Origin of the sequence: Massilia norwichensis (assembly GCF_024753245.1) — a bacterium.
GTDB lineage: Bacteria > Pseudomonadota > Gammaproteobacteria > Burkholderiales > Burkholderiaceae_D > Telluria > Telluria norwichensis.
Genome location: NZ_JANUGX010000002.1, coordinates 56779 through 114118 on the forward strand (window position 1 = coordinate 56779; position 57340 = coordinate 114118).

At 65.5% G+C, this 57340-nt stretch carries 51 protein-coding genes, 1 tRNA gene and 2 pseudogenes (2 of these 54 running past the window's edge); 34 read left to right on the top strand and 20 right to left on the bottom strand.

All coding sequences use genetic code 11. The features are described from left to right. The 5 genes from NX782_RS02000 to NX782_RS02020 all read left to right on the top strand — a co-directional run. Window positions 1–646: the 3' portion of an alpha/beta fold hydrolase gene (locus NX782_RS02000; RefSeq protein ID WP_258843822.1), read on the top strand. 152 nt of this gene lie to the left of the window's left edge; 646 of the gene's 798 nt are visible here — the last part of the coding sequence; its start codon lies off the left edge, out of view; the stop codon is at window positions 644–646. A 29-nt stretch (window positions 647–675) separates the two neighbouring features. Continuing rightward, window positions 676–2010: a metal-dependent hydrolase family protein gene (locus NX782_RS02005; RefSeq protein ID WP_258843823.1), complete on the top strand. Its 1335-nt coding sequence runs from the start codon at window positions 676–678 to the stop codon at window positions 2008–2010. 131 nt (window positions 2011–2141) lie between these two features. Continuing rightward, a complete protein-coding gene (locus NX782_RS02010) occupies window positions 2142–2912 on the top strand; it encodes a hypothetical protein (protein WP_258843824.1) in 771 nt (256 codons plus the stop codon). 247 nt (window positions 2913–3159) lie between these two features. Then, entirely contained in the window at window positions 3160–4059 is a 900-nt protein-coding gene (locus tag NX782_RS02015) for an aspartyl/asparaginyl beta-hydroxylase domain-containing protein (RefSeq protein WP_258843825.1), read from the top strand. A 165-nt stretch (window positions 4060–4224) separates the two neighbouring features. Beyond that, window positions 4225–4300 (top strand) — tRNA-Phe (locus tag NX782_RS02020). A gap of 105 nt (window positions 4301–4405) precedes the next feature. Here the strand turns inward: NX782_RS02020 and NX782_RS02025 are convergent. From NX782_RS02025 to paeA, 3 genes are read right to left on the bottom strand one after another with little or no spacing between them, the layout of a single operon-like run. Further along, entirely contained in the window at window positions 4406–4843 is a 438-nt protein-coding gene (locus NX782_RS02025) for a hypothetical protein (protein WP_258843826.1), read from the bottom strand. 37 nt (window positions 4844–4880) lie between these two features. Beyond that, window positions 4881–5255: a cupin domain-containing protein gene (locus NX782_RS02030; RefSeq protein ID WP_258843827.1), complete on the bottom strand. Its 375-nt coding sequence runs from the start codon at window positions 5253–5255 to the stop codon at window positions 4881–4883. 10 nt (window positions 5256–5265) lie between these two features. Then, window positions 5266–6573, bottom strand: coding sequence for a polyamine export protein PaeA (gene paeA / locus NX782_RS02035; RefSeq protein WP_258843828.1), 1308 nt, complete (start codon window positions 6571–6573; stop codon window positions 5266–5268). A gap of 396 nt (window positions 6574–6969) precedes the next feature. Between paeA and NX782_RS02040 the strand changes: the two genes are divergently transcribed. Then, window positions 6970–8577 (top strand): methyl-accepting chemotaxis protein, encoded by a 1608-nt coding sequence (locus tag NX782_RS02040; protein ID WP_258843829.1) that lies wholly within the window; start codon window positions 6970–6972, stop codon window positions 8575–8577. Between the two features lies 1 nt (window position 8578). On the opposite strand, the gene NX782_RS02045 is transcribed toward NX782_RS02040, so the two are convergent. After that, window positions 8579–8788, bottom strand: a complete 210-nt coding sequence (locus NX782_RS02045; RefSeq protein WP_258843830.1) for a hypervirulence associated TUDOR domain-containing protein — start codon at window positions 8786–8788, stop codon at window positions 8579–8581. Between the two features lie 194 nt (window positions 8789–8982). Between NX782_RS02045 and NX782_RS02050 the strand changes: the two genes are divergently transcribed. The 3 genes from NX782_RS02050 (at window position 8983) to NX782_RS02060 (ending at window position 11439) form a co-directional block, all read left to right on the top strand. Further along, window positions 8983–9504 carry a host attachment protein gene (locus NX782_RS02050; protein ID WP_258843831.1) on the top strand — a complete coding sequence of 174 codons (522 nt, stop codon included), beginning with the start codon at window positions 8983–8985 and terminating at the stop codon, window positions 9502–9504. Between the two features lie 327 nt (window positions 9505–9831). Then, on the top strand, window positions 9832–10425 hold the full coding sequence (locus NX782_RS02055) for a lipocalin family protein (RefSeq protein WP_308632779.1): 594 nt from the start codon (window positions 9832–9834) through the stop codon (window positions 10423–10425). A gap of 102 nt (window positions 10426–10527) precedes the next feature. After that, window positions 10528–11439, top strand: coding sequence for a helix-turn-helix domain-containing protein (locus tag NX782_RS02060; protein ID WP_258843832.1), 912 nt, complete (start codon window positions 10528–10530; stop codon window positions 11437–11439). 10 nt (window positions 11440–11449) lie between these two features. Here NX782_RS02060 and NX782_RS02065 read toward each other — a convergent pair whose 3' ends face one another. From NX782_RS02065 to NX782_RS02095, 7 genes are all read right to left on the bottom strand, one after another. Continuing rightward, a complete protein-coding gene (locus NX782_RS02065; RefSeq protein WP_258843833.1) occupies window positions 11450–11989 on the bottom strand; it encodes a DUF2058 domain-containing protein in 540 nt (179 codons plus the stop codon). Window positions 11990–12027: 38 nt separating this feature from the next. Continuing rightward, entirely contained in the window at window positions 12028–13224 is a 1197-nt protein-coding gene (locus tag NX782_RS02070; RefSeq protein WP_258843834.1) for an extracellular catalytic domain type 1 short-chain-length polyhydroxyalkanoate depolymerase, read from the bottom strand. A 10-nt stretch (window positions 13225–13234) separates the two neighbouring features. Next, window positions 13235–13651 carry a ribbon-helix-helix domain-containing protein gene (locus NX782_RS02075; protein WP_258843835.1) on the bottom strand — a complete coding sequence of 139 codons (417 nt, stop codon included), beginning with the start codon at window positions 13649–13651 and terminating at the stop codon, window positions 13235–13237. 60 nt (window positions 13652–13711) lie between these two features. Further along, window positions 13712–15013 (bottom strand): MFS transporter, encoded by a 1302-nt coding sequence (locus tag NX782_RS02080; protein ID WP_258843836.1) that lies wholly within the window; start codon window positions 15011–15013, stop codon window positions 13712–13714. A gap of 2 nt (window positions 15014–15015) precedes the next feature. Beyond that, the gene (locus tag NX782_RS02085) at window positions 15016–17523 is read right to left on the bottom strand and encodes a family 20 glycosylhydrolase (RefSeq protein WP_258843837.1); all 2508 of its coding nucleotides are present in this window, start codon (window positions 17521–17523) and stop codon (window positions 15016–15018) included. 2 nt (window positions 17524–17525) lie between these two features. Next, on the bottom strand, window positions 17526–20174 hold the full coding sequence (locus NX782_RS02090) for a TonB-dependent receptor (protein ID WP_258843838.1): 2649 nt from the start codon (window positions 20172–20174) through the stop codon (window positions 17526–17528). 245 nt (window positions 20175–20419) lie between these two features. Continuing rightward, the gene (locus NX782_RS02095; protein WP_258843839.1) at window positions 20420–20827 is read right to left on the bottom strand and encodes a hypothetical protein; all 408 of its coding nucleotides are present in this window, start codon (window positions 20825–20827) and stop codon (window positions 20420–20422) included. Between the two features lie 211 nt (window positions 20828–21038). Between NX782_RS02095 and NX782_RS02100 the strand changes: the two genes are divergently transcribed. The 3 genes from NX782_RS02100 to uvsE all read left to right on the top strand — a co-directional run bounded on the left by NX782_RS02100 (window position 21039) and on the right by uvsE (window position 25713). Next, a complete protein-coding gene (locus tag NX782_RS02100; RefSeq protein WP_258843840.1) occupies window positions 21039–22241 on the top strand; it encodes an ABC transporter substrate-binding protein in 1203 nt (400 codons plus the stop codon). A 2-nt stretch (window positions 22242–22243) separates the two neighbouring features. Next, entirely contained in the window at window positions 22244–24637 is a 2394-nt protein-coding gene (locus tag NX782_RS02105; RefSeq protein ID WP_258843841.1) for a sensor histidine kinase, read from the top strand. Between the two features lie 164 nt (window positions 24638–24801). Beyond that, window positions 24802–25713 carry a UV DNA damage repair endonuclease UvsE gene (uvsE, locus tag NX782_RS02110; protein ID WP_258843842.1) on the top strand — a complete coding sequence of 304 codons (912 nt, stop codon included), beginning with the start codon at window positions 24802–24804 and terminating at the stop codon, window positions 25711–25713. A gap of 26 nt (window positions 25714–25739) precedes the next feature. Here the strand turns inward: uvsE and NX782_RS02115 are convergent, their stop codons facing one another. Genes NX782_RS02115 through NX782_RS02130 form a run of 4 tightly spaced genes read right to left on the bottom strand, consistent with a single transcriptional unit; the run spans window position 25740 to window position 29432 of the window. Continuing rightward, window positions 25740–26771 carry a glycosyltransferase family 2 protein gene (locus NX782_RS02115; RefSeq protein WP_258843843.1) on the bottom strand — a complete coding sequence of 344 codons (1032 nt, stop codon included), beginning with the start codon at window positions 26769–26771 and terminating at the stop codon, window positions 25740–25742. 2 nt (window positions 26772–26773) lie between these two features. Continuing rightward, a complete protein-coding gene (locus NX782_RS02120) occupies window positions 26774–27184 on the bottom strand; it encodes a GtrA family protein (RefSeq protein ID WP_258843844.1) in 411 nt (136 codons plus the stop codon). Continuing rightward, window positions 27145–27906 (bottom strand): class I SAM-dependent methyltransferase, encoded by a 762-nt coding sequence (locus tag NX782_RS02125; protein WP_258843845.1) that lies wholly within the window; start codon window positions 27904–27906, stop codon window positions 27145–27147. The genes NX782_RS02120 and NX782_RS02125 overlap by 40 nt, the downstream gene beginning before the upstream one ends. Beyond that, the gene (locus NX782_RS02130; RefSeq protein WP_258843846.1) at window positions 27903–29432 is read right to left on the bottom strand and encodes a hypothetical protein; all 1530 of its coding nucleotides are present in this window, start codon (window positions 29430–29432) and stop codon (window positions 27903–27905) included. Before NX782_RS02130 ends, NX782_RS02125 begins: the two co-directional genes overlap by 4 nt. 318 nt (window positions 29433–29750) lie before the next feature. On the opposite strand from NX782_RS02130, the gene NX782_RS02135 reads away from it, so the two are divergent. From NX782_RS02135 to NX782_RS02165, 7 genes are all read left to right on the top strand, one after another. Then, complete coding sequence (locus NX782_RS02135; protein WP_258843847.1) at window positions 29751–30662, top strand: bestrophin family protein; 912 nt, start codon at window positions 29751–29753, stop codon at window positions 30660–30662. A 19-nt stretch (window positions 30663–30681) separates the two neighbouring features. Further along, window positions 30682–32187, top strand: coding sequence for a succinyl-CoA:acetate CoA-transferase ScpC (gene scpC / locus NX782_RS02140; protein WP_258843848.1), 1506 nt, complete (start codon window positions 30682–30684; stop codon window positions 32185–32187). A gap of 34 nt (window positions 32188–32221) precedes the next feature. Next, window positions 32222–33148 (top strand): alpha/beta fold hydrolase, encoded by a 927-nt coding sequence (locus NX782_RS02145; RefSeq protein ID WP_258843849.1) that lies wholly within the window; start codon window positions 32222–32224, stop codon window positions 33146–33148. Window positions 33149–33811: 663 nt separating this feature from the next. Further along, on the top strand, window positions 33812–34816 hold the full coding sequence (locus NX782_RS02150) for a catalase family protein (protein ID WP_258843850.1): 1005 nt from the start codon (window positions 33812–33814) through the stop codon (window positions 34814–34816). Between the two features lie 12 nt (window positions 34817–34828). Beyond that, on the top strand, window positions 34829–35527 hold the full coding sequence (locus NX782_RS02155; protein ID WP_109346472.1) for a hypothetical protein: 699 nt from the start codon (window positions 34829–34831) through the stop codon (window positions 35525–35527). A 1-nt stretch (window position 35528) separates the two neighbouring features. After that, window positions 35529–36905 carry a Dyp-type peroxidase gene (locus tag NX782_RS02160; RefSeq protein WP_258843851.1) on the top strand — a complete coding sequence of 459 codons (1377 nt, stop codon included), beginning with the start codon at window positions 35529–35531 and terminating at the stop codon, window positions 36903–36905. Between the two features lie 120 nt (window positions 36906–37025). Then, the gene (locus tag NX782_RS02165) at window positions 37026–37727 is read left to right on the top strand and encodes a hypothetical protein (protein ID WP_258843852.1); all 702 of its coding nucleotides are present in this window, start codon (window positions 37026–37028) and stop codon (window positions 37725–37727) included. Between the two features lie 184 nt (window positions 37728–37911). Here NX782_RS02165 and NX782_RS02170 read toward each other — a convergent pair whose 3' ends face one another. Further along, complete coding sequence (locus NX782_RS02170) at window positions 37912–39186, bottom strand: serine hydrolase domain-containing protein (RefSeq protein WP_258843853.1); 1275 nt, start codon at window positions 39184–39186, stop codon at window positions 37912–37914. 107 nt (window positions 39187–39293) lie between these two features. Here NX782_RS02170 and NX782_RS02175 point away from each other — a divergent pair, with 107 nt between their 5' ends. Both NX782_RS02175 and NX782_RS02180 read left to right on the top strand, forming a co-directional pair. Next, the gene (locus NX782_RS02175; RefSeq protein ID WP_258843854.1) at window positions 39294–40280 is read left to right on the top strand and encodes an LLM class flavin-dependent oxidoreductase; all 987 of its coding nucleotides are present in this window, start codon (window positions 39294–39296) and stop codon (window positions 40278–40280) included. A gap of 85 nt (window positions 40281–40365) precedes the next feature. Then, on the top strand, window positions 40366–40650 hold the full coding sequence (locus tag NX782_RS02180; protein WP_258843855.1) for a hypothetical protein: 285 nt from the start codon (window positions 40366–40368) through the stop codon (window positions 40648–40650). Window positions 40651–40675: 25 nt separating this feature from the next. On the opposite strand, the gene NX782_RS02185 is transcribed toward NX782_RS02180, so the two are convergent. Then, window positions 40676–41266, bottom strand: coding sequence for an isochorismatase family protein (locus tag NX782_RS02185; protein WP_258843856.1), 591 nt, complete (start codon window positions 41264–41266; stop codon window positions 40676–40678). 144 nt (window positions 41267–41410) lie between these two features. Here NX782_RS02185 and NX782_RS02190 point away from each other — a divergent pair, with 144 nt between their 5' ends. Then, a complete protein-coding gene (locus NX782_RS02190) occupies window positions 41411–43126 on the top strand; it encodes a M1 family metallopeptidase (RefSeq protein WP_258843857.1) in 1716 nt (571 codons plus the stop codon). Window positions 43127–43238: 112 nt separating this feature from the next. Here NX782_RS02190 and NX782_RS02195 read toward each other — a convergent pair whose 3' ends face one another. Both NX782_RS02195 and NX782_RS02200 read right to left on the bottom strand, forming a co-directional pair. Next, entirely contained in the window at window positions 43239–43658 is a 420-nt protein-coding gene (locus NX782_RS02195; RefSeq protein ID WP_258843858.1) for a hypothetical protein, read from the bottom strand. Window positions 43659–43830: 172 nt separating this feature from the next. Then, entirely contained in the window at window positions 43831–46581 is a 2751-nt protein-coding gene (locus NX782_RS02200; protein ID WP_258843859.1) for a M16 family metallopeptidase, read from the bottom strand. Between the two features lie 194 nt (window positions 46582–46775). Here NX782_RS02200 and NX782_RS02205 point away from each other — a divergent pair, with 194 nt between their 5' ends. From NX782_RS02205 to NX782_RS02240, 9 genes and pseudogenes are all read left to right on the top strand, one after another. After that, window positions 46776–47462 carry a hydrolase gene (locus NX782_RS02205; RefSeq protein ID WP_258843860.1) on the top strand — a complete coding sequence of 229 codons (687 nt, stop codon included), beginning with the start codon at window positions 46776–46778 and terminating at the stop codon, window positions 47460–47462. A 24-nt stretch (window positions 47463–47486) separates the two neighbouring features. Then, window positions 47487–47774, top strand: a pseudogene (locus NX782_RS02210) (amidohydrolase family protein); the annotation flags it as partial. Window positions 47775–48061: 287 nt separating this feature from the next. Continuing rightward, window positions 48062–48409: pseudogene (locus NX782_RS26480) on the top strand (HAMP domain-containing protein); the annotation flags it as partial. After that, window positions 48404–49216: a methyl-accepting chemotaxis protein gene (locus NX782_RS02215; protein WP_370661754.1), complete on the top strand. Its 813-nt coding sequence runs from the start codon at window positions 48404–48406 to the stop codon at window positions 49214–49216. The pseudogene NX782_RS26480 and the gene NX782_RS02215, both read left to right, overlap by 6 nt. 132 nt (window positions 49217–49348) lie before the next feature. Further along, a complete protein-coding gene (mepK, locus tag NX782_RS02220; protein WP_258843862.1) occupies window positions 49349–49906 on the top strand; it encodes a peptidoglycan L,D-endopeptidase MepK in 558 nt (185 codons plus the stop codon). 65 nt (window positions 49907–49971) lie between these two features. Continuing rightward, window positions 49972–50745 carry a hypothetical protein gene (locus NX782_RS02225; protein WP_258843863.1) on the top strand — a complete coding sequence of 258 codons (774 nt, stop codon included), beginning with the start codon at window positions 49972–49974 and terminating at the stop codon, window positions 50743–50745. After that, entirely contained in the window at window positions 50742–51059 is a 318-nt protein-coding gene (locus tag NX782_RS02230; protein ID WP_258843864.1) for a hypothetical protein, read from the top strand. The genes NX782_RS02225 and NX782_RS02230 overlap by 4 nt, the downstream gene beginning before the upstream one ends. A 73-nt stretch (window positions 51060–51132) precedes the next feature. Further along, window positions 51133–52479: a M20/M25/M40 family metallo-hydrolase gene (locus tag NX782_RS02235; RefSeq protein WP_258843865.1), complete on the top strand. Its 1347-nt coding sequence runs from the start codon at window positions 51133–51135 to the stop codon at window positions 52477–52479. A gap of 17 nt (window positions 52480–52496) precedes the next feature. Continuing rightward, entirely contained in the window at window positions 52497–52940 is a 444-nt protein-coding gene (locus NX782_RS02240; protein WP_258843866.1) for a thioesterase family protein, read from the top strand. 54 nt (window positions 52941–52994) lie between these two features. Here NX782_RS02240 and NX782_RS02245 read toward each other — a convergent pair whose 3' ends face one another. Beyond that, window positions 52995–53495, bottom strand: a complete 501-nt coding sequence (locus NX782_RS02245; RefSeq protein ID WP_258843867.1) for a DUF3016 domain-containing protein — start codon at window positions 53493–53495, stop codon at window positions 52995–52997. Between the two features lie 159 nt (window positions 53496–53654). On the opposite strand from NX782_RS02245, the gene NX782_RS02250 reads away from it, so the two are divergent. The 3 genes from NX782_RS02250 to NX782_RS02260 all read left to right on the top strand — a co-directional run. Next, on the top strand, window positions 53655–54392 hold the full coding sequence (locus tag NX782_RS02250) for a DNA-formamidopyrimidine glycosylase family protein (protein WP_258843868.1): 738 nt from the start codon (window positions 53655–53657) through the stop codon (window positions 54390–54392). A 165-nt stretch (window positions 54393–54557) separates the two neighbouring features. Beyond that, window positions 54558–56063, top strand: a complete 1506-nt coding sequence (locus NX782_RS02255) for an HD domain-containing phosphohydrolase (protein WP_258843869.1) — start codon at window positions 54558–54560, stop codon at window positions 56061–56063. A gap of 89 nt (window positions 56064–56152) precedes the next feature. Then, window positions 56153–57340, top strand: the 5' portion of a protein-coding gene (locus NX782_RS02260) for a hybrid sensor histidine kinase/response regulator (protein ID WP_258843870.1). It continues 1011 nt past the right edge of the window; the window shows 1188 of its 2199 coding nt (coding positions 1–1188); its start codon is at window positions 56153–56155; its stop codon lies beyond the right edge, outside the window.

The following is a 57340-nucleotide window of genomic DNA, read 5'->3' on the forward strand; positions in this document are numbered from 1 at the left end:
GGGCAGCGGCCGCTCGCCGGCCCGCTCCTCAGCCGATCCCGGCGAACTCAACATCGCCAGCATGGCCGACGCGGTCCAGGCCGTGTGCCGCGAGCTCGACATTACCAGGGCCACCTTCCTGGGCCACTCGATGGGCACGATCGTCTGCCAGCACATCGCGACGCAGCGCCCAGCGCTGGTCGCTGGCCTCGCGCTGTTCGGCCCGCTCGTGTGCCCACCGGATGCGGGACGCGCCGGCATCCTGGCGCGCGCCGACAAGGCAGCCACGGGCGGCGCCGCCGCGATGCAGGACATCGCCGATGCCATCGTGGGCGCCGCGACGTCGAAGGAAACCAAGGCACAGCAGCCGGCCGTGCTGGCCCTGGTGCGCGAGAGCGTGATGCGCCAGACGCCCGAAGGCTACGGGCAAAGCTGCAGGGCGCTGGCGACGGCGCAGGCGGCGTCAATCGAAGACATTGCGGTGCCGACCTTGCTGGTCACGGGGGACCAGGACGGCGTCGCGCCTGCGGCCAGCGTGGCGGCCATGGCGGAACGTATCAAGGGCAGCGACATGGTGGTGCTGGAAGGCTGCGGCCACTGGACCACCTTCGAGCGTCCGCAGGAATGCATGCAACAGCTGGCGAAATTCTTGAGTTCTTCGAAATAACCAGGCCCTGGGGGCCAGAGGAGACAGACATGAAAAAGATTGCAATCACCAATGTCACGATTTTCGATGGCAGTGGCGACGACGTATTCAAAGGTGAAGTCCTCGTAGAAGGCAACCGGATCGTCGACGTAGCGCATTTCCCGAACAAGGTGGCGGGCGCCGCGGACCAGGTGATCGACGGCGGCGGCAAGTTCCTGATGCCGGGAATGACCGAAGCCCACACCCACTTTTCGTGGAACGACCAGCCGACGCTGTCGGCCATCCAGTTCATGCCGCCGGAAGAACACATCCTGTGGTGCGTCGACGTCGCCAAGCGCTACCTCGACATGGGCTGGACCTCGGCCATCGGCGCGGCCGCCGCCAAGCCGCGTCTCGATATCGTCCTGCGCAATGCCATCACCGCCGGCCAGTGCGTCGGGCCGCGCTACCTGGCCGGCAGCCAGGAGATCACCACCCTGGGCGGTCTCGGCGACAACACCCTGCCCCACCTGCCGTTCCAGGAACTGAGTTTCGGCCACATCGTGAGCGGCCCCGAGGAAGTGCGCAAGGCCGCGCGCATGTTCATCAAATACGGCGTGGACCACCTGAAGATCAACCTGTCGGGCGAATACATTGCCGGCCTGCCGGCCGAGCTGTCGCCGTTCTCGGACGAAGAAGTCGCCATGCTGACGAGCGAGGCGAAGCGCAACGGCAAGCGGGTGGCGGCGCACGCGCGCTCCGACGAGTCGGTGCGGCAGTGTCTCCGCCACGGGATCGACATCATCTTCCACGCCAGTTTTGCGAACGAAGAAACACTGGACATGCTGGAGGCGAACAAGGCGCGGCACTTCGTGGCGCCCGCCATCGGCTGGCTGGTGCGTACCAGCTTCAACGCGTCGGAATATGGCATCACGCCTGAAATCGCCGAGCAAATGGGATACCCGCAAGAACTGGAAGCGGCGGCAGCGTCGCTGCGCCAGATGCACAAGCGCGGCATCCGCATCCTGCCGGGCGGCGACTACGGCTTTGCGTGGATGCCGCATGGGACCAATGCCAACGACCTCCAGTATTTCGTGGACTACATCGGCATGACCCCGACGGAAGCGCTGGTCTCGGCGACCCGCCTGGGCGGCGACATCATGATGCGGCCGGATGAACTGGGCCAGATTCGCCCCGGTTTCCTCGCCGACCTGGTGCTGGTCGACGGCGACCCGCTGCAGGACCTGCGCATCATGACGGAGCCCGCCAGGATTGCGATGGTGATGCAGGACGGTGTGATCCACAAAGGCTTGCAGGACACCAGTCCGCGCGCAGCGGCAATTCATGTTCCGGCGAGCGACAACCCGATGCTCGACAGGGGCGTGCAGGAAGCCGTACCGGCTTGACCGCAGTCCGGTGCTTGTCCAGCGCCCGCAGCGGTCCTGCTGCGGGCGTATCCCTACCCGGCGAATACCGACAGCGTCCCGGCTCCGTGTCGCTGCAGCACGGGAAGCGACTTGTCGAAAATGGAGATTCAATGCGTCTGAATAAATATGTGATACGCAGTACGGTAGCGATTGCTGCACTGGCCGCAACCGGCACCGTGCTGGCGGCCGAGTTCCAGGTGGCTAACCTGAACGCCCTGTATACAACCCGTTCCAGGACCGATCCGCTGCTCGGCACCGGGACCGACGACGAGAAGCTGAAAACGTACCAGTTCGAATATTTCGCAGGGTTCAAGTACGGCGATGTGTACGTCGATGCCGAGCTGTTCAACGGCGAGAACGTCGGCGGCGCCGGCGCCGGCTCGTTCGGCGGCAACAGCCCCAACCAGAGCCTGCTAGTCTTCAATCCACGCCTGAGCCTGGGGAAGATCAGCGGCCGCAACCTGGCCTTCGGCCCGATTGCCGACGTATCGCTGATCGCGCGCTATGAGCGCGCCAGTTACGCCGACTTCCGCTCCTACAACCACGGCATCTCCTTCAACTTCAATGTGCCGGGCTTCGCTTACTTCGAGTCGGGCATCCTGCGCCGCAATACCAATTTCTACAAGGGCGAGACGCTGTGGCGCTCGGTCCTGATGTCGAAACCGTTCGCGGGCGAACGGCTTCGTTTCAACCTGCTATCGCTGGTCAATGGAACGGGTGTGAATGGCACCGAAGTATTCCTGCGTCCGGAACTGCTGTGGGCTATCGACGCCAAGGGCAGCTTCCAGGCCGGTCTGCGCTACGAAATCCATCGCTACAAGATCGACGGACAGGACTATTCGCGCAACTCGCCCACCCTGATGGCAAAGTGGACGATGTAATTTTCAGCTGGCCATCAGATCGATTCCGAGTCAGCCTCGGCGTGCAGGCTGCCGGATCGATCGGCCCGAATTCCCTGCGCTACCCGGCTTCGATTTCGCTGGAGCAAATTCATTCCACCTCTGCAATCCGTTTGATCAAGATCAGGCCTGCTGGGCACCGCGCCTAGTGCCGCAAGCTGCCTTCTGCTGCAATGTGAGTACTGGCTCGCAGCCGTGTTTCCGTTGCGTGCGTTACTGGGAGGGATCGATGCGATGGCTGATTCTGCTCCTCTTCGTGGCCTGTACGATGTACGTGCACAGGCGCGGCCGGGCACGTCATTGGTTTTTCAGGCAGCTTTCCGACCATTCGACGTTCACCGCGCCCCTGAACTGTTTTTCCTATCTGTTTTCCGCAGTGCCGACCACGCCTTACATTTCTTCCTCGTATTTTCCCGAGCTGGCGGAATTGCGAAAGGAATGGCCCACATTTCGCGATGAGGCGCTGGCGCTGCATGAAGCGAGCCGCATCCAGGCGTCCGAAAAATACAATGATATCGGCTTCAATTCGTTTTTCCGCCGGGGCTGGAAACGCTTTTACCTGAAGTGGTACGTCAATCCGCATCCCTCCGCGGCAAGCCTGTGCCCGCGCACCGTCGAGATCCTGCAGCGGATACCGTCCGTCAAGGCGGCGATGTTCGCCATGCTGCCCGCGGGCGGCACCCTTGGCCGCCATCGCGACCCGCTTGCCGCATCGCTGCGCTATCATCTCGGGCTCGTCACGCCCAACGACGACCGCTGCGCGATTGTCGTCGATGGCATACCCTATGCGTGGCGCGATGGCGAGGACGTCATATTCGACGAAACCTATTTGCATGACGCAGCGAACCGTACCGACCGGGATCGCATCATCCTGTTCTGCGATATCGAGCGGCCGATGAAATACCGCTGGGCGCAGGCCGTGAACCGGCTGATGGGCGGCTTTCTGCTGCGCGCGTCGGCGTCCCCCAACGAGATCGGCGATCGGACCGGCGGGCTCAACCAAGCGTTCCGCTACCTGTACCTGTTACGGCGCTTCAGCAAGAAGCTCAAGGCATGGAACCGCACGCTGTATTACATCTTCAAGTGGAGCCTGTTCGGCTGCCTCGCGTACGTGATCTTCTGGCGCTGAATGGGCTCATGCGGCCGGCTTCCCAGGCACGCAGGCATACCGGTGCGCGTCACGCACTCGAATCGTCGAGACGACTGCGCAGATGAGACTGTACGCCGGCATCGACGGCGCCCACAAATGGATGAGCACCTGGCAACGCGCGCTCGGCTGGCTATGACGCCTCCTGGCCTGGTAGCTCAGTCGGTAGCGCAGAGGATTGAAAATCCTTGTGTCGGTGGTTCGATTCCGCCCCGGGCCACCAAGAATTCAGCAGTACACAAAAACGCCGACCTTCGCAGGTCGGCGTTTTTGTTTCTGGGGCCGGCAGCGCGGCCCAGGCATCCGGCCAGCGCGATGCAACCGTCCCTTACTCTTTCTTTTCCCTGAATTCGCCGTCAATGATGTTGTCGTCGATGCTTTGACGCGGGTTTTGGCCGGCTTTGAAGATCATTTTCTTGAACCAAGGGTAAGTAAGCAAAAAAGCCGTAGCGAAACCTGTGAACAGTGCCGGCACGTACTCACCCTGAGACAGCAAACTCAACAGGCAGAATGCAAACAGGCTGACGATAAACGGCCGGCGTACAGTTTTCGGCAACAGGCCGACAATGCGCAGCTTGCCATGTCTTATCCAGGGAAATCGCGCAAGGACACCGGCAAGAAGCAGTCCTGCCGTCGCCCTGCCCGTGCCGAGATGATCGGCCACCACCCCGACGACCAGGAAACCGGCATAGGTCATCATGCCGGCCAACGCTACCAGCAGGCATAGAGCAATAGCGATCACCGGCTTCGGTTTAAGTATCGCCATGCGGATCAGGAAACCTAGAATTTGTGTACTCCTCTGCTTAAGCGACCGGGCGCAGCTGCTCTTGCAGCGAGCGCGTCCTGTCCGTGTCGACGTTCCCGGTATGCAGGGTCGTCTTTTTCTCGATCAGCATGATCAGGCATTCCTCATCCGCCACCGGATTGTGGCGCACGCCTTTCGGCACCACATAGCTATCGCCTTCGCCAAGCTCGACCGTTCCCGCCTCCATTTCGATGCGCAGGCTTCCCTGCAGGATGAAGAACAACTCGTCTTCGGTATCGTGGCTGTGCCAGGCCAGCATCCCCTTGACCTTGGCAACCTTGACGTAGGAATCGTCGAGTTCCGCCACGACCCGTGGCGACCAGAGCTCATCGAGCGATGCGGCAATCTTTTTGGGAGAAATAGCAGGAAGCATGGTGGGCTTTCTAAAGTTGGGAAGGGTCTGACGGCACGCGCTTCACCAGCAGCTGGTCGATCCGGTAGTGGTCCACGTCCACGACCTCGAAACGCATGCCTTCGTACTCCACGCTGTCGGTCGGCTTGGGCACCTTGCGCAGCATGTACATCATGAAGCCGGCGGCGGTTTCGTAGTTCTCCTCTTCCGGCAACGCTTTCAGGTCCAGCATGCGCTTCATGTCGGATGCCGGCGTGCTGCCGTCGACCAGCCAGGAGCCGTCGTCGCGCTGCATGACCTGCTTGTCCTCATCCAGCGCGCCGCCCCAGTTGCCCATCACCGTCAGCATGATGTCGCTCAGCGTGATCACGCCCACCACCAGCGCGTATTCGTTGATGACCACCGCGAAGGTTTCCTTGGTCGCGCGGAAGCGGTCCAGCAGTTCCGACAGCGTCAGCGCGTCGGGCACGATCAGGGCCGTGCGGATACTCGACTCGTTGAGCTGGAACACCGACTGCTTGTTCAGCAGCCGCACCAGGATGTCGCGCGTGTCGACGTAGCCGATCACGCGGTCGATGACGCCGTCGCACACCGGGAACTTCGACAGCGGGTAGTTGGCGATCTTCTTGCGGATGCCGTCTTCGGTTTCGTCGAGGTTGAAGAACACCACGTTGTCGCGCATCGTCATGGCCGAGCTCACGCCGCGCGATTCGAGTTCGAACACGTTTTCGATGAAATGCTGCTCCTGCTTCTGCAGGACGCCGGCCTGGGCGCCGGCTTCGACGATGGCCGAGATCTCGTCGAAGGTGATGCGGTCCTCGCGCGTGGTCTCGACGCCGAACAGGCGGAACAGCAGGTTCGCCACCAGGTTCAGGGCCCAGGAAAACGGCCGGCACAGCCGGATGAAGATCTGGACCGGACCGATCATCGCCACCGCGATGCGCTCCGGGGCGATCATCGCCAGACGCTTGGGCATCAGGTCGGAAAACAGGATGAACAGGATGGTGACGAACAGGAAGGACAGCGCAAAAGCGATGGTGTCGATGCCGGGGCCGCTGTAGAAGAAGGACAGCCATGCCGTGAAATACGGGCGCAGCGCGCCTTCGCCCAGGATACCGCCGAGGATGGCGACGGTGTTCAGGCCGATCTGCGAGGCGGCGAAGAATTCGGCCGATTGCGCCTGCAATTGCATGACTTTCAGGGCGCGCTCGTCGCCGGCCTCGGCCAGCAGCTTGAGCTTGATCTTGCGCGCGCCGGCCAGCGAGATCTCCGTCAGCGACAGGAAGCCGGCGGCAAGCACGAGCAGCGCCAGCAGGGAGAGATGTTGGAACAGGTTCACGGTACACCCGGGATAAAGTTGTCGGTGCCCGCTCCCCCGGGAAGCGGACACTCTACTTTACCATCTTGCAGGAAGAACAAGGCAAGGCGGGTGCCGGCCGTGCCGGCGCCCAGCTGTGGTCTGCCTGTTCCAGCGGACCCCGCCTGCTAGGGTCCCGGATGCGGATTGTCGGGCAAGGAAGGGATGGCGCGCAGCAGGCAATCGAATGGGCATTGCATAACGCATCCTTTTGGTGCGTCCGAGGCAAAGCGTTTCTGCCACGCCACACCTTCTGAAAAATCCGTTAAGACAAGAACAAGTTTGCCCTTGTTTTGCGAAGGCATCAGCGAAAACTCACAAATTTCCACACGGCAATATTTATAATGACGAGTTCATCTGGTCCATTAGAAATAAATCATGAACATTAACAACATCAACATCCGGAAGCTGCTGCTGGCAGGTTTCGGCATCGTCCTGGTCGCCATGGTTCTGCTGGTCAGCATCGGCATCGGCCAGATGAACAAGGCGGACGCGCTGACCAAGAAGCTGGCCGGCGAAAGCTTCCACCGCGCCTCCATGCTGCAGGAGTGGCAATCGATCATCGAGGTGAACGCGGCGCGCACGCTGGCGGCCATCAAGGTGGCCGATCCGATCGACGAAAAATTCTTCCTCGACGGTATCACCGAGTCTTCCAAGCGTTCCGACGTGCTGCACAAGGAGATCCAGGCCAGCATCGCCACCGATCCCGCCGCGCAGGCCCTGTTTGAAGCGGTCAATAAAGAGCGTAATGCCTACCGCGTGGCGCGCAAGACGGCGCTCGAAAAGAAGGCCTCCGGCGATGTCCAGGCGGTGCGCCGTTTCCTCGATACCGACATGGTGCCGCGCGTGAAAGCGTACACCGAGTCGCTGCGCGCGATGGTCAAATACCAGCAGGACGCGGTGGGCTCGGATGTGGTGCGCGTCGACCGTGAATTCCAGGACAGCCAGCGCATGCAGATCGGCCTCATGCTGCTGGCCCTGCTGGGCGGCGTTGGTTTCGCCTGGTGGATCGGCCGCCGCATCGCGATGCCGCTGGTGGAAGCGGTGTCGGTGGCGCAGACGGTCGCGCGTGGCGACCTGAGCAGCCGCATCGTCGCCCATGGCAGCAACGAGACCGGCGCCCTGATGGCCGCGCTGCGCGACATGAATACCAACCTGGTCGGCATCGTCAGCCAGGTGCGCGCGGGCACCGGCACCATCGTCGATGCCGCCAACCAGATCTCGGCCGGTAACCTCGAGCTGTCTGCGCGCACCGAGCAGCAGGCCGGTTCGCTCGAAGAGACCGCATCGTCGATGGAAGAACTGACCTCGACCGTGCGCCAGAACGCCGAAAATGCGCGCGAAGCCAATGCGCTGGCCCAGGCGGCATCAACGGTCGCCAGCCGTGGCGGCGCCACCGTGGGCCGCGTGGTCGAAACGATGCAGGCCATCAGCGCATCGTCGGCCAAGATCGTCGACATCATCGGCGTCATCGACGGCATCGCTTTCCAGACCAATATCCTGGCGCTGAACGCGGCCGTCGAGGCGGCGCGCGCCGGCGAGCAGGGCCGCGGTTTCGCCGTGGTGGCGTCCGAGGTGCGCAGCCTGGCCCAGCGCTCGGCTGCGGCGGCCAAGGAGATCAAGGAACTGATCGGCAACTCGGCCGGCAAGGTCGAAGAAGGCAGCCGCCTGGTGTCGGATGCCGGCGCGACGATGCATGAAATCGTCGACAGCATCGGCCGCGTGACCGCCATCATGGCCGAGATCTCCTCGGCCAGCGCGGAGCAGTCGTCCGGCATCGAGCAGGTCAACCAGGCCGTGGCGCAGATGGACCAGGCGACCCAGCAGAACGCGGCCCTGGTCGAGGAAGCGGCCGCGGCATCGGACGCCATGCGCGAACAGGCCGAGGCGCTGGCCCAACTGGTGTCGACCTTCCGCTTCGACGAGCAGGCCGCGCAGCCGGCCGGCCGTGCCGTGCAGACGGCTCAGCTCCGACTGGCTGCCTGAGTCAGATCTTCCTGAGGGCCGAGGGCTTGTGCGCAGCCTCGGCCCCGGTCTCGTCGCTCACGACGAGGTACTCCGGATTCTCTTCCGACGCCGCCACGTGATGGCCCTTGATGTCGGTCGGCGCCGTCAGCTTCTTCTTGACGGTGCCGCGCACCGCGCCCTGCGCCGCGTGCCACTCCACCTTGTCGCCTGCCTTGAACGTCTGGGTCATGTCGGCTCCTTTGTCCTGGACAGCCATTGGAACACAAGCCCGTGCCCGCCCCTGTTCCTTACCCGCCGGATACGTGACGCCAGCCGTTTGCAAGCTTGGCTATACTGAATTCAAACCATGATCGGCAGGCAAGCCGGGCATCCCGCGCGCACGCCGGTCCATCCTTCACGCTTCATAGACTGACAGGGGGTAACATGCAGACGACCTGGATTGTGTCGGCCAACGCGGGCCGCGCGAGGATTTTTTCGGAAGCCGATCCGGCGGAACCGCTGGAAGAAATCGAGGACATGGTCAGTACCGCCGCGCGCATGCGCACCTCGGACATCAATACCGACGAGGTCGGACGGACGTCCGCAGCCGGCAGCAGCCACAACATCGGCGGCAACGAGGCGGCGGGCTTTGCCCATAACGCCAAGGCCGGCGCACCGAACAAGGCTTACCAGCCGGCGCAGACGCCGCAGGAACACGAAGCCGAGCAGTTCGTGAAAGACATCTCGAACTACCTGATGGAAGCACACCGCGAAGGCCGCTTCCAGCAGCTCGTGATCTCGGCCTCGCCGCAGTTCCTCGGCGCCCTGCGCATGTATCTGGATCCGCACATCAAGCCGCTGATCAAGCTCGAGGTCAACAAGGACTACACGCACTCGAACGCGCAGCAGCTGCGTGAGCAGATCCACGAGCAGTTGCAGGCCCAGCGGGCGAACAGGCTGCAGTAAGTTTCCGCTTGTACCGACGCCCGAACGCCAGCCGCGAGGCTGGCGTTTTACGTGGAGCGCGGATAAGTTCAGCCAATCCGCACGCCTTTAAGTTTGTCTCAACCCAGCCTTACTCCTTGATGTGTGCTCAAACGCCTGGCCACACAATGACCCTACATCGAGTCGTCCGAGGAGGCTGCCATGCCGACCGATCGCGTGCGCACCGTGCTGGTTATCCTGTTCCTGCTGGCGCTGTTCCTGGGTTCGCTTGCCGGCTGCGGCATTGGTGCCCCCTGAACCTGCTCGACGGCGCCGCTGCCGGCCCCGTCCTGCTAGGATGGCGTTTCGATGAGCAACCCGACGAACGCCATGCCTTTACCCGTTTCCCGCCTTGCCCTGATCGCCCTCGGCCTGCTCGGCGCCACCCTCACCGTGATGGCAGCCGCGCGCGAGCGCCAGGGCGATGCCGATCTCGAGCCGATCGCCTCGCTCGACGTGCCGCGCTACCTCGGCGCCTGGTACGAGATCGCCAGGTACCCGAACCGCTTCCAGAAACAGTGCGACAGCAACACGACCGCGCATTACAGCAAGCTCCCTGACGGCAGCCTGCAGGTGCTGAACCGCTGCCGCCGCGCCGACGGACGCTACGAAGAAGTCGTCGGCCAGGCGCGTCAGATCGGCCCGGCCGACTCGCCGAAGCTGGAGGTGCGCTTCGCGCCCGGCTGGCTGTCCTTCCTGCCGATGGTATGGGGCGATTACTGGGTGATCGACCTCGACCCCGACTACCAGCTGGCGGCGGTCAGCGAGCCGAAGCGCGAATACCTGTGGATCCTGTCGCGCACGCCCACCGTGCCGCGCCAGACCCTGGCCGCCCTGCTCGACCGGCTCGAGCGCCAGGGCTTCGATACCGGCAAGCTGGAGATGACGAAACAGACACGTTGACAACACCCGCGGCATGCATACGCGGCAAATGCTTGCCAAAGGTGGGTTATTTACGGAATAGTCTTATTTCATATTTGTAATTATTCCCTGAATAACGTTCGAATGAAGCCGCCCTCGCGCGTGTCGCGCCTGTACGAAGTGATGGACCTGATGCTGGATTCGGTCGGTGACCCGCTGGCGCTGAAAAGCCTGGCGGCCTCGGCCAGCTATTCGTCTTTCCACTTCGACCGCATCTTCCGCGAGCTGACCGGCTTCTCGGCCGTCGAATACCAGAGAAAGCGCCGCCTGCGCCGCGCCGCGCATCTGCTGCGCCACGAGCCCGACGTACCGGTCGTGCGCATCGCCCAGGATTGCGGCTTCCCGTCCAACGCGGCCTTCGCCAAGGCCTTCAAGCAGCAATTCTCGATGTCGGCCAAGGCCTGGCGCGAAGGCGGCTGGCGCGACTACATGGACCAGCAGGTCGGGCGCGAAAGCGACGTCAGTTTCTTCGTGGCCGAACCGGACAACCTGGCGGTGCTGCTGGCGCCCTACTGCCCGCCGGCGCCGGGCACGATCGCCGCGCGCATCGCCGTGCGCATGCTGCCGGCCGTCACGCTGCGCTACCAGCGCTTCTTCGGCCAGTCCGGCGCCGCGCTGTCGATCGCCTGCAACGACGTGATTCGCGAGCGCGAACGGCTCGATGCGGCGGCCGGCGCAACAGCGGTGCGGCCCTGGTATGGGGTGTTCGATGAGGATCCCGGCTTTACGGGAGAGCGCGAATACTGCTACGACTTCGGCCATGCCGACGACGGCGGCATGGACCTGGGCATGGGGCTGCGCGTGCTGCCGGCCGGCTGCTACGCCTGCCTGGACTTCCAGGGCGAATGGCCGCGCTTCCGCTCGATGTACGAGGACTGGCTCGATAAACAGTCGCTGTGGCGGCTGGACAGCACGCGGCCGCACATCCAGATGGTCGAGCGCAATGCCGAGGGCCGCTGGGGCGGCTGGCTCGCGCTCCCCATCAAGAAACGCTGAAGAGCGCGCTTTACCAGGTGAAGTCGTCCGGGATCTTGAAGTCCGCGTAGGGATCGTCTTCCTCGACCGCCTGCGGTGCGGCTTTCGTCACACGCACCACGATCTCGGGCGCGCGCTCGGCGATCTTGTCGGCGATCACGCGCGGCACCAGCTCGAAGCCGCCGCCATGACTGACGATGGCCAGGCGCCCCGCCACCAGGTGGTCGCGCACCTTCTCCGAAACGTGGATGCGCTCGATCCTGGTGCCGATCGTGAAGTTGTAGGGAATGTCGCCATTGCCCTTGGGCTGGCGGTTGGTCGTGACCATCTGCGCGATCTGGGCCGCGACGGCCTTCTGCGCCGCCGCCGCATCGCGCTGGGCGTTCAGCTCGCGCGCACGCTCGGCCTGCTTGCGCTGCATTTCCTGCGCCGCCAGCCGCGCCTCGTTTTCCTTCTTGTCGCCGGTGCGCAGCTCGATCTTGTGCTGCTTGCTCTTTTCCTGGTTGGCCAGCTTGACCTTTTTCTTGTCGACCAGGCCGGCCTTGAGCAGCTGCTCTTGCAGGGAAACCATCGTGTAACTCCGTTGTGTGAAGTCGCAAGGATAGCAAATCACTGCTGAAGGAAGAAGCGCAACATCTCGCGCGATGCATTCGGTCCGGATGATGTTGCGTACGAACCCGCCGTGCTGCCGCCCGACCAGGCGTGCCCGGCGCCGTGCAGCAGCCAGTGCTCGGCCACCACCTGTCCGCTGGCGTCGCGCGCCACGCTGCGGGTGTACCCGTTGCCATTTTCCGCGGTTTCCTTCACGCCTGCGGCCTGCGCGAACTGCCCGTAAACCGCATCGCCGTTCGACGGGTGGACGGTGGCATCGCGGTCGCCGTGGAACACGATGGTCGGCACCTTGCGCGCGCTGGCTGCCGCCGCCGGCTTCTTGCGGGCGCCCTTCATCGCGTTCAGCGCCGACATCAGATCGTGCGCGGCGCCGACCGGCAGGCCGGAGTGGACGCCGGCGGCGGCATACAGCTCGGGATAGCTGGCCGCCATCACCGCCGCCATGGCGCCGCCGGCCGACAGGCCTGCCACAAAGACGCGGTCGGCATCGCCGCCGTGCTCGCGCAGCACCTGCCGCGTCATGCCGGCGATCAGCGAAGGCTCGCCGGCGCCGCGCTGCTGGTGCGCGCCTTCGAACCAGTTCCAGCACTGCGAGTGGTTCGCATGGGCCGCCTGTTCCGGGTACAGCACCAGGCAGCCCTGCTCTTCGGCCAGCAGGTTCATCGTGGTGCCGGCCGCGAAGTCCACCGGATTCTGTTTGCAGCCATGCAGCATCACGAGCAGTGGACGCGGTCCGCTTGCCGGCTTGCGCGGCACATACAGACGGTAGTTGCGGGTGCCGGCCTCGTTGCTGAAGCTGCCCTCCAGGAACTGGCCCGGGCCGTGCGTGGTGGCGTCGATGGCCTTGCTGCCGGCCGCGCCTTGGCCCGGCAAATTCGACGTGAAGCGCGCGACCCAGTCCGGCATCGCCGTACCGGCGCCGGTATTGGTATCGGTGTTGGTGCCGTCGGGCTGCGCTGTCTGCCGGCGGAATTTTGCCGCCCAGGCCGGTGGCGGATTCAGGTCGACGAAGCTGGCGGCCTTGTCCTGCGCCGGGGCGGCGGGTCGTGCCGAGGCGGGCGATGCGGCACCGCCCATCAAGCCGGCCGCCGTCAAGGCTTCCTGGATGATCGCGGTGGCGGCCAGCGGGTCTTTGCCCTGGCTGGAACGGACTGCGCCGAGGATGTTCTCGACGAATTTTTCATAGGGTTTCATGACCGGCTCCTTAGGATTCGATGCGGTCTGCGAGCGCCGCCTTGACGGCGTTCGAGGCTAAAAAGGCGCCCAGCACGTGGATCGAGGCGATCGCCTCGCGTGCCAGTTCGGGGGTGACGTCGTCGTCGATGGAAGCCAGGCCGAGCACGTGGATTTCGAGCCGTTCGCCCTGGGCGACCGTCTTTTCCAGCTCGGCTTTCGTGTAGCGCTGCAAGCCCATCACGTAGCGCTTGCGGATCACGGTCTGGCGGATCGCCTCGCCGTGCAGCTCCAGCTGCTTGCGGATCGCCATGCGCACGAAGTCGGTGCGGTTGGTATAGAAGCCTTCTTCGACCAGCAGGTCCATCTGCGCGAGATCGACCAGGCCGAGGTTGATGGTCACCTTTTCGGTGTCCGGAAATTTGGGTTTGGCTTCGACAAGCTTCATATAAATACTCTCCTTATACTCCAGTTGGAGTATATACGGAGTATTTCAAGCCCTGCCTGCTTATTTTTCCGGTTCGAGCCGAACGAAGCGTGTCAGCAACAGTACCGGCAGCGCCGACAGCACCACCCACAGGAAGAAGTGTTGATAGCCAAGCGCCCGCTGGATGTCGCCGCTGACCACCTTGGACAGCACGAAGCCCAGCTGCATGAAGCCCGAGCCCAGCGCATAGTGGGCAGTCTGATAAGGTCCGGACGCGATCACCTGCATGATGAACAGGATCATGCCGACGAAGCCGAAGCCGTAGCCGAACATCTCGGCCGCCAGCGAGGCGGTGACCACGCCCAGCGATTCGGGCTGGGCCATGCTGAGGTAATAGAACACCAGGTTGGGCAGGTTCATCGCCAGGATCAGGAACACCATCGCACGCTTCAGACCCAGCCAGGACGTGAAATAGCCGCCCAGGATGCTGCCGACCAGGAAGGCGGCGGTGCCGGCGGTGCCGTAGATCGCGCCCACTTCCTGGGTCGACAGGCCCATGCCGCCGACGGCGCGCGCGTCGCGCAGGAACAGCGGGCCGATGGTCTGCACCTGGCCCTCGGCGGTGCGGAACAGCAGGATGAACAGGATGCCGAGCCAGATGCCCGGCTTGGCGAAGAAGGCGCGGATCACGTCGGCCAGCACATCGAGCGGAGCACGCGCGCCGGGCACCGCCCCCGATGCCGCCGGCTGCGGCCCGGGCAGCGCCCACAGGTGATACAGGCCGAGTCCCGCCATCAGCGCGCCCAGCAGCCCGAACACGGTGGACCAGGCCAGTTGCGCGCCGACGCGCTGTTCCAGGTAGCCGGCCAGGATCACCAGGCCGCCCAGCGACAGGAACTTGGCGCCGTTGAAGAAGGCACCCTGCCAGCCGGCGTAGGCCGCCTGCTGCCTGGCCGACAGGCTGGCGATGTACAGCCCGTCCGCGGCGATGTCGTGGGTGCTCGATGCCAGCGACACCACCGCCAGCAGCGCGATCGCCAGCGCGAACCAGGCCGGCAGCTGCAGGGCCAGCGCCAACGCGCCGAGCGCGATGCCGCCCGCGATCTGCAGCACCACGACGATGCGCTTCTTGCTGCGGAAGAGTTCTAGGAAGGGACTCCACAAGGCCTTGAAGACCCAGGCCAGGCCGAGCACGCCGGTCCAGCGCGCGATCTGCTCGTTGGGCACGCCCATGCTCTTGAACATCAGGCCCGCCACCAGCGCCACGCTGTAGAACGGCAGTCCCTGCGCCAGGTAGAGGCTGGGCACCCAGGCCAGCGGGTGGCGCATCCTGTTGACGTCAGGCCGATGCGGCGCCAGGTGTTGCGGGTCTGCCTTGTCCATATCTATGCGTGCGGCTCCAGGGCGATGGTGACGATACGGCTGCTGCGGCCGCGGGTGTCGAAGGTGGCGACCTTGCACAGCGCCGTCCCCGGCGGCACCGCCACCGGCTGCGTGTAGCGCGGGCTGGCAGGGGTCGGTACGCTGCCGTCCAGAGTGTAATGCAGCGCCAGGCCCGGCAGGGCGACATTCGCGTGGATGGTCCGGCCCTCGCACAGCACGCCCGGCGGCGGCAGGCGGTAGCCGTAAGCCAGCGGCGCGCGGTCCAGGCGCGGCAGCTCGCGCTGGCCGAGGCGGTTGGCGAACTCGTTCCAGTCGGCCTCAATCGCCTGCGCGCGCGCGGCCGGGTCGTCGATCCGGCACCAGCCGGGGTCGGGCGCCCAGGCCCGCTCCGCCAGCGCCAGCATGCGCGGCGCCGCCAGGTATTCGACGCGTTCGCGCGTGCGCGCATTCTCGCCCCACAACTGGCCCTGCAGGCCGAGGATGCGGGTGCGGCCCTCGGCGGACAGGCGCGTCATCGCCGCCAGCCGCTCGGGCGCAATAGCGTGCCCCATCGGATCGCTGGCGGCGCTGGCGATCATGTCCAGCGGGCAGAACACGAAGGCATGGCGGGTCTCGACGAAGCCGGCCCAATAGTAGCCCGGCTCCTGCGGGTCCTTGGCGTAGGCCAGGTCGAAATACAGGTTGGCGGCATTCGCCAGCACCACGTCGTAGCCGCCGTTCGCCAGGCGGTAGGCCACGTCCTCCTTGCCCGAACCCCAGGCATTGTTCCAGGCATACACCTGAAAGCCCGGGCCGTCGAAGGCGGGCCGCGGCAGCGGCAGCGGCGCGCCCTCGACCTTGCGGGTGTTCTCGTGCTGGGCCGGCGCGCAGCCTTCCGCAGTGGCGGCGCCGTGCTTCAGCGCCGTCTCTTCCCACCCGGCGAAGGCCAGGCCGTGCCGCGCCAGGATCGCGCGGCAGCGCTCGACGAAATCCGCGTGCAGCTGGCCGACATCGAGCCAGCCGCGCTCGCGCATCAGCGCACGGCAGACGGGCGAGCCGAGCCAGGCGCCCAGCGGTACCTCGTCGCCGCCGGTGTGCACGGCACGCAGCGGCACGCCGGCCTCGCGGTACAGCGCCGCCACATGGGCGACCACGGTGTCGAAGAAGCGGTCGACCGAGGGCAGCGCGATGCACATCACGTTGTCGCGCCACATCTGCACCGATTCGTAGCTTGAGGCATCGTCCGGGTCGCTCAGCAGATAGCGCTCGGCGCCCTCGATGTCGCCCTGCGCGCGCAGGCGCTCGTGACGCGCGCGCATCGCCAGCACGGCGGCGCGCGCATGGCCCGGCATGTTGAATTCCGGGACCACCTCGATGTGGCGCGCGTGCGCATACCGCAGGATGGCGATGAAGTCGGCCGCGTCGTAGTAGCCGGTGCCGGCCGAACGCTCGACGTCGGCGCCGGAACCGAAGGACGCCGGCAGCGCCGCGCCCTGCCCGGCCACGCCGCGTTTGGAGCCGATCGCGGTCAGCTCGGGCAGCGCATCGATCTGCAGGCGCCAGCCTTCGTCGTCGGTCAGGTGCAGGTGCAGCTTGTTCAGCTTATAGACGGCCATGCAGTCGAGCAGGCGCAGCACCGTCGCGGTGGACGAGAAGTGGCGTGCCACGTCCAGCATCATGCCGCGGTAGCCGAAGCGCGGCGCATCCAGCACCTGCCCGCAAGGCAGCGTGCCGTCGGGCGCCAGCAGCTGCGCCAGGGTCTGGATGCCGTTGAAGACGCCGTGGGCGCTGGCGCCGCGCAGGCGCAGCGCGGCCGGCCCGATCTCCAGCGCATAGGCTTCCGGCCCTTCGGCGTCGACCGCGCCGATCTCGAGCACGATGCGCGCTGCCTCCACGGCACCCGCGGCGTCCGGCAGCTCGGCCAGCAGCGCACGCAGAAAGGCCGCTTCCCCCGCCAGCGCGGGCCCGGCGACGATGTCGGCGGTGCCGGACAGGACGCAGCGCCCATCGCCGAAGACGGCATGCAGCGGCCGTGGCGTGATGCGCCCGACCTCCTCAATCGGCAGCAGGCGCAGCGCGGCATTCTCGCGGTAGCGCCGTGCCGCATCGAGGGACGGCAGCAGGTCGCGCGCATGGCGGTGCAGCTGCTCCGGGCGGGTGAACGGTTGGATCTCGGGGTCGCCGAGGTCGGTGACCTTGCCGTCCGCTTCGATCAGATAAAAACCGAGCGGCGCATCGGTCACGCTGATGGCCCAGAACTGGGCCACGTAGCCGATCTCGAAGGCCTCGCCGGGCTGCCAGTCCGCGCCGCTCGTCGAGCGCAGCCGGAACAGGTCGCCGTTCAGGTGGTCGATGCGCCAGCCGGCATCGACGCTGTCGGCCAGCACGCGGCGGCAGGTGTTGAAGTACAGCTGCCAGCCCGCCGCGATCGGCGCATCCGAGGCGTTGCGGAGTAACAGCCGGGCCGAGAAGGCTTCTTCGCCGACCAGGTTGGACAGGCACGCCCAGGCGATTTCCACGCGATGTGGCACGATCAGAGCTTGCCGCGCAGGCCGAGGTAGAAGGTGCGGCCGTTCGAATAGAAGGCGCGCGGGCGGTCCTTGTTCTCGGCGTACATCTTGATGGTCTCGTTGGTAAGATTGAGCGCATCGAAGGTCAGCGCCAGGTGCTCGGTCAGCTTGACGTTCACCGAGGCCGCCAGCGAGGGCATGCTGTCGACGTGCTGGCTGGCGCCGCGGTCCACGCCCGCCTTGTACGACGAGCGGTAGCTGTAGGCCAGGCGCGCGCTGAAGCGCTCGTTCTCGTAGAAGCCGGTCAGGTTCCAGGTGTTCTTCGAGGAGTTCAGCATCTCGCCGCCGTCATCCAGTTCGCCGTCGGCGTAGGTGTAGTTGGCGAGGAAGCCGAAGTTGTTCATCAGGGGCTGCTGCCAGCTCAACTCGACGCCCTTGTTCTTGGCGCCGGTGTTGTACGGCGAGGTGATCTGGTAATTGGTGAACACGCCGCGCTTGTTGTTGTAGTAGCTGCCGGTACTGGTGCCCTGGGCCACGATGGAGCCGAAGTCCATGTAGAACAGGCCGGCCGACAGCATCGCCTTCGGTGCGAAATACCATTCGGCCGAGAGGTCGAAGTTGGTCGAGCGCACCGGGTCGAGATTGACGTTGCCGCCGCTGCCGGACAGGGCGTCGTCGTTCAGCGATACCGAGCCGCCCAGCGCGCTGTAGTCGGGACGCGCCACGGTCTTGGCGATCGCGCCGCGCACCACCAGATCGGAGCGCACATCGAACTTCAGGTTCACGCTCGGCAGGTAGTCGCGGTAGGTGCGCTTGAAGGTGGTCGGGGTGTAGGGACCGAAGGCCGACCCAAGGATCGGCGCCGTGCCGCCGGGCAGGTTGACGATCGTGGTCTGGCGCGTCTCGACCGCACGCAGGCCGGCGTTACCGCTCCAGCCGTCGCCGCCGAATTCCGCCATGCCGTACAGGGCCGCGGTCTTTTCGCCGACCTGGAATTCGTCGAGCCAGTTGTGGCGCAAGGTGTAGTCGAGCAGGCGGTTGCCCGGCACCGCGCCCCAGGCGCCGAGGGCCGCGCCGTCGTACTTGAAGTAGCCGTTGAAAACGCTGCCGCCGAGGTCATTGCCGAAGTCCGACGGGTACATGCTGCCGTTCCACACCGGGCCCGGGTTGCTGAAGCCGTTCGGGCCGGGCCGCGTTTCGAGCGGGTGCTCGGCGGTGCGCTTGTGGTCCGTGAAGCGGGCGCCGAAGCGGATCGCGCTGGCCCAGGGATTGTCGTGCAGCCGGTACTCGCCGTCGATCTGCGCATACTTTTCCTGGTCGACCGATTGCGCCTCGCCGCCGCCGGCCCAGGCCGTAGTGCCGGGACGCGCCGGGTTGCCGCCTGGGTAGCTGACGCTGGCAGGGGTCAGGCCGTTCAGCGCGTAGACCATGCCGCCGTCGACGTTGTTCTGGTAGTAGACGTCGTCGCGGTCGTAGCCGATGCCGTGGGTCTTGCCGACGCGGCCCGTGAAGCTCAGGTCGTCGCTGGCGCGGAAACGCGCGTTCAGGTCGAGATACCAGGATTCGCCGCCGGCGTTCGGGCGGTAGATGTTGTCGACCTCGCCCGAGTTGCTGACGAAACCGGCGCCGACCAGGGTGTTATTGCGGATCACCGGGTTCTGCGGAATCAGGCCGCTGCTGTTGATCGAGTTGGCCGGCGCGGCCAGCCAGTTGGTGTTCTGGTGCGGCGCTTCCAGCTTCGAGTAGAAGCCGTTCAGGTCGATGCCGAAGTCGCGCGACGGCTTGGCCTCGATGTCGAAGGCGCCGCCTTCGCGCTTCTTCTTCTGTTCGAACAGCGCGGCGCCGATGAAGGTCGGCACCGCCACGCCGGCCAGCGCCGGATTGGCGATGGCGGCGGCGCTGCTCGCGCTGATCGGGGTATAGCCCAGCACTTCCTGGCCGTCGCGGCGCACGCTCTGCTTTTCCGAGAAGCCCTGCAGCAGCACGCCGACGTTGTTGGCCGGGTTCTTCCAGCTGACCAGCGCCGACACTTGCGGCTCGGTCTTCTTGGCGAGGTCGTTGTAGTTGGCCTGCACCGAAGCCTCGACCGTCAGCGCCTGCCTGAAGTCGAGCGGGCGGCGCGTGATCACGTTGATGGCGCCGGAGACGCCGCCTTCGACCAGGTCGGCGGTCGCGCTCTTCTGCACGACGATGGAGCCGACCAGTTCCGAGGGCAGCAGCGAGAAGGAGCTGGAGCGGCCGACGTTGCCGCCGATCTGGTTCAGCACGAACCAGTCGCCGGTGCTGATCGCGTGGCCGTTGAACAGGGTCTGCTGCAGGCTGGGGCTGGTGCCGCGCAGGCTGACGCGGTCGTTCTCGCCGAAGCCGCCCTCGCCGCCCGCCGACGACTGCGTGTTCACGCCGGGCAGGCGCTGGATCGCATCGGCGACGTTCTTGTCCGGCATCTTGCCGATGTCTTCGGCGGTCACGACTTCGACCACCGCATCGGCATTGCGCTTCTGGCGCAGCGACTGTTCGAGCGCGGCGCGCACGCCGGTCACGATCACCGTCTGCGCTTCGCCAGGACGGGTTTCCTGGGCCTGCGCCTGCGCCGCCATCCCCAGCACCAGTACCGATACTGCGCTCGCGATCGCGGTGCGTGCGATCGCCTTGCCTGCCTTCGACTCGTTCATGTCATCTCCCGAAAATGCGCCATCAAACTGTTCTTGGTATGGGCCGCATTGTGTCGTTGATTTCCTGGCCATGTTTGTCAAATCTTGCTATCGCGAAGTCGCGCGTCATTTTTTCGACACGCGGGTGCGCAGGCGGGATTCGGGGACAGGAAGAAGCGGGTGGCGCGCCGAGGCGCAGGGGTGAAGAGAGAACTTGGGTCCCCGCCTGCGCGGGGACGACGTACGAAACGACGGGGGCGGACGACTCAAGCCGCCGAGGCGCCGCCTTTATTGTTCGGCGGCGGGATGTCGCCGCTGCTGGCGTCGCCCCCGGTCAGGTTGGCACCCTGCCCGGTGCTGGTACCGACGCGCGCATCGTCGGCGCTGGCCGCTTCGCCGAGGCCGGTGCCGCCGGCCACCGCCGCGCCGGTGCCGGGGCTGAGCTGCTGGGCCTGGCCTGCGCCGGCGTCAGGGCCCTGCTGCGGCACGCCGCTGCCGCCGCGGTTGCCGGCGCCGGCCATCTGCGCACCGGCTGCGGCGTCGGTACCGCCGACCTTGCCCGCCACTTCGCTGCCGGTCTGGCCGGCTTCCGATTGCTGCTGCACCGGCTGGGCGCCGCCCGGCGCGGTGGTGTCGCTGCGCGACATGGAATCGTCCTTCTGCTGGTTTGCCATGGTCATCTCCTTTGCAGTGTTCGCAATGGCGACCATTCTGCCGAAAGCGGCGCCGACGGGGCGTTCCTTAGCTTTCAGAAAGCCGGCTTCAGCGTCGGCAGACGGTGGCGGCGTGGGTAAGTGAGCCGGGTAGCCTGGACAAGAAGAAAGCGGGCGCCAGGGGTAAAAAAGTTAAAATGGCACAAATCCATTGTTAATCGATTGCCGCCCAGTGACTCCCCGCTTCCTGTCCCGTTTCTCCCGCCGGCTGCGTTGCAGCCTTGCCTGCCTTGTCCTGTCGGGAGGCCTGGCGCAGGCGGCCGGACCGCAACCGGTACTGCTGGGGATCGACGGCGAATTCGGACTGGACAACAGTACCTCGGCCCAGGCGGTCGAGCTGGGCATGCGCAGCGCGATCGCCGAGATCAACGCGGGCGGCGGCGTGCTCGGCGGGCGGCCGCTCGAACTGGTGATCAAGGATCACCGCTCGATCCCGGCGCGCGGTATCCGCAACATCCAGGAATTCGCGCGCATGCCGGACCTGGTGGCGGTGTTCGGCGGCCGCTTCAGTCCCGTGATCATCGAAGAGCTGCCGGTCCTGCGTTCGACCAGGACCCTGTTCATGGCGGTCTGGTCCTCGGCCGATGGGATCGTCGACAACGAGATGCGGCCGAACTACGTCTACCGCCTGTCGCTGCGCGATTCGCTGGCGATGCCGAAGCTGATGCAGTCCGCGCACCGGCGCCGCCTGGACGACATCGGGCTGCTGCTGACCAACACCTCCTGGGGCCGCAGCAATGCCGAGGCGGCCCAACGCGCGGTGGACGCCAACCGCGGCATGCGCATCGTCGGCACCTCCTGGTACAACTGGCGCGATGCCTCGCTGATCGGCAAATACCAGCAGCTGCGCGCGGCCGGCGCCGAAGCCATCGTATTGGTCGCGAACGACGACGAAGCCGCGGTGCTGGTGCGCGAAGTGGCGGCACTGCCGAAAGCGGAGCGCATCCCGATCCTGAGCCACTGGGGCGTGACCGGCGGCGAGTTCGTCAAGCAGGCCGGGCCCGCGCTGCAGCAGGTCGACTTCACGGTCATCCAGACCTTCAGCTTCTGGAAGGCCGATCCGGCGCGCGTGCGGCGCTTCCTGGCCAGCGCCGCGAAAGTCTCGAACGTGCGGCGCATCGAAGACATCAAGGGACCGGTCGGTGCCGCCCATGCCTACGACCTGACCCACATCCTGGCGCAGGCGATCGAGCGCGCCGGCAGCACCGACCGCAAGCAGGTGCGCGATGCGCTCGAAAAGCTGCCGGCCTGGCGCGGTCTGGTCAAGAACTATGCGCCGCCCTTCACGCCCGCCCGTCATGAGGCGCTGGGCCCGAACGAGCTGCTGATGGCGCGCTACCGGAACGACGGCGTCCTGGTGCCGGCCCAGGAGTGAGCATGGCGCCGGCATCTCCTCCCGCCCGGCTGTCGCGGCGCTTCGCGATCGCCGCCGCGATCCTGACCGCGGCCGCCATGCTGCTGATCTCGATCGTCTCGCTGTGGCTGATCGACCGCCAGCGCGAGCACGCCAACGATTTGCTGCAGCAGCGCGAAGTCGCCTTCCATGCGCGCACCGTCGGCCACAACCTCGAAGCGCTCAGCACGCGCCTGGCGGATGTTGCCGCCAGTCCGATCCTGGCCAACGCCCTGGTCGACAGCGCCGGCAAGGAAACCTACCTGACGCCCTTCCTGCACGGCATGCGCCAGATGAACGGGATTCCGGTGCAGGTGCTGTTCACCGATTTCGAAGGCAAGGCGATCGCCGACAACGGTTCGGCCGGCTTCGGGCCGAAGGAAATCGCCTGGCTGCGCGAGCGCCTGGCCAGCGGCGTCGAGCGCCCGGCCCTGCACGACGGCGAACTGTTCGGGGTCTACCTGCTGCGCTACTCGCGCACCCGCACGCCCGAGGGCGCGCTGATGTACAAGGTGCGCCTGGCCGATCTGAAACCGGCGCCGTGGGCGGTGCTGGCACCTGCCGGCGCGCGCCCGGCCGCGGCGCACGAGATCGCCGCGCAGGTGCCGCTGCCGCCCGCCCTGGCCCACCTCGATCTGACGCTGCGCGAGGACGAGCGCAGGCTGGCGAACCCGCTCGAGGCGCCGGCGCCGCAATACCTGCTGATCGGCGCCATCACGGCCGCGCTGGCGCTGCTGGTGTTCCTGCTGGCCCAGCGCCTGGCGCAGGGCCTGACGCGCGACCTGCGCCGCCTGGAAACCTTCTCCGCCAGCCTGGGCGACGCCGGGGTCAAGCACCAGCGCGCGCCGCTGGCCGGCAGCCGCGAGGTGGTCAGCCTGGCCGGCGCCATCAACCGCATGCTGGACCGCCTGTACGAACAGCACGCGCACCTGGAGGCGGAGCGGCGCCGCTTCCACCAGCTGTCGAACAACATTCCGCAGCTGGTGTGGATGGCCGAGCCGGACGGCCGGATCGTCTGGTTCAACGACCGCTGGTATGAGTTCACCGGCACCGCGCCGGGCGAATTCTCGAACGACGACTGGCAGACGCTGCACGACCCGAACGTCCTGCCCGAGGTGATGCGGCGCTGGCGCGCAGCCGTCGCCGGCGGGGAGCCGGACCAGATGACCTTCCCGCTGCGCGATGCCGACGGCCGGTACCACAGCTTCTTCTGCGCGATCACGCCGCTGCGCGACGAGGGCGGGCGCATCATGCAATGGTTCGGCACCGCGACCGACGTCAGCCAGCTCGAACAGGCCGAGCGTGCGGTCCGCTACAGCGAGGAGCGCCTGCAGCAGGGCCTGGTCGCGGCACGCATGGCGGTGTGGGAGCGCGATCCTTTCAATGGCGAGGTCAGCTTCGCCGCCAACCTGCACAGCGTGTTCGGCAAGAGCTGGAGCAACGTCGACGAGCTGTGGGAGCTGGTGCATCCCGACGACCGCGAATCCATGCGCGAAACCGTCGACCGCGCCGTGCGCGAAGGCGGCGAGTACCGTGCCACGCCGCGCATCCACCGTGCCGACGACGGGCGCCTGATCTGGATCGACATCCGCGGCCGCCTGGGCCTGGCCGAGGATGGCCGTCGCACCGTGGTGCACGCGATCGCGATCGACATCACCGAACGCAAGCACGCCGAAGAAGCGCTGCAGCTGGCCGACCAGCGCAAGGATGAATTCCTGGCGATGCTGGCCCACGAGCTGCGCAATCCGCTGGCGCCGATCAGCAGCGCCGCCGACATGCTGCGCATCGCGTATTCGGGCGAACCGCGCGTGAAGCAGATCAGCGAGATCGTGGCGCGCCAGGTCGCCCACATGCGCCACCTGGTCGACGATTTGCTGGACGTCTCGCGGGTGACGCGCGGCCTGGTGACCATCATTCACAAGCCGGTCGACATGCGGCGCGTGGTGAGCGAAGCGGTCGAGCAGTCGCGGCCCCTGCTCGAGACGCGCCGCCACCGGTTCGAGGTGGCGCTGCCGGAACAGGCGCTGACGGTCGACGGCGACCACACGCGGCTGGTGCAGGTGGCCGCCAATCTGCTCAACAACGCCGCCAAATACACGCCCGAGGGCGGTCACATCCGGGTCGCGCTGGACGCGCACGAAGGCCAGGCGCGCCTGACGGTGCGCGACAACGGCACCGGTATCGGCCCCGATCTGCTGCCGGTGGTGTTCGACCTGTTCACCCAAGGCTCGCGCACCCTCGACCGCACCCAGGGCGGCCTCGGCCTCGGCCTGGCCCTGGTACGCAAACTGGTGGAACTGCACGGCGGCCAGGTCACGGCCAGCAGCCCCGGCCAGGGCCAGGGCAGCACCTTCACCGTCACCCTACCCCTGCTCTAAATCAAACCGGGGTCAGACACCAAATTTTGGAAATATCCTACGAGCTTTTTCCAAAAATCGGTGTCTGACCCCGGTTTTTGGAAATTGATTGCGGCGCGGAACTGGTTTGACGGTGCGGGCGATTCGCGGGAACATGGCCTGCCCATCAACGATTCTGGCGCACTATGTCTCCTGAGCTCGGCCTGGTCTGCATCACGGTATCGAAGGACGTCCGCTACCGCACCATCACCCGCAAGCGGCTGCTGGAGCATTCGGACGATGGCCAGCGCAAGCTGCTCGACGATATCTACCGCGACAACATCCAGACCCTGGACGGCGCCCTGCAGTACTGCAAGCGCGAAGGCATCCGCCTGTACCGCATGCCGTCCTCGATCTTCCCCTTCTTCGACGAAGACGTCGGCCGCGAGGTGATGCAGAAGCTGGCACCCAGCCTGGCCCGCACCGGCCAGCGCGCCACGGCGATGGGGCTGCGCCTGGTGATGCATCCGGACCAGTTCGTTGTGCTCAGCTCGGATTCGCCGGATGTGGTCGCCAACAGCATCAAGATCCTGCAGATGCACGCCGACATCATGGACCTGCTGCAGCAGCCGCGCTCGCCCTGGGCCGTGCTCGAGGTCCACGGCGGCAAGGCCAATCGCAGCGACGCCCTGGTCGAACGCATCCGCGCCCTGCCCGATGCGATCCGCACCCGCCTCTGCCTCGAGAACGACGAATATGCGTACAACGCCGAGCAGATCCACGATGTCTGCACCCGCGCGCAAGTGCCGATGGTGTTCGATGCCCACCACCATATCGTCAGCGAAAAGCTGTCCAGCTACGAAGACCCGAGCGTGGCCGCGATGCTGGCCAGGGCGCGCGACACCTGGCCGGAGCCGGCGCACCAGCTGGTCCACATCTCGAACGGCCGCGAAGACTTCAACGACCGCCAGCATGCCGACCTGATCACCGTGATGCCCACCGCTTACGCGCAGGCACCCTGGATCGAGATCGAGGCGAAGAACAAGGAAGAGGCGATTGCCGGGCTGCGCGGCTGGCAGCGCATCCAGGCCGGCGCGCCGCCGGCCATGCCCGGCTGAAGACGTGTTGCAAGCGCTCAGGTCGCTCAGGTGGTCTTGCTGAGGCGGCGCTCGAGCGCCGCATACTCGTCCCAGAACGGCGCTGCGAGGCGGAGGCTGTCGCGTGGCTGGCCGTCCTTCAGGAAATAGAGCGGCCGGCGCTTGCTCTCGTCAAACATGCGCGCCAGGTATTCGCCGATGATGCCGATGCTGAGCAGCTGCAGGCCGCCAAGAAAGGTCACCATTGCCAGCAGCGAGGGATAGCCGGGCGCCGGGCTGCCCAGGACCACCGTGCGCAGCACGATATACAGGCCATAAGCGAAGGCGCCGAGGGCGCTGCACAGGCCGACATAAGTGGCAATCTTGAGCGGCAGGCAGGTGAACGAGGTGATGCCTTCCAGTGCAAAATTCCACAGCTTCCAGTAATTCCACTTGGTGGCGCCGGCATGGCGCGGTGCGCGCCGGTACGGCACCGCCTTCTGCGGGAAGCCGATCCACGCGAACAGGCCCTTCATGAAGCGATGCTGCTCGCGCATCTGGCAGACCGCGCGCACCGCGCGCCTGCTGAGCAGGCGGAAATCGCCGGTATCTTCCGGAATGCGCACCCGGCTCAGTTTCTGCATCAGCCGGTAGAACAGGAATGCGGTGACTTTCTTGGTCACGCTTTCGCCGTCGCGGCAAGTCCGTTTCGCGTACACGACGTCATACCCGTCCAGCCAGTGCGCAACCAGTTCCGGAATCAGTTCCGGCGGATCCTGGAGATCGGCATCGATCACGACGACGGCATCGGCATCGGCATGGTCGAGGCCAGCGGTGAGCGCGATTTCCTTGCCAAAGTTGCGCGACAGGTCGACCAGCACCACGCGCGCATCATGCTCGGCCAGTTGTGCGATCGCCTCGAGCGTGCCATCGGTGCTGCCGTCGTTGACGTAGATGACCTGGGTGCGCAAGCCCAGGCTGTCGAGCACGGCCGCAAGGCGGCAGTGGAAATCGGCCAGCACTTCCTGCTCGTTGAACACCGGGACCACGACCGACAGGCTGTGGGGCGCCTGCATCTCTTTTTGTTCACCGAGCAGCATCTTCAGGTCCTCCGCGAGAATATCAACAACGTACCGATGAAATTACATGCCACCACCACGACCAGCGCCAGTGTCTGGGCCAGCAGGTAATGCCAGCCGAAGCGCAGGCAGGTGTCCATGACCATGCCGTTGAGCACCGCACCCCACCCTGCCATCAGCGCAAAGCGTGGAAGCGCCTGGCGATGCGGTGCGCAACTGGAAAAGGTCCAACTGCGATGCAACAGGTAATTCTCGAGCACGACCACGGCAAAGGCGAACGTACTTGCCGGCAGCACCGGCACGCCACCCAGTTCCACCATGCTCCACAGCAGCGCGTAGTACACGGCGCTGCCGATCAGGCCGACGACGGCGAAGCGCAGCGGCACCGAAGCCGCTAGCGCACGCTGCCGTGGGCCACGTAATACTGGGTCCATAGCAGGTGGCTGCCGATGCCGCGGCCGAGCTTGTCCGCCAGCCGCTGCAGGAACTGCTGACCGCGCTCGCCGCCGAACTCGGCGATGAGCGGCAGGTACAGACCGGAGCGGTGCTGCTCGACAATCTGGAAGCCGGCGCCCTGCAGCTGCCGGCGCACGGTGCGCGCCGTCATCAGGTTGATGTGACCGGTCTCGATCACCGGTTCGCGGTAGACGCGCCGCACCAGCTGGATCACGCCGGGCAGGAACGCAATCTTCGCCGCCAGCTCGAGCGGGCTGTAACGCTGCGGCGTCGACAGCACCAGCACGCCGCCGGGCTTCAGCAGGCGCTGCATGCCGCGCAGCGCGGCCGGCGAATGCCGTATGTGTTCGATGACTTCGGTGCACAGGATCAGGTCGAAGGACTGCGCCGGCAGCGACGAGGCGCAGATGTCGTCGCATACCAGTTCGAGGTTCGGGAGGGTCTGGCGCAGCCGGTCGGCGTGGCGCAGGTAGGCCGTTTCGATATCCACCGCGACCACGCGCTCGAACAGCCCGGCGAGCACCGGCAGGTACACGCCGCAACCCGGTCCCACTTCGAGCGCCTGCCCGCCGCACTGCGCATGCCGCCGCAGCGCGGCGACGATCCAGTCGCGCCGCATGCAGTGCAGCCAGCGCCGGGTCGGATTGCCGGAGCGGTACAGGACTTCCTGCAGGGCCACCAGTTCGGAGGGAGACGTCATGCGGCCTCCCTGGCCTTCTGCGCCGGCGGATCGCGCTGCAGCACGGCGTAATACTTGTCGCGGTAGACCTCGCGGAAACCTGCGCTCGCCAGCAACAGCTGGCGGATCGGGGCGTCGAGCGGCAGCACCGCCAGGTGGGCGCCAAAACGCTCGAACTTCGGCTGCCAGTCGTCCGCGCCGCCATAGACCCGCATGTAGTCCTCGATGAAGCGGTCGCCGTAGAGGTCGGCGCGGCCGTCGATCGCAACCCTGGCGTGCGGCGCCAGCCGGTAGATCAGGTACCCGCCGTCGCCGTAAGCGTTGAACAGCTTGCCGCCCAGGCCGCGCGCGGCGATGAAGTCGGCCGCCCCCACGATCTTGACGTCGGGAACCGCCGCCTTCGCTTCCTGCCGCACACCCTGCACATAGGCCGGCAGGCACAAGGCGATGACGCAGGCCATCAGCCAGTTGAGCAGGAACTCGCCCTTGCCCAGTTCCCTGCCGATGCCGCGACGCGCCATGTACCAGCACACGAGCGCCGAGCCGCGCACGCGGGCGCCGATGTCAGCGAATGGCGAACGCGCCAGCGCCAGCGCGGTGAACGGCACCAGCACCAGCACCGCGAGCGGCATATGGCGGACAGCAATACAACCATTGAATGCGAAAAACAGCGGCAAGGCCAGTTCGGTCAGGTCCGGCTTGCGCGCCGCGTAGACATTGGCAATGAGGAGCAAGAGCATCAGCGCGAGGTAGGCTTTCGCTGGGAACCAGTGGAAATCCGGGCTCTGCCATTCCTGGATCACAGCGTTAACCGTCATCCCCAGCACCTGGAACGGGTACAGCCAGCGCTCGAACATGCCCGGGTTGGCCAGGCTGGCCAGCACGACCAGGCAGGCCGCCTGTGTGAGGCGCAACAGCCGGCGCTTGTGCGCCGGGTCGCGCACCGGCTGGGCCAACCACCCCAGCCACTCGCAGACGGCGAACAAGACCAGCAGCGCGATTCCAATCGCATAGCCGGCATGGCCATTGACCCACACCACCATCACGAGCGGCAAGGCGAACAGGGGACGAATCTTGCCCGCGTATTTGAACGCCAGCAGCGCCGCCAGATAGAGCGCGAAGCACAGGTAGGTGAGCATCTGCGGGCGCGGCGCCAGGCTGCTGATCAGCACGGGCGCGGCAATCAGCACCGGAATCCACGCCAATCCGTCCGATGCGGACAGCCGTTTCGCCATCGCGAACACCAGCCCCAGCGCGGCGAGTCCCAGCATGACCACCAGCGTCTTGACGCCGATATCGCCGGCGGCGGCAAAGACCAGGTACAACAGCACTTCGAACAACCACTCGTGCAGTACCCATGCTTGTCCGGCCCGCGTAAACGAAAAAACGTCGCCGGCAGGCAATGCGCCGTGGGCCACGATGTATTCGCCGGTTTTCAGATGCCAGAAATAGTCGGGATCGCTAAGCAGCATCACTGCCACCAACAAGATGAATGCCGCGAAATAAACCAGGTTGGTCTTGCTGAGTTTCAGCAGTCTAGTCAGCATGGCAATGAAGGCTCAAAGTTTCCTTGCGGATAAAAATTGTGCGATATCGCCGCCGCCATGGTCATGACTTGCGGCAACAATCTACCGCGCATGCTGCACTGCGCCATTCAATGCACGCATGGCCGTCATCAGGAATGAGAATTAGGCATTTCCGCGTCGCAAGTTCAGAATGAAGGAAGCCTTGGCCCAAGCGAGCGCAGAGTCTTTGCGTGCCTGGCGCACAATGGCAGCACCGACATCAGCCGTTCCGGGTTCCATCATGCCGAGTTACAAAGTTTCCGATTTACTTCTGCCACTGAGGCACACGGCGGACGAGGCATGATCGTCCGCGACCGCCCTTCTCCCCTGCGCCTGTTCTTGATAATGCGGGGCTCGGTCCTGCCCAACATCTGGAAAAGCCTGCTTGGCACCACCCTATTGGCGGTGCTCGTCACCTGGAGCCACGGCGCAATCTGGGGTCACAAATTCACGATCGGCACCATTCCCTTCACGCTGATCGGCCTGCCCCTCGCGATCTTCCTGGGCTTTCGTAATAACGCCGCCTACGACCGCTACTGGGAAGGTCGCAAGCAATGGGGCGAACTGGTCCTGCGCAGCCGCAACCTGGCGCGCCAGTGCCTGACGCTGGTCGATGAAAGCCCGCTGCGCATCCGCATGATCCGGCGCGGCATCGCCGTCGCGCATGCGCTGCGCCACCGCCTGCGCGGCAGCGATCCCGCGCGCGACGTGATGCCCTGGGTCGAGCCCGACGAATGGGAGCGCCTGCACCAGCTGCCCAACCTGCCGTACGCGCTGATGCTGGCGATGGGCGAAGACCTTAGCGTGCTAAGACACGAAGGCCGTATCGATCCCTGCATCGTCCCGGCCATCGACGGCAACCTGTCGGCGATCACCGGTGTGGCCGCCTCCTGCGAGCGCATCCGCAGTACCCCCACGCCCTTTTCCTACACCCTGCTGCTGCACCGCACCGCCTACCTGTATTGCTGGCTGCTGCCCTTCGGCCTGGTCGACGCGATCGGCGACCTGACCCCGGCGGTGACGCTGCTGGTCGCCTACACCTTCTTCGGCCTGGACGCCCTCGGCGACGAAATCGAGGAGCCCTTCGGCACCTCCGACCACGACCTGCCGCTCGAAGCCATGTGCCGCACCATCGAGATCGACCTGCGCATGGCGCTCGGCGACACCGATCTTCCCCCGCCCCTGCTGCCGGTCGATTACCGGCTCAATTAGATCGTCTGGAAACAAAGCCATGAAGACTGAATACCTGGATCGCATCCGCTGCGAGCGGCTGCGCAATCGCGTCACCGGTGCTGCCGAAGCGGCAAGCTGGATCAAGGACGGCATGACCGTCGGCATGAGCGGTTTCACCCGCGCCGGCGACGTCAAACTGGTCCCCGCCGCGCTGGCCGAACGCGCCCGCCGCGAGCCGCTCAAGATCACGCTGCTGACCGGCGCCTCGCTCGGCAACGACACCGACAAGCTGCTCACCGAAGCAGGCGCACTGGCGCGCCGCATGCCCTTCCAGGTCGACCCGGTGCTGCGCGCCGCCATCAACCGCGGCGAGGTGATGTACATCGACCAGCACCTGTCCGAGACCGTCGAACAGCTGCGCAGCCGCCACATCAAGCCGGTCGACGTGGCGGTGGTCGAAGCGGTGGCGATCACGGAGTCCGGCGCGATCGTGCCCACCACCTCGGTCGGCAACAGCGCCAGCTTCGCGATCCTGGCCGACAAAGTCATCGTCGAGATCAACCTGGCGCACACCACCGGCCTGGAAGGCCTGCACGACATCTGGATTCCGAAAAAGCGCCCGCTGCGCGAGCCGATTCCGGTGATGTCGGTCGAGCAGCGCGCCGGCACGCCCGCCATCGAGATCCCGCCCGAGAAGATCGTCGCGATCGTGATCACCGACCAGCCGGACAGCACCTCCTCGGTGCTGCCGCCGGACGAGGAAACCGCCGCCATCGCCGGCCACCTGGTGCGCTTCTTCGAGGACGAGATCCTCAAGGGCCGCCTGACCAGCAGCCTGCTGCCGCTGCAGGCCGGCATCGGCAGCATCGCCAACGCGGTGCTGGCCGGCTTCGTCCACAGCCCCTTCCATCACCTGACGATGTATTCGGAGGTACTGCAGGACTCGACCTTCGACCTGTTCGACGCCGGCAAGCTGGAATTCGCATCCGGCTCCTCGATCACCTTGTCGCCGGAACGCAGCGCGCAGGTATTCCGCGATTTCGACCGCTACCGCGACCGACTGGTGCTGCGTCCGCAGGAAGTGTCGAACCATCCGGAAGTGATCCGGCGCCTCGGCATCATCGCGATCAACACCGCGCTCGAAGCCGACATCTACGGCAACATCAATTCGACCCACGTCGGCGGCACCCACATGATGAACGGCATCGGCGGCTCGGGCGACTTCGCGCGCAACGCCTACCTGTCGGTGTTCGCCACCAAGGCCACGGCCAAGGGCGGCAAAGTCTCCTCGATCGTGCCGATGGTCTCGCATGTCGACCACACCGAGCACGACGTCGACATCGTCGTCACCGAACTGGGCCTGGCCGACCTGCGCGGCCTGGCCCCGCGCGAGCGTGCCGAGGTCATCATCGACCGCTGCACCGCCGAACCTTATAAGACCATGCTGCGCGAGTACGTGGCGGAGGCGCAGCAGCGCGGCGGCCAGACCCCGCATGTGCTGGAAAAGGCATTCGCCTGGCATCAGCGCTACCGCGAGACCGGCTCCATGCTCGCCGGCGATTGACGCGGCGCAGCGGTCTGGTGTGCAATATGCAATCATGACCGCATTCCGCAAAATCCTCCTTGCCCTCGGCGGCGCCCTCGTCCTCACCCTCGCCGCGATTCCGCTGGCGCGCAACCTGGAGCAGGGCCCGCTCGACGCTTCCGCGCGGCGCCAGGCGCCCGGCCAGTTCGTGACGCTGTCGCATGGCATCGTCCACGTGCGCATCGAGGGCCCCGAGCAGGGCCGCCCAGTGGTGCTGGTGCATGGCTTTTCGGTGCCGAACTACGTGTTCGACAAGACCAGCGCCGACCTGGCGGCGAGCGGTTTCCGCACGATCCGTTTCGACCTGTATGGGCGCGGCTGGAGCGACCGCCCGGACGTCGTCTACGACCGCGAGCTGTTCGCCAACCAGCTGCTGGAGCTGATGGACACGCTGCAGCTGCCCAGGGCCGACCTGCTCGGCCTGTCGATGGGGGGCGCCATCGTCGGCCGTTTCACCGCCGAGCATCCGGACCGGGTGCGCAGCCTGGTGCTGGTGGCGCCGCTCAACCAGCCGCAGGACATCAGCGTGATGGCCTGGCCGGGCGTGGGCGAGTGGCTGATGCGTTCCTGGTACCTGCCGAAGCTGGCCGGCAGCCAGCTCGAAGACTTCCCGCATCCCGAACGCGTGCCCGGCTGGGCCGAGCGCTTTCAGCCGCAGATGCGCTACGACGGTTTTGGCCGCGCGATTCTATCGAGCATGCGACATGTGATCACGGCATCTTCGCTGCCGGATTTCGAAAAGGTCGGCAAGGCCGGGCTGCCGGTGCTGCTGGTCTGGGGCGAGGCGGACAAGACCGTGCCGTTTGCCCAGCATGCCGCGGTCCAGCGCGCGATCCCGCAGGCGCAGTTCTTTTCGCTGCCGGCGACCGGGCACCTGCCGGTGGTCGAGGAGCCGGAGCTGACCGATCCGCAGATTGCGGCTTTCCTCGGCAGGCACTGAGACCGGTCCCTGCTGCCAGCCAGGTTCGGGCAATCTTGCGGGGCACCTTGATCAGCTCATCTTCGGCAAATAGCGCGCACATGCGGTGAAAGCCGTCGGCAATGATCAAGGATGCGCCATCTTTCTGACGCACGAGCAGGATGGGGCCGAGCGCCTCGCCGTCGCGGATTTGCTGTTGCTGGCGGCCCCAGTCAAAGGCGGCGACTTCCGACATCGGCGTGCGCGAGGCACGCAAGATATCTTTGGCCGGGTATTCCGACATCGGTGCGGCGCGCAATTTCCGTAACAGCTTGCGGCATTTACGTGGCTTGAACAGCAAGCTCAAATACCTTTCCGCGGAAACGTAGTCGTTGTCGATGGGGGTGCTCAGCCAATTGATCTTGGGTTGTTCCATGGTCTATGTTTGTCAAAAAACGCCTGGCTAATCTACTCCATCGTTGGCCTTGTGCGCGCTCCCTTGGGCTCAGGCAGTTACAGCGTCAAGCAGCACGATAGAGCGTGCTCTCGGTTGCAGCGCAACAAATTATCTCTTAACATACCCCTTAATGATGCTTTTAATGCAACTTTTTGAGGGGTATTGCTTTGCGTCCTGTTCCCTACGCGTCAGATGTCGAAACAGTTTCTGAAGACGAGGCGCGCCTTACCGGTGAGATCGTCGCACAGATGGCGGCCACCAACCGCTGCGCTTTCGAGCGTCACCGCCACGCAATCCGCGACGCCCATGCCAAGTCGAATGGACTTCTGGTTGGCGAACTGGAGGTGCATGCGGATCTGCCGCCCGAGCTGCGCCAAGGGATCTTCGCCGAGGCGCGCACTTACCACGTTGTCGCGCGCCTGTCCTCGGCGCCCGGCGACATCCACTCCGACAAGATCCCGGCGCCACGTGGCTTCGCGCTCAAGGTGATGGGCGTGGAGGGCGAGCGCCTGTCGCCCGACATCGCCGGCGCCAACCAGGATTTCCTGATGGTGAACTTCCCGGTGCTCGCCTTCGGCACCATCCCCAAGTACAAGCAGATGCTGGCACTGCTCGAAGCCAACGCACATGCGCCGGATACCTTCCAACGGCTGGTGGCCGGCACCGCGCGCGGCGCGAAAGAGCTGGTGCAGGCGCTGGGCATGGAACCGGGCGCCACGCTCGAAGGCCTGGCCCGCGACAACCACCATCCGCTCGGCGAGACTTACCACACGCAGGCGGCGATCCGCTTCGGCGACTACATTGCCAAGCTCGCGCTCGCGCCCAGGTCCGCAGAGGTGCGCGCGCTGGCCGGCCAGCCGCTGAGCGAGGTGCACGACGCCTGCATGCGCGACGCCGTCAGCGCCTTCTTTGCCGAACATGGCGCCGAATACGAACTGTCGGCGCAGCTGTGCGTTGACCTGGCGGCGATGCCGGTCGAGGACGCCGCCGTACGGTGGAGCGAGGAGCGCTCCCCGCACCGCCCCATCGCCACGCTGCGCTTCCCCCCACAGCCCACTGCGACGCCGCAGCGCCAGGTGTATGGCGACGACATCCTTTCCTTCAACCCCTGGAACGGCATCCAGGCGCACCGGCCGCTGGGCGGCATCATGCGCATCCGGCGTGCAGCCTACGAGCGTTCGAGCGCGTATCGCCATGCGATGAACGCGCGACCACGCACGGAGCCATCACAGCCTTCCGATATCCCAGACTGAGGAACCCGAACCATGACCGACAAGACCACCGACCCACGCCTGGACGACGAAACCTGGCTGCAGGAAGTCCGGCGCCGCATCGATGCGGTGGCGCACGACGCGCCGCATCTCGCCAAGATCGCACTTGAAGCGATGGTGCGCAAGCACAATCCCGACCTGAAGGGCAGCGCCAAATCGGCGGGGCGCGCGGGCAAGCAGTCCGGCAACGTGTCCGAACTGACCGCGATCGCGCCGCTCAAGCCGGGCGGCGCCGACCGTCTGCGTCGCATCTTCGATCTCACCAACGGCAATATGGATGGCGCCCAGCGTGTCTCCACCTTGCACGACATGCGCTTCGTCTTCTTCGACAACGACACCCGAATCCTGTTTGCTACCACCTATGACGGCGACTGGGACAGCTATATCAATGACTTCGCGACCAAGATTCCGGAACTGATGGACCTGCTGTTCGCGAACGTGGAAGGCTGGCCGGGCATCGCCAGCCCGCAGGTGAAAGACTTCATCGCATCGCACCAGATCGATGCCGCCGGCTGGTTTGTCGCCAACCCGCAGGTGACCGTGGTCGACACCCGCCGCTACCAGCGTATGGAAAAGGCGCTGGATACCTTCTTCGACGCCATGGCCGCGCATCCGCCTACGGACGAGGCGACACGCAAGGCGCTGGACACGCTCAGCGCCACGATCTCGCAGCCGGAAGGAGTCGATTACTGACATGGGCCTGCTCAACGATTTGAAGGCGCGCTTCCAGCGCGAACGGGTGACGCTGGCTCTGGACGACATCCAGGCCCTGATCCTGCGTTCGCGTCCCGAACCCTATGTCGGCATCCACGCGATGCTGCATTTCGACGATGCGGAAGGAGGACGCGACCTTGTGCGCCGCCTGGCCGCCCATATCCCTTCCGCAGCCGGTTGGACCGACGACCGCGACGCCTGGACCGGTGCCGCACTCAGCTTCCAAGGCTTAAAGGCCCTGGGCCTGCCGGAGGCCTCGCTCAAGAGTTTTCCGCTGCCCTTCCAGCAAGGCATGGCGGCGCGCGCCGAACAGTTGCGCGACGTCGACGTCAATGCGCCCGAACACTGGGACGAAGCGTTCCGCCCCGGCGCCTGCCATCTAGCGCTGACGATCTATGCGCGCGACGCCGCCGCGCTCGAAACGGCGCGCACCAAGGCCATGGACGAACTGGCGCGCTCGCACGGTGTAACCTTGGTCGGCACCCACGCATTTGGCGCCGATGCCGATGCCAAAAACCCCTTCGGCTTCCGCGATTCGATTTCGCAGCCCGCGGTTGCCGGTAGCGGCGTCGATGCGCTACCGGGGCAGGAGCGCGCGATCGCGGCCGGTGAATTCATCCTCGGTGAGAACAGCGAGACCGGGGCCCCGGTGGCGATGCCGGATCCGCCCGAACTGGGACGCAACGGTTCTTTCGTGGTGCTGCGCAAGTACGCCAGCCAGGTCGGCGCGTTCAACGACTTCGTGCGCAGCCATGCCGCCAATGAATCCGATGAAGAGCTGCTAGCGGCCAAGCTGGTCGGCCGCTGGCGCAGCGGGGCGCCCCTGATCCTCGCGCCCGAGCGCGACGATCCGGAACTGGGCGCCGACCCGGCCCGCAACAACGATTTCGATTTTTCGAAGGACCCGCGCGGCTTCGTCTGCCCGCACGCGTCCCACATGCGGCGCCTGAATCCGCGCGACAGCAAGCTGACGATCCTGACCGACGTGAACATCCACCGCATCATCCGGCGCTCCTCCACCTTCGGCCCCAAATGGAGCCGCGAGGTGTCGGCGGCCGACGATGCGCGCGGCGAGCGCGGCATCTTCTTCATCTTCATCAGCGCGCGCGCCTATGACACCATCGAGTTCCTTCAACAGGAGTGGGTCAACCGCGGCAATTTCATCGACCTGGGCACCGAGCGCGACGCCATCGTTGGCCTGCACGAGACGCCAGGCAGTTTCACGCTGCCGCAGTCACCAGTGCGGCGCCGGCTGGACGGCGTGACCACATTCAACCGGCTGAAGGGCGGCGAGTACCTGTTCATGCCCTCGCTGGCCGCGCTACGCTGGATCGGCGAGGCCGGCTGGACACGCTAGCAGTCAGCAGCCGAGCTCGCGCGGCAGCTAACCCAAAACACATAAAAAACACCAGCCCGCAGGCTGGTGTTTTCTATTGCGAAGACAGCGCGCGTGGCCGATCAGTAGCCGCGGCCGCCAGTGCCGCCGGCGCCACCGCTGGTGGTGCTGGTGCCGGTGGTGCCGGTGCCGGTCGTGCCGGTGGCGCTGGTGCCGGTGCCCGAACCCGAGCCGGTGCCGGTCATGCCGGACGAGCTGGTGCCCGAGGAGCCGGTGCTGCCGCTCATGCCGCTGGTGCCGGTCGAGCCGGAGCCCATCGAGCCGCTGCTGCCCGAGGTGCCGCTCGAACCGCTGCTGCCCGAGGAGCCGGTGCCCATGCTGCCGCTACCCGAGGTGCCGCTGGTGCCCGACGAACCGGAGCCCATGGTGCCGCTGCCCGAGGTGCCGCTCGAACCCGACGAGCCGCTGGTGCCCATGCTGCCGCTGCCCGAGGTACCGCTCGAACCCGACGAGCTGGAACCGGAGCCGCCGGAGCCGCTGCTGCTGCCGGACGAGCCGCTGGTGCCGCCCATGCTGCCGCTCGACGAGCTGCCCGAGCTGCCGCTCGAACCGCCGCTGCTCGAGCCCGAGCTGCTGCTGTGTTTCTTCGACTTCTTCTTGCTCGACTTCTGGGTCGACGAGCTGCCGCTGCCCTGGTCGGATTGCGAGCTGGCGCTGGTGCCGCCAGTGGAGGAGCTGCCGCTCGTTTGTGCCTGCGCATTCATGGTACCGAACATTGCCATTGCAACGGAAGCGCCCAGCAGGCCTTTCAGCAATTTATTCATTTTCATGTCGATCTCCTAATGTATATGGGGCAAAAAACTCAACAATATCAACAAGATGCATTGAGGGTTCGCAGTGTAGAACGGTCGCGGCAAAGGGTGCGCGCGTTAGCCGCGCGGCAAACTTTATGAACAATAAAATGACAGCTTCATACGCACCAAGCCCTTGATACGACAAGAAAAACGCCGGGCAAGCCGGCGTTGTTTCAATGCGTCGCAGCCACCGCGTTCGAGCCCGGCGGCGCCTGCAGTCCGACGGCCTCGGCAGCCAGCGTGCCCAGCCTGGTGTACATCTCCAGGACATTGCTCTTGTCGTCCGGATAGACCCGGTTCGACAACAGCACGTAGAAGCTGCGCGAGCCCGGATCGATCCACAGCACGCAGCCGGTAAAGCCCGTGTGGCCATAGCTGCCGACCGGGAACACGGTGCCGCGCGGGCGCACCGCGTACGGCGAATTGATGTCCATGCCCATGCCGCGCAGCGCTTCGATGCCGGCCGGCGATTGCACGGTGCTCAAGAGGCGCACGCTGTCCGCGCTGAGAATACGCACGCCATCCAGTTCGCCGCCGCGCAGCAGCATGCGGGCATAGCGCGCGACGTCGCCGGCGGTGGTGAACACGCCGGCCGATCCGGCCACGCCGTCCATGCGGCGCGCGGTCGGATCGTGCACCACGCCCTGCAGCAGCTGGCCGGCTGCGAGGTCGCCGTGCGCCGAGACCTCAGCGGCGCCGCCCTTCTGCGTCGGCGCGATCGATGCCACTGCGCGGCTGTCGAGGCGGCGCAGCGGCACATAGCCGGTATCGCGCATCTTCAGGGGTTCGAAGATGCGGGTGCGCGCAAATTCGGCGAGCGGCATGCCGGACGCCTTCTGCACCAGCTGGCCCAGCAGGATGTAGTTGATGTCCGAGTAGCGGAAGAACGTGCCGGGCGGATGCGTGACCACCTGTTTGCAGGCCAGATCGTGGGCTGCGGCATCGCCGTGCCAGGCCGGTTTGGCAGGCAGCCCGGCGGGCAGGCCCGAGCTGTGGGTCAGCAGGTGACGGATCGTGATGCTCTCCTTGCCGCCGTTCGCGCATTCCGGAAAGTAATCCACCAGCTTCGCTTCCAGATCGATCCTGCCCTCTTCCGCGAGTTTGAGCACCGAGGGCGCGGTGGCCAGCACCTTGCTCAGCGAAGCGGCGTCGAACACGGTGGCGGTGCCGACCGCTTGCGCATCGGCTTCATAGCTGAGCTTTCCATAGGCTTTCTCGTAGACCGCGCCTTCGTGCTCGAGGTGCACCACGGCCCCCGGCAGCTTGCGCGCGGCGATGGCTTCGTTCAGGGTGGCGTCGATCTGCGGCAGGCGCGCAGCATCCAGGCGCGCTGCCGGGGCCGGCAGGGCATCCGGCGCAACGCGTCCGTGGATGCAGCCGCTGAGCAAGGCAGTGACACAGGCCGCGGTGAGCAAGGAACGGCGGAACGGGAGCGTGGAGCGAGTCATGGGCTGGTCTTGGCAAAATTGAACGAATGCATCATAGGCAGCGACCCAGACGGGGTCAAGCGGGGGCACGTTCGGCGAGATTCATGCGAACGGCGTATCATGGACCCATGATTCCTCTCTCGATACTCGACCTCGCCCCCATCGTTGAGGGCGGCACAGCTTCCGATTCCTTCCGCAGCTCGCTCGACCTTGCCCAGCATGGCGAGCGCTGGGGTTACAACCGCTTCTGGCTGGCCGAACACCACGGCATGCCAGGCATCGCCAGTGCGGCGACGTCGGTGCTGATGGCCCATGTGGCCGGCAACACCAAGACCATCCGCGTTGGCGCCGGCGGCATCATGCTGCCGAACCATTCGCCGCTCGTGATCGCCGAACAGTTCGGCACGCTCGAGTCGCTGTTCCCGGGCCGGATCGACCTGGGCCTGGGCCGCGCGCCCGGCTCCGATCACACCACGGCGCGCGCGCTGCGCCGCAACCTGGCCTCGGACGCCGACGAATTCCCGCAAGACGTCGTGGAACTGATGGATTACTTTGCCGACTCGCCGCGACGCCAGGTGCGCGCAGTGCCCGGCGCCGGCCTGAACGTGCCGGTGTGGATCCTCGGTTCCAGCCTGTTCGGCGCCCAGCTGGCGGCGGCCCTCGGCCTGCCCTACGCCTTCGCTTCGCACTTCGCCCCGCAGATGATGATGCAGGCGATCGAGCTCTACCGCGCGACCTTCCGTCCTTCGGCCCAGCTCGACAAGCCTTACGTAATGCTCGGCTTTAACGTGTTTGCCGCCGATACCGATGCCGAAGCGCACTTCCGTGCGACCTCGATGCAGCAAGCCTTCATCAACCTGCGCAGCGGCCGTCCGACCAAGCTGAAGCCGCCGGTCGAGGGCTATCTCGATTTGCTGAGCCCGCCGGAGCGTTCGATGCTCGACTCGGTGCTGTCGTGCTCGGCAATCGGCTCGCCCGCGACCGTCTCGGCCCAGCTGAAGGCCTTCATCGAACGCACCGGCGCCGACGAGCTGATGGTGACCTCGCAGATCTTCGACCACGGTGCGCGCCTACGCTCCTACGAGATCACGGCCGACATCGCCAGGGGAAGCTGAGGCCCGGTCTTCGTGGGATGGCGAACAGTCGGCAGGGTCCGGTAAGCCTAGGCTAGGACCATCAACCTTCTCACGGAGTCATGTCATGAAAGCCAAACTGATTGCCGCATCCCTCCTGATGTCGATGTCGCTGGTCTCGACCGGCGCCTCTGCCAAACCCAGCTGCCTGAAAGGCGCGGCGGCAGGCGCCGTCGGCGGCCACTTCCTCGGCAAGCACCACGTGCTCGGCGCGGCCGTCGGCTGCGCCGTCGGCCACCACATGAACAAGAAACAGGAACGCCAGCAGGCGCAGGCCCAGGCTCAGGCAAATGCCCAGGCACAGGCCAACGCCCGCGCCCAGAACGGCCAGGCGCCGGCCCAGCGTCGCTAAGGTTTAGTCCGGGCCGGGACGCTGATCAAGCGTCGCCGGTGCCGGCTTGGAGGGCGTCAATAAGCTCGCGGGTCGAGCGCACCCGGCCCATGTTGCGGAACACGTTCTCGCAGCAGTTCTTGTGCGCGTCCGCATTCCCGCTGCTCATCGCATCTTCCGCAAAAATCAGCTCGTAGCCGCGGTCGAAGGCCGCGCGCGCGGTCGACTCGACGCCATAGTTGGTGGCAATGCCGGCCATGATGATGGTCTTGATGCCGCGCCGGCGCAGCAACTGGTCGAGCTCGGTGGCGTAGAAAGCGCCCCACTGGCGCTTGGTCACGACGTGGTCGCTCGCCTGCACCTGGGCTTCCTCCGCCATATACGATGCTTCCGGCGGCGGGGTCGGCGTGCCCGGCTTGAACATCGGATTGTCGGCCACCGGCATCAACAGCTCGTCCAGTTGCACGCGCACGAAAATCACCATGCCGCCGCGGTTGCGCATCTCGCCGGCCAGCAGCACGCAATTGCCGACCACGCGCTCGGCCGGGTGCGGCGCGAGTTCCCTCTGCACATTAAAGTTCTGCAAGTCGATCTGCACCAGCGCGGTACGGCCGATGTCGATATTCAGTTCGTTCATGAATGCTTCCTCCTTGGGCCAAGTATTCACCAGGCGCGGATTCGGCGGCGCGCCCATGCCCTCTCCTGTCGTCAATACTGACCACGCCCGGCCCCTGTGATAGATTCCTCGGATCAATCACAGAGACGGCAGCAGCCGACCACCATGAAGAACATCGCCATCGTCGGCGCCAGCGCGCTGCTGGCGGCTTGTGCCACCACCCAGCCGCCCCTCACCGACTACAGCCGCGGTTCCGGCGCCACCCGCAGCGAAGCCCAGCAAGCCCTCGAATTCGACAAGGCCGACATCAAACTGCGCATCGAGCCCGCCACCCGCAGCATCGCCGGCGATGTCACGCTCACCTTCGGCACCCGCGCGCCGCTGGCCAGCATCGAACTCGACCTGGACCGCAACCTGCCGATCGACGCCATCGACGTCGACAATCGGCCGCTGCCTCCCAGCAGCTGGCGCAACCCGGACGGCAAGCTGACGGTCGATCTGCCGCAGACCCTGCAGCCCGGCAGGCAGGTCAATGTGCGGGTGCGCTACCATGGCCAGCCCCACGTGGCCAAGAAGGCACCGTGGGACGGCGGCTTTGTCTGGTCGAAAACGCCGGACGGCCAGCCCTGGGTGGCGAGCGCCGTACAAGGCGAAGGCTGCGACCTGTTCTGGCCCTGCATCGACCACCCGACCGGCAAGGCCAAGGTGGTCGACGAGCACATCACCGTGCAGGCACCGCTGGTCGCGGCCGGCAACGGGATCGCGATGGGCATGGACGAGAAGGACGGCTGGCGCACCTATCACTGGCGCACCAAAAACCCGAGCACCTACGGCATCTCGATCAACGTCGCGCCCTACCAGCTGCTGTCGGGCGAATACCGCAGCCGCTACGGCAACGTGATTCCGCTGCGCATGTGGTACCTGCCGCAGAACGAAAAAGGCGCGAAGGAATTGTTCGCCGAGTTCGCGCCCATGCTCGACTTTTTCGAGAGCACCATCGGCCCCTACCCCTTCGGCGATGAAAAGATGGGCGTGGTCGAGACCCCGCACAAGGGCATGGAGCACCAGACCATCAACGCCTACGGCAACAACTACGCGAAGACGGCCTTCGGCTACGACGAGCTGCTGCAGCACGAATTCGCCCACGAATGGTTCGGCAACCAGTTGACCAACGCCGATTGGGACGACATGTGGCTGCACGAGGGCCTGGGCAGCTACATGCAGCCGCTGTACATGCAGGCGTTGCGCGGCGACCAGGAATACTTCGCCCTGCTGATGCAGCAGCGCGCGATGGTGATGAACAAGGCGCCGATCGTGTCCGGCAAGCCGCGGCTGGAGGAAGACGTCTACGATACCAAGCGCGGCGGCCCGGGCCAGGACATCTACAACAAGGGCTCGCTGGTGATGCACACGCTGCGCGGCCTGATCGGCGACGATGCCTTCTTCCGCTCGGTACGCGAAGAGGTCTACGGCACGCCGGACCCGCGCCCGGGCAATTTCGCGCCGCGCTACGGCACGACGCCGGAATTCATGGCCATCGTCAAGCGCGTGAGCGGACGCGACCTGGACTGGTTCTTCCAGGCTTACCTGTACCAGAAGGCGTTACCGGAACTGCAGGCCACGCGCAACGGCAATACCCTGCAGCTGGCATGGAAGACGGAAAAGAACACGCCCTTCCCGATGCCGGTCGAGGTGAAGGTGGGCGAGCGCGTGCTGCGCCTGCCGATGACGGATGGGCGCGGCAGTCTCGAGGTGCCGGAAGGCATGGCTTATACGCTGGATCCGCATTCGAAGGTGCTGCGCCGGGAGCAGCATATCGAGCGGTTCCAGGAGTGGCAGGAGGAGCAGAGGAAGAAGCGCGAAAAGGCCAAGGCGGCTTGAGTCGTCGTTCCCGCGCAGGCGGGAACCCAAGTATCACGCATGTTGCCAGCAGCAAACACTAGTGGCATGCGACGAACTGGGGCCCCCGCCTGCGCGGGGGCGACGATAAAGATTAATGCGAAGCGTTCTGCATCTTCTCGCCAGTACGCTCCAGCGCGCGGCCGGTAGCGGCAGTCGCATCCTTCGCGCCTTCCTTCACGTTGGCGGCAGCTTCCTTCGATTCCTGGCGCACTTCGGCACCGGCTTCGCGCATGTTTTCACCGGCACGGTCGGCGGCGGCGTCGGCTTTCGCGGCAGCGCGATCGGTTGCGGCTTCGATCTTGTCGCCGGCGCGGTCGGCAGCGGCGGCGGTGTTGGCGGCAGCGTCACGGGTGGCTTCAGCGGTGTTCGCAGCAGCGTTGTCGACGGCAGCGCCGGCGGCCTGGGCCGGACCCATGCCTTCGGTGTTGGTCGGTTCCGCCTTGTGGCAGCCGGTCATCATGACAGCAGCCGCAAAAACGATGGTCGAGAGAGAAATGGTCGTGGTCTTCATGATGGGCTCCTTTTATTATCAAAAACTAAAGTGTATGGACGTATGCTACACGCCTGAAGCCCCGCGCACGATTGCCAATTGTGCCAAACCGTAACAAAAAATCATCACCCCCCAAGGCAGTCGCCTGCCGTAGCGTTACATCTGATTGCAAACGCCACCCGAAAACGTCGGGTCAAGGCAGCAAATTCCCATCAGCATCGATCTTGCGCACCTCGCCCAGGCCCAGCGCCCGCACGTCCGCCCCGACCTTGCGCATGTCGCCGACCACGATCCAAAGCTGCTGCTTCGGCAGGATGATGCGCGCGGCCAGCGCGTTCAGGTCCGGTGGCGCCAGCGCCAGCACTTTGTCGGTGTAGGTGTCGTAGTAGTTCTCGGGCAACCGGTATTGCAGGATGGTGGCGTAGCCATTGCTGAGCTGGGCGATGGTTTCGAAGGCGCCCGGCAGACCCAGCGTCTCGTTGTCCTGGGCCGCCTTCAGCTCCGGCTGCAGGATCGGTCGGGCGCCGGCGATGTCGGCATATTCGCGCGCCAGTTCGCGCAGTGCCGGCGCGGTCTGGTCGGTCTGCACCGGCGAGCCGCTGAACAGGATGCGCTGGCCGACCGCTGCCACCAGCGACGAGCCGACGCCGTAGGACCAGTGCTTGTCCTCGCGCAGGTTCATGTTCAGGCGTGAGCTGAAGGTGCCACCGAAGACGTCGTTCAGCAGGTTCAGCGCCACCGCATCCGGCGCATTGCGCGGCGGTGCCAGCTGGGCGCCGACGATGTCGCTCTGCAGCGCCCCCGGACGGTCGATCAGGTAGATCACGGTGCGCTCGGGCTGGGCCACGGTCTTGATGTTCTTTTGCGGCACGGTGCCCGGCCGCCAGCCGGCGAAGGCCTTTTCCAGCAGCGGCTTCAAGCTTGCCATCGACGTATCGCCGACCACCAGCAAGGTCGCATTGTTCGGCTTGAACCAGGCCTGGTGGTAGCGCACGAGATCGGCCCGCGTCATGCGCGCGACGGCGGTGTCAAGGCCGGTGCCGGTCAGCGGCAGGCCATAGGCGTGGTCCTTGCCGTAGATGAGCCCCGGCAGCACGCGCAGCGCCATCGCCCGCGGCACCGTCTTCTCGCGGCCGATCGTCGCGATGCGGTCGCGCTGCAGGCGTTCGAAATCCGCCTGCGGGAAGGATGGGTGCTGGATCAGATCGGCATACACGCCGAGCGCGCGCGGCAGTGTGGGCGTCAACACGTTCATGTTGACGAAGGCGCCGTCGAGGTTGGTGCTGGTGCCGAAGGAGGCGCCCAGCGCTTCCAGCTCGGCGCTGATCTGCAGCGAGGACCGGGTCCGGGTGCCCTCTTCCAGCATGCGCAGGCTCAGGCTGGCCAGGCCCGGCAATTCGTGCGAATCGGACGCGAAGCCGGCATCGACCAGCAGGGACAGGTTCACCACCGGCGCGCCATGGCGCTCGGCCAGCACCACTTTCAGGCCGTTCGACAGGGTCGCCGTTTGCATCGGCGGCAGGTGCAGCTTTTCCGGGTGCCCCGGCGGCGGTCCCTTGCTGCGGTCCAGCGTGGTCACTGAGGCTGCGAGCCCGGACGGGAAAGGATCGACTTCGAGGATGTAGTCGCCGTCGCTCAGCCAGTCGCGCATGGCCTGGGCGACCTGCGCCGGGGTCGCCATCTGGATGCGTTTCAGATAGGTCTTGTAGCAGTCCGGGTCGCCCGTGAAGGTCATGCAGCGCGCCAGCATGTCGCTTTTTCCGCCGAAGCCGCCGACCCGCTCGACGGTGCGCGCATACTGCGCCAGGATCGCCGTCTTCGCCAGGCGCAGCTCTTCTTCGCGCGGTCCGGTCTTCATCAAGGCGCGCAGCTCCTCGTCGGCCACGCGCTCCATGCGGGCGACGTCGCCGCCAGGGGGCGCCGTCAGGTTGATGCCGAACTGGCCGGCGATCTCGCTGGAATCGTCGCTGGAAAAGGCAGAGGTCGCCAGCTGCTCCTTCACCACCAGGCGCTGGTAGAGGCGCGAGGTCTTGCTGCCGCCCAGCACATGGGCAGCCAGATCCAGCAGCGCTTCTTCCGGCGTGTCCGCGCCCGGCACGTTCCAGATGCGGTAGATGCGCGCCTGCGGCACCCGGTCCTGCACGCTGCTGCGGTGGCTGCCGCTGCGCTTGGCGATCCAGGCCCGCTGCTTGGCCACCGGCGCGCCGGGCGGGATGTCGCCGTAGTATTTCTCGACCTTCTCGCGCGCCTGCGCGGGCGTGATGTCGCCGGCCAGCACCAGCACCACGTTGCTCGGGCCGTAATTGTCCTTGAACCAGGCGGTGACATCGCCCATCGACGCCGCTTCGAGATCTTCCATGGCGCCGATCGTGGTCCGGGAATACGGGTGATTGGCCGGCCAGGTGTTCTCGGTGACGATCTGCTCGACCACGCCATACGGCTGGTTCTCGCGCTGCCGCTTCTCGTTCTGCACCACGCCGCGCTGCAGGTCCAGCTTCTTCTGGTCGAGCACGCCCAGCAGATGGCCCATGCGGTCGCTCTCGGCAAACAGCGTGTAATCGAGCATCGAGGTCGGCACGGTCTCGAAGTAATTGGTGCGGTCCTTGTTCGTGGTGCCGTTCAGGTCGCTCGCGCCTATGCCTTCCAGCGCCGACAGGAAGGTTTTATTGAAGTTGGCGCTGCCCGAAAACATCAGGTGCTCGAACAGGTGGGCAAAGCCGGTCTTGCCGCGCTTTTCGTTCTTGGAACCGACGTGGTACCAGGTGTTCACCGCCACCACCGGCGATTTGTGATCCTCATGCACAAGTACGGTCAGGCCATTCTTCAGCACAAACTTCGTGTAGGGAATGTCGGGGATGGGAACGTCGACCGCGCCTGGCGGTGCGGCGAAAGAGACGGACATCGACACGGCCAGCAGCAGGCCCAGGACCATTGACGAGCGCATGCATTACCTCCTGGATTCGGGGCTGCCCATTCTAAGCCGGAGCCCGATCCGCACGGCTTATGCGAACAGCATGCATCGTCGAAAAAATCGATGAATAAATCAGAAATCACTCGTTTTTCGTTGTCGAAACGGCAGGACATAATGACTTTATCGCAGCAAGACACGACCAACCTGAAGCTTCGAAGGAGCACATCATGCACAACCCGAAACTGGAAGTCCTGACCCCGCAAAACGCGCAGCTGATCATCATCGATCACCAGCCGCAGATGGCCTTCGGCGTGCAGTCGATCGACCGCCAGACCCTGAAGAACAATGTGGTCGGCCTGGCCAAGGCAGCCAGAGCCTTCGGCATCCCGACCGTGATCACCACCGTCGAATCCGAGTCCTTCTCCGGCAAGACCTATCCGGAAATCCTCGATGTGTTCCCGGACGCCCCGATCCTCGAACGCACGTCGATGAATTCCTGGGACGACCAGAAGGTGCGCGATGCCCTCGCCCGCAACGGCCGCAACAAGATCGTCGTGGCCGGCCTGTGGACCGAAGTCTGCAACACCACCTTCGCCCTCTCCGCCATGCTGGAAGGCGGCTACGAGATCTACATGGTGGCCGATGCGTCGGGCGGCACCTCGAAGGAGGCCCACGACTTCGCCATGCAGCGCATGGTGCAGGCCGGCGTGGTGCCGATGACCTGGCAGCAGGTGCTGCTGGAATGGCAGCGCGACTGGGCCCACCGCGACACCTATGAGGCCGTGATGAAGATCGTCACCGAACATTCCGGCGCCTACGGCATGGGTGTCGACTATGCTTACACGATGCTGCACAAGGCCCAGGCCCGTAACCAGGGCCATAACGAGGTGCTGGCCCCCGTCCCGGCTTTCTGATTCCTCTGTCCCAGGAGAAGACCCATGCAAGCACAGTCCACCGCCGCCAGCTCGCCGACGCTGATCCTCATCAACGGCAGATTCGCGACCCTCGACCGCGACCGGCCGCAGGCCAGCGCGGTCGCCATCCGCGATGGCCGTTTCCTGGCCGTCGGCAGTACCGAGGACGTCATGCGCCACCGCGACGCCGGCAGCCAGGTCGTCGACCTGAACGGCCGCACCGTCGTCCCGGGGCTGAACGACTCGCACCTGCACCTGATCCGCGGTGGACTGAACTACAACCTCGAGCTGCGCTGGGAAGGCGTGCCTTCGCCGAGGCCACAAGCATTCGCGACGAACAGCTGGCACCGCTCTACGATATTCGCGAGGCGCTGGCCCAGACCGGCATCTCCGCGCGCAATGCCTTCATCGTCGGCGACGACAAGCAGGCCCAGGCCGAGCTGGCGCTGGTGGAGCAGCACCGCGACCGTTACCTGCAGCGCCTGCAGGCGCTCGATGCCTTGCTGGGCAGCCGCGCCGACTTCGCCAAGGCGCGCGACGGCCTGCGCCAGATGGCGAAGGAACTCGACCGCCCACGCAAATACCGCGAAGCCCACGAGATGGCGGGCTATGCCAACTTCCTGGTCAATGAATGCAGCCCGCTGCGCCGCCGCATCGTCGTCGATCTCAACCAGGTCATCAAGTCGATCGAGGCCGAGCTGGACGTGGCGAGCCAGAGCGTCGACGCAGTCACGCAGCAGTCCACCTGGATCGTGGTCGGCATCTCGGCCGCCGCCGTGGTGCTGGCGGCCCTGCTCGCGGCTGGCGTCACACTGAGCGTCACCCGGCCGATCCGGCGCGCCTGCGCATTCGCCGAAGCCGTCGAACGCGGCGATCTGACGGGCCAGCTGCACGCGGATGCCAGGGACGAACTCGGCACCATGATGCGCACGCTGGACCGCATGCGCCTCGGCCTCGAAGGCATCGTGCGCGAAGTCCGGGACGGCGCGACCTCGATCTCGCTGGTCACGGGAGAAATCTCGGCAGGCAATACGGACTTGTCGCGCAGGACCGAAGCCCAGGCTGCGTCGCTGGAACAGACGGCCGCTTCGATGGAAACCCTGACCAGCACCGTGCGCCAGAATGCCGACACGGCGCGCGCGGCGGGCGGCGCTGCCGTTTCCGCCTCGTCGGTGGCCAGCGAGGGCGGCCAGGTGATGCACGCGGTGGTCGAGAAGATGTGGACGATCGACGCCGCCGCCGCGCGTATCGTCGATATCGTCGGCGTCATCGACGGCATCGCTTTCCAGACCAATATCCTGGCCCTGAATGCCGCGGTCGAGGCAGCGCGGGCCGGTGAGCAGGGTCGCGGTTTTGCGGTGGTCGCCGGCGAAGTGCGCACCCTCGCCCAACGCTCCGCCACCGCGGCAAAGGAAATCAAGACCCTGATCGAAGCGTCCACCACGGCGATCGCATCCGGCTCGGCGCTGGTCGACAAGGCCGGCCAGACCATGGCGCATATCGTGGAAGACGTCACGCGCCTGGCCGACACCATCCAGAACATGGGCCATGCCAGCGAAAGCCAGGCGCTGCATGTACGGGAGATCAACCAGGCGATGTGTCATGTGGACGGTTTGACGCAGCAGAATGCGGCGCTGGTCGAACAGGCAAGCGCCGCCGCACAGTCGCTGCAGGAGCAATCGCAGCGGCTTGCGGCCCAGGTCGACAAATTCCGTACCTCGGAACGCGCGACACCCGTGCTCGCTCTGGCCTAAGCTAAAAGACTAAATTGCAATGTTTCTTTTGCTTGTAGTTTTTGACTGACAGCCTCTAGGGAACCAGTCCGCTGCATGCATTCCGCATGAGGCGTATCATGTCCTCTTGACGAACAGCATAAGGAAAAGCTCATGAACCAACGACGCTCCTTCCTCAAAAGCTCCGCCATGCTGGCTTCCGTGATCGGTGCGCCGGCAGTCATCAAATCCGCCAAGGCGGCAACCGTGCCCGGTACGGCGCCGCCCAACGAGCGCATCTTGCGCCTCTACAACACCCACACGGGCGAGAGCCTGCGCAGTATTTTCTGGGCAGAAGGCCAGTTCATCCCAGAAGCGCTGCAGGACATCAACAAGTTGCTGCGCGACCACCGCAATAACAAGGTTTCCGCCATCGATCCGCAGCTGCTGGTCTTGCTCGACCGCATCAGTGCGCAGTACGGCAGCCATCCGACGCTGCACGTGATTTCCGGCTACCGTTCGCCGGAGACGAATGCCAAGTTGCACGAGAACACGACCGGCGTGGCGAAACACAGCCTGCACATGGAAGGCAAAGCCATCGACGTGCGCGTGCCCGGCCAGGACCTGGCCAAGCTGCACAAGATCGCGATGTCGCAAAAGGCGGGCGGGGTCGGCTATTACCCGGATTCGCAATTCGTCCACATGGACGTCGGCCGCGTCCGTTACTGGTAAGCCGGCTGACGATGCGGCTGCTGGGCAGTTTCCTCCCTGCGCTACTATGCTGTGCCTGGCCAGCGATGGCCGCGGCGCAGCAGGCCGGCGCGCAAGTCGAATCGGCACCGCAGGTGGTCACCGTCACCTCGACCCGCGACCCGGTCGACAAGTCTTACCGCAAGATGATCCGCGGCATGGAGCGCTTCGAGCGCGAACATGCGCTGGCGCCCCAGGCCACGCTGCGCTTTCACCTGCTGCCGCGCACGCCCGGCGTGAACATGCAGGGAATCACCCTGCGCGCGCTCGGCGACCACATCGCGATCCCGATCCCGGTGGCGCCGGACAACACCTTCACGCTGCCGCGCAACGAACAAGCGCTGCGCGAGGATGCCGCCGTGATCGCCAACCGCAAGACCACCAGCATGACCTGGCGCGCCCAGGTCATCACGCCCGGATTGCCGCCCGGTACGCGGCGCCTGGGCGACCTGCGGCTGGAATGCCTGGTCGGCATGGAGGCCGGTCTGGTGTCGAACAGCTCGCCGCTGTTCGGCTGGATTTCGAGCCCGCTGAATACGCCCGAGCAGGTGTGCAACAGCCCGAACGGCAATTTCCTGTTCTTCACGGAGCGCCCGGTGTTCTCGGTGACCCTGCGGGCGGGCGCACGCACCGAGATCCTGCCCTTCCGCATGCTCTACGCCGGCGGCGAGCAGACCCGCGACATGCTCGCCTTCTGCGACTGCCAGGTGCTGCTCGACCGCACGTATTACGCGCCGATCTGGGACCGCAGCTGGCCGGACGACACGCTGGTCAGTTTCGACTACATGGATGATTCGCCGACCTCGGAGGCCACGCCATGAAAGCCCGCATCGCGATCCTGGGCGCCGTGCTGGCCCTGGGCGGCTGCGCCACCGGCTCGCAGGAACCTGGCACGATCGTCGCCGAAGACCGCTTTGCGCAGCTGGTGGTGCCGGGCCGCACCACGCGCGCCGAGCTGCTGGCCGCCTTCGGCCCAACCAAGTCCGTTCGCTTCGACAGCGGCATGGAAACCTGGCTGTACGAAACCCCTGCCGGCGCCGGCCGCCATACCGAACTGGTGCTGCTGCTGGACCGCGCCGGCGTGGTGCAGAAGATGCGCCGCCGTCCGCCCTACCCCACCGATCCGCAGCGCTGAATCCGCCCCGTCCATACAGCCACTGGACCCGAATCGGTGTACAGTTGAGCATCATTATTTTTCGAAAGATGCGATGCGCGTCCCGGTAAAGGCAATGCTCGGCCTGGCGATGGCCGTGACGGTGCAACTGGCCGATGCCCAGCAAGCTACTGGACCACTCAGCCCGGTCGAGCAACAAATCGTGGCCGAGATCCACGCCCACGCGCCGCAAGCGCTGGAACTGCTGCGGCAAAGCGTCCTGATCAACAGCGGCACGATGAACCAGCCAGGCGTGCGCGCCGTCGGCAAGCTGTTCCGCGACCAGTTCGACGCGCTCGGTTTCCAGACCCGCTGGATCGAGCTGCCGCCCGAGATGCGGCGCGCCGGCCACCTGCTGGCCGAGCGTCCCGCGACCTCCGCCGGGCGGGGCAAGCGCCTGATGCTGCTCGGCCACCTCGACACCGTCTTCGAGCCCGGCAACACGACGCCGGCCTGGGAACCGCAGCCTGAAGCCGACGGCAAGGTCCTGCGCATCAAGGGCCAGGGCGTGTCCGACATGAAGGGCGGTAACGTCATCATCGTCGAAGCCCTGCGTGCGCTGCAGCAGGTCGGCGCCCTCGAAGGCACGCGCATCGCCGTCATGCTGACCGGCGACGAGGAAGAAGCGGGCGATCCGAAAACCATCTCGCGCGGCGACATGGTCGACCTCGCCAAGCGCAGCGACGTCGCGCTCAGCTTCGAAGGCAGCATCACCAACAAGGACGGCATGGCGGCCGCCACCGTGGGCCGGCGCTCGACCGCTTTCTTCGAGCTGGAGGTCAAGGCGCGCCAGGCGCACTCGATGGGCGTGTTCGGTCCGGGCGGCTACGGCGCCATCTACGAAGCGGCGCGCATCCTCGACGCCTTCCGCCAGCAGGTCGTGGAGCCGGGCCTGACCTTCAACCCCGGCGTGATCCTGGGCGGCACCGAAGTCGGCTACGACGATGCCGCATCGCGCGGCAGCGCCTTCGGCAAGACCAACGTCATCGCCAACACCGTCACGGTGAAAGGCGACCTGCGCTACCTCGACTACGCCCAGCGCGACCGCGCCCAGGCGCGCATGCGCGAGATCGTCGCCCAGAGCCTGCCCGGCGCCAGCGCCACCGTGAATTTCCGCGATTCCTATCCGCCGATGGCGGTCACGCCCGGCAACCTGAAGATCCTGGCCCAGTACTCGCAGGCCAGCCAGGACGCCGGCCTCGGGCCGATCGGCGCGGTGCCGCCGGAATCCCGCGGCGCCGGCGACATCCAGTTCGTCGCCCCTTACATCGACAGCCTCGACGGTCTGGGCGCCAGCGGCGGCGGCGCGCATTCGCCGAACGAATACCTGGAAGTGCCCTCCATCGAACGCAGCGCGATCCGTGCAGCACTTTTGATTTATCGCCTGACCCGGCAAGACTAAGACTTTATTTTTATCGCATGGCACGCTTACATTTAGATTTTCCAGAAGACCAGTACTACTACACGACCTTGCTGACGGTGCGCGTCACCGACATCAACGCCGGCAACCACCTCGGCAACGACTCGATGATCTCGATGATCTCCGAGGCACGCGCCCGCTTCCTGTTCGAATTCGGCGTCGCCGAAACCGAGCGCGACGGCACCGGCATCATCGTCACCGACCTGGCCACCACCTACCGCGCCGAAGCCCATGCGCGCGACCAGCTGCTGTTCGAAGTCGGCGTCATGGATTTCAACAAGTACGGCGGCGACATCATCTTCCGCATCACCCGTCCCAAGGACAAGAAACTGGTCGCGATGGCCAAGCAGGGCTTCGTCTTCTACAACTACAAGACCAGCGAAGTGGTCGTGATGCCGGACGATTTCCGCAGCAAGTTCGAGCGCGTGAACTGGATCGACTGAACGCGAAAACGCCGGCAAGCGCCGGCGTCCAGGGTATTGCTGCGGGATGCGAAATCAACGCCGCACGTTGCGCGGCAGCGGTCCGATGGTCTTCTCGAACCAGTCGTCGATCATCTGCTTTTCGTAGCGCAGCGGTTCGCTGTCGAAGTAGCGGGTGTGGTGGTCGAGGTAGTTCATGTCGGACAGCTGGGCCTCGCCGCTCTTGAGCACCTGGCCGTTCTGTTCCAGCGAAAAGCGCAGTTGCATGCGCGGCCAGTCGGCCTGCCCGCGCAGCACACGGATGTCGCGTCCCGCGCGCGCGTTCGGAATGGCGCGGCCGGCCAGGTCGACGTCCAGCACCTCGACGCGCAGGTCCTGGCCCGGCGGCAGGCTGTTGCCCAGTTTGGTGAAGTGATCGGTCAGCTGCTTCAACGTTTCCTCGCGCTCCCATGGCACGAAGGGCAAGTCAGTGAATTTGTCGGGCGCCACATAGCTCACCGTGACGGCGGCGCCAGCGCTGCCTGCGGCCAGCGCAAACATGCCCGCCAGGGCCATTTTCTGCATGAGCGATTTCATGTCCTTATCCTCTCGTCGTTTCGTATTCTGTTCATGAATATACGCCTCATTTGATGCTCGTGTCCGTCTCCTTCCATCCCGTCTTTGTAATGAAATGTTAGACCGCGCACGGCGCTTCCAGACTCTTCCGTCGCAGAATGGCGGCAAAGGGAGAACGCCGTGCCGGAAGGACCATCGCTCTATATTCTGAAGGAACAGACTGCGCGCTTCGTCGGCCAGACCATCGTGCGCGCCGAGGGCAATACCTGGGCCATCGATACGTCGCGCCTCCTGAACCAGCCGATCGTGGCCCTGCGCACCTGGGGCAAACAGTTCTTCATCCAGATGCCGAGCATGGTGGTGCGTATCCACATGCTGCTGTTCGGCACCTACCGCATCAACGAAGAGCGGGACAAGCCGCCGCGCCTGTCGCTGCACTTCGAAGACGGCAGCTTCCTGAATTTCTACGCCTGCTCGGTGAAGGAGGTCGACTGCGACCTCGACCAGCTCTACGACTGGGAAGCGGACGTGATGTCCGATGCCTGGAACCCGAAGAAGGCGCGAAAGAAGCTGCGGGCGAACCCCGACATGCTGGCCTGCGACGCCTTGCTCGACCAGGACATCTTTTCGGGCGTCGGCAACATCATCAAGAACGAGGTGCTGTTTCGCATCCGCCTGCACCCGCTGTCCACGATGGGCGCCCTGCCGCCCGCCAAGCTGCGCGCCCTGGTCGAGCAGGCGCGCGAATACAGCTTCGACTTCCTGGCCTGGAAGAAGGAGTTCACCCTCAAGAAGCACTGGCTGGCGCACGCCCAGAAGATCTGCCCGCGCTGCCACATCCCCTTCCACAAGGCCAATCTCGGCCGCTCCAACCGGCGCAGCTTCTGGTGCGAACGCTGCCAGAAGCGCTACGGCTGACTGGATTTGTAACTTATTACGTTGCGGCAATGTGACTATCGGGCGCTCTGCCCATTATTTCCTGTTGTTAATGGTTACTGCTCATACTACAATCGATTGGTATATCCCATGCTTTAGCGCAAGTTTCGTTCTTTTTTCGATGTAATTACGTTACTGGACATCGTCATGTCATTCTTGTCTGCCGCCACGCCCAAGCTCGCTCCCTGGAAGGTGCTGCTCGTCGACGACGAGCCGGACATCCACGACATCACGAAGCTGACCCTGTCGCGCTTCCGCCTGGACGGCCGCGCCCTGAGCTTCCTGCACGCCTACAGCGGCGAAGAGGCCAAACAGATCCTGGCGCGCGAGAGCGATATCGCGCTGGTGTTCCTGGACGTGGTGATGGAGCGCGAGGACAGCGGCCTGGAAGTGGCGCGCTGGATGCGCCAGGACCTGGACAACCAGTTCACCCGCATCGTGCTGCGCACCGGCCAGCCCGGCCAGGCGCCGGAGGAACGCGTGATCGTCGACTACGACATCAACGATTACAAGGAAAAGACCGAGCTCGACCGCACGAAGCTGTTCACCACCACCTTCGCCGCCCTGCGCGCCTACCGCGACATCATGAAGGTCGAGGATGCGCGCCGCGTGCAGCTGACCTACCGCGAAGGCCTGGAGCGCGTGATCGAAGCCTCGGCCCACATCTTCCAGCAGCGCAACCTGAAGGACTTCGCCAGCGGCCTGCTGCAGCAGGTCGTGGCCCTGCTGCGCCTCGAGCAGAGCATGCTGCTGCGCCTGACCGGCGCCAGCGTCATCACCGGCGAAAGCCACTACGAAATCCTGGCGCGCATCGGCGAGATGGGCGAAGGCGACATCGGCCCCGAACTGGTGGCCCAGCTCGACGAGGCACGCCACAACCGCATCTCCAAGCTGCACGGCGACACCTATGTCGGCTACTTCCCGAACAGCAGCGGCAAGGCTTCGCTGCTGGTGCTGAAGGGCGTCGAGGAAATTTCCGAGATCGACGTCCAGCTGCTCGACGTGTTCTGCTCGGGCGTGGCGATCGCCTTCGACAACATCCTGCTGAACCAGGAAATCACCGATACCCAGGCCGAGCTGATCCTGCGCCTCGGCGACGTGGTCGAATCGCGCTCGAACGAAGCCGGCAACCACGTGCGCCGCATGGCCCAGGTCTGCCACCTGCTGGCCCAGGAATCCGGCATGTCGGAAGACGAGACCGCGGTGCTGATGCATGCGGCGCCGATGCACGACATCGGCAAGATCGCCACCCCCGACGCGGTGCTGCTGAAACCCGGCCGCCTCACGCCCGACGAGTGGGAAGTCATGAAGCAGCACCCGACCGTGGGCCTGCAGATCCTCGACGGCTCGCAGCGGCCGATCCTGAAGGCGGCCGCCGTGATCGCCCACCAGCACCACGAGAAGTGGGACGGCAGCGGCTATCCGCAGGGCCTGAAGGCCGAACAGATCCATCCGTATGCGCGCATCGTGGCGGTGGCCGACGTGTTCGACGCGCTCACCCACGAGCGCTGCTACAAGGAGGCCTGGCCGATCAGCCAGGTGCGCGACTATCTGCGCGAGGTGGCGGGCCACCATCTCGACCCGCATTACGTCGACATCCTCATCAAGAACCTCGACAAGGCGGACGAGATCAACCGCCGCTGGCCGGACTGACACATCCGCTTGTCCAAAGGACAAGCGGAACATAGTCGAGTAGACTACGCGCCCGGGGGCAAAAATTGCCCTCTTCATCATTTGCCCCGATGCGTATCCGAACCCGCCTGCTGATTCTCATCCTGGCCATCCTGGTGCCGACCTTTACCGCGGCCGCGCTGGCCGTCGGCTACGTCTACCTGGAAGAGCGGCGCGGCCAGGAAAACAGCATCAAGGAAACGGTACGCGCTTTCGCGCTGCTGATCGACAACGAGCTCGAGATCAAGGAAGGCATGCTGCGGGCGCTGGCCACGTCGCCCGCGCTGGCGCGTGGCGACCTCGATGAGTTCTATCGCCACGCCAGGCTGCTCGCACCGACGCCGGAAACCGTCATCATCCTGCACGAACCGGGCGGCCGCCAGCTGCTCAATACCCGCGTCCCCCTGGGCAATCCCTTGCCGCTCAAGCGCTCCTCGAACATCGACGAATTGATGGCCAGGTATGGCGAAAACCGCACCCTGGTGTCCGACCTGTTCAAGGCGCCGCTGGGCGGCAAGCACGATTTCCTGGTCCAGGTGCCGGTGCGCATCGACGGCGAGATCCGCTATTTCCTCAGCATCGGCATCAATGCCGGCAGCCTGCAGACCACCATGTCGCAGCAGCGCTTCCCGGCGGACTGGGCGGTGTCGGTGGTCGACCGCAAAGGCAAGGTGGTGGCGCGTTCGCACGACGCCGAGCAGTTCCGCGGCCGTAGCGTCAGCGAAGTGGCGATGCGCCATTTCGCGGCCGGCGGCGAGGGTAGCTTTTCCAGCATCAACCTGTCCGGCACGCCGGTGCAAGCCTTCTACAGCATGGTGCCCGATGCGAACTGGCATGTGGTGGTCACCATTCCGAACAGCGAGATCCGGCGCGTCCCCCTGCATGCGGCCGCCTTCCTGGCCGGCATCATGGCCGTGCTGCTGGTGCTGGCGGCGGTGCTGGCGCGCCACTTCGGCCAGCGCGCCATCGGCCCCATCGAGTCGCTCGGCCGCAGCGCCGAAGACCTGGGCCAGGGCCGCGAGGTCGTCTACGAGCCGCAGCAGATCGTCGAAATCGACGCGGTGGCGCGCCGCATGGCCGAGGCCAGCCGCCAGATTCGCCGTTCGCAGGCCGAACTGGAGCAGCGCGTGCAGGAAGCGGTCAGCGCCAGCGAACAGGCGCAGGCCGCCATGATGCGCGGCCAGAAGCTGGAGGCGCTCGGACGCCTGACCGGCGGCATCGCCCACGAATTCAACAACCTGCTGCAGACCCTGGCCACG

Coding starts and splice junctions, on each gene's coding strand:
- NX782_RS02025 (WP_258843826.1), bottom strand. CDS start 4,843: ATGGCGATACTTAAACCGAAGCCGGTGATCGCTATTGCTCTATGCCTG.
- NX782_RS02240 (WP_258843866.1), top strand. CDS start 52,497: ATGGCACGCTTACATTTAGATTTTCCAGAAGACCAGTACTACTACACG.
- NX782_RS02065 (WP_258843833.1), bottom strand. CDS start 11,989: ATGGTTTCCCTGCAAGAGCAGCTGCTCAAGGCCGGCCTGGTCGACAAG.
- NX782_RS02080 (WP_258843836.1), bottom strand. CDS start 15,013: ATGGACAAGGCAGACCCGCAACACCTGGCGCCGCATCGGCCTGACGTC.
- NX782_RS02045 (WP_258843830.1), bottom strand. CDS start 8,788: ATGACCCAGACGTTCAAGGCAGGCGACAAGGTGGAGTGGCACGCGGCG.
- NX782_RS02075 (WP_258843835.1), bottom strand. CDS start 13,651: ATGAAGCTTGTCGAAGCCAAACCCAAATTTCCGGACACCGAAAAGGTG.
- NX782_RS02115 (WP_258843843.1), bottom strand. CDS start 26,771: ATGCTGCTCGGTGAACAAAAAGAGATGCAGGCGCCCCACAGCCTGTCG.
- NX782_RS02055 (WP_308632779.1), top strand. CDS start 9,832: ATGAGCAACCCGACGAACGCCATGCCTTTACCCGTTTCCCGCCTTGCC.
- NX782_RS02145 (WP_258843849.1), top strand. CDS start 32,222: ATGACCGCATTCCGCAAAATCCTCCTTGCCCTCGGCGGCGCCCTCGTC.
- uvsE (WP_258843842.1), top strand. CDS start 24,802: ATGTCTCCTGAGCTCGGCCTGGTCTGCATCACGGTATCGAAGGACGTC.
- NX782_RS02195 (WP_258843858.1), bottom strand. CDS start 43,658: ATGAAGACCACGACCATTTCTCTCTCGACCATCGTTTTTGCGGCTGCT.
- NX782_RS02060 (WP_258843832.1), top strand. CDS start 10,528: ATGAAGCCGCCCTCGCGCGTGTCGCGCCTGTACGAAGTGATGGACCTG.
- NX782_RS02170 (WP_258843853.1), bottom strand. CDS start 39,186: ATGACTCGCTCCACGCTCCCGTTCCGCCGTTCCTTGCTCACCGCGGCC.
- NX782_RS02090 (WP_258843838.1), bottom strand. CDS start 20,174: ATGAACGAGTCGAAGGCAGGCAAGGCGATCGCACGCACCGCGATCGCG.
- NX782_RS02185 (WP_258843856.1), bottom strand. CDS start 41,266: ATGAACGAACTGAATATCGACATCGGCCGTACCGCGCTGGTGCAGATC.
- NX782_RS02190 (WP_258843857.1), top strand. CDS start 41,411: ATGAAGAACATCGCCATCGTCGGCGCCAGCGCGCTGCTGGCGGCTTGT.
- NX782_RS02015 (WP_258843825.1), top strand. CDS start 3,160: ATGCGATGGCTGATTCTGCTCCTCTTCGTGGCCTGTACGATGTACGTG.
- NX782_RS02180 (WP_258843855.1), top strand. CDS start 40,366: ATGAAAGCCAAACTGATTGCCGCATCCCTCCTGATGTCGATGTCGCTG.
- NX782_RS02010 (WP_258843824.1), top strand. CDS start 2,142: ATGCGTCTGAATAAATATGTGATACGCAGTACGGTAGCGATTGCTGCA.
- NX782_RS02005 (WP_258843823.1), top strand. CDS start 676: ATGAAAAAGATTGCAATCACCAATGTCACGATTTTCGATGGCAGTGGC.
- NX782_RS02135 (WP_258843847.1), top strand. CDS start 29,751: ATGATCGTCCGCGACCGCCCTTCTCCCCTGCGCCTGTTCTTGATAATG.
- NX782_RS02235 (WP_258843865.1), top strand. CDS start 51,133: ATGCGCGTCCCGGTAAAGGCAATGCTCGGCCTGGCGATGGCCGTGACG.
- NX782_RS02245 (WP_258843867.1), bottom strand. CDS start 53,495: ATGAAATCGCTCATGCAGAAAATGGCCCTGGCGGGCATGTTTGCGCTG.
- NX782_RS02120 (WP_258843844.1), bottom strand. CDS start 27,184: ATGGACCCAGTATTACGTGGCCCACGGCAGCGTGCGCTAGCGGCTTCG.
- mepK (WP_258843862.1), top strand. CDS start 49,349: ATGAACCAACGACGCTCCTTCCTCAAAAGCTCCGCCATGCTGGCTTCC.
- NX782_RS02130 (WP_258843846.1), bottom strand. CDS start 29,432: ATGCTGACTAGACTGCTGAAACTCAGCAAGACCAACCTGGTTTATTTC.
- NX782_RS02200 (WP_258843859.1), bottom strand. CDS start 46,581: ATGCGCTCGTCAATGGTCCTGGGCCTGCTGCTGGCCGTGTCGATGTCC.
- NX782_RS02255 (WP_258843869.1), top strand. CDS start 54,558: ATGTCATTCTTGTCTGCCGCCACGCCCAAGCTCGCTCCCTGGAAGGTG.
- scpC (WP_258843848.1), top strand. CDS start 30,682: ATGAAGACTGAATACCTGGATCGCATCCGCTGCGAGCGGCTGCGCAAT.
- NX782_RS02230 (WP_258843864.1), top strand. CDS start 50,742: ATGAAAGCCCGCATCGCGATCCTGGGCGCCGTGCTGGCCCTGGGCGGC.
- NX782_RS02175 (WP_258843854.1), top strand. CDS start 39,294: ATGATTCCTCTCTCGATACTCGACCTCGCCCCCATCGTTGAGGGCGGC.
- NX782_RS02070 (WP_258843834.1), bottom strand. CDS start 13,224: ATGAAACCCTATGAAAAATTCGTCGAGAACATCCTCGGCGCAGTCCGT.
- NX782_RS02155 (WP_109346472.1), top strand. CDS start 34,829: ATGACCGACAAGACCACCGACCCACGCCTGGACGACGAAACCTGGCTG.
- NX782_RS02030 (WP_258843827.1), bottom strand. CDS start 5,255: ATGCTTCCTGCTATTTCTCCCAAAAAGATTGCCGCATCGCTCGATGAG.
- NX782_RS02105 (WP_258843841.1), top strand. CDS start 22,244: ATGGCGCCGGCATCTCCTCCCGCCCGGCTGTCGCGGCGCTTCGCGATC.
- NX782_RS02050 (WP_258843831.1), top strand. CDS start 8,983: ATGCAGACGACCTGGATTGTGTCGGCCAACGCGGGCCGCGCGAGGATT.
- NX782_RS02225 (WP_258843863.1), top strand. CDS start 49,972: ATGGCCGCGGCGCAGCAGGCCGGCGCGCAAGTCGAATCGGCACCGCAG.
- NX782_RS02160 (WP_258843851.1), top strand. CDS start 35,529: ATGGGCCTGCTCAACGATTTGAAGGCGCGCTTCCAGCGCGAACGGGTG.
- NX782_RS02040 (WP_258843829.1), top strand. CDS start 6,970: ATGAACATTAACAACATCAACATCCGGAAGCTGCTGCTGGCAGGTTTC.
- NX782_RS02150 (WP_258843850.1), top strand. CDS start 33,812: ATGGCGGCCACCAACCGCTGCGCTTTCGAGCGTCACCGCCACGCAATC.
- NX782_RS02215 (WP_370661754.1), top strand. CDS start 48,404: ATGCGCCTCGGCCTCGAAGGCATCGTGCGCGAAGTCCGGGACGGCGCG.
- NX782_RS02125 (WP_258843845.1), bottom strand. CDS start 27,906: ATGACGTCTCCCTCCGAACTGGTGGCCCTGCAGGAAGTCCTGTACCGC.
- NX782_RS02095 (WP_258843839.1), bottom strand. CDS start 20,827: ATGGCAAACCAGCAGAAGGACGATTCCATGTCGCGCAGCGACACCACC.
- NX782_RS02205 (WP_258843860.1), top strand. CDS start 46,776: ATGCACAACCCGAAACTGGAAGTCCTGACCCCGCAAAACGCGCAGCTG.